33 protein-coding genes, 5 tRNA genes, 3 rRNA genes, 1 pseudogene and 1 riboswitch are annotated in these 42,507 nt (G+C 52.9%); of the genes and pseudogenes, 14 read left to right on the top strand and 28 right to left on the bottom strand.

Going from position 1 to position 42,507, the window contains the following annotated elements; translation table 11 throughout:
- Window positions 1-151 precede the first annotated feature (151 nt).
- Both WC7_RS00620 and WC7_RS00625 read right to left on the bottom strand, forming a co-directional pair.
- Window positions 152-227, bottom strand: a tRNA-Glu gene (locus tag WC7_RS00620).
- Between the two features lie 85 nt (window positions 228-312).
- A 16S ribosomal RNA gene (locus WC7_RS00625) occupies window positions 313-1,854 on the bottom strand.
- Window positions 1,855-2,473: 619 nt separating this feature from the next.
- Here WC7_RS00625 and purH point away from each other — a divergent pair.
- Together purH and purD are read left to right on the top strand one after the other, a co-directional pair.
- Complete coding sequence (gene purH / locus WC7_RS00630) at window positions 2,474-4,063, top strand: bifunctional phosphoribosylaminoimidazolecarboxamide formyltransferase/IMP cyclohydrolase (protein WP_016155320.1); 1,590 nt, start codon at window positions 2,474-2,476, stop codon at window positions 4,061-4,063.
- Between the two features lie 15 nt (window positions 4,064-4,078).
- The gene (gene purD, locus WC7_RS00635) at window positions 4,079-5,368 is read left to right on the top strand and encodes a phosphoribosylamine--glycine ligase (RefSeq protein WP_016155319.1); all 1,290 of its coding nucleotides are present in this window, start codon (window positions 4,079-4,081) and stop codon (window positions 5,366-5,368) included.
- Here the strand turns inward: purD and zraR are convergent.
- Together zraR and zraS are read right to left on the bottom strand one after the other, a co-directional pair.
- Window positions 5,365-6,690: a sigma-54-dependent response regulator transcription factor ZraR gene (gene zraR, locus WC7_RS00640; protein WP_016155318.1), complete on the bottom strand. Its 1,326-nt coding sequence runs from the start codon at window positions 6,688-6,690 to the stop codon at window positions 5,365-5,367. The two genes, purD and zraR, sit on opposite strands and share 4 nt — an antisense overlap.
- A gap of 5 nt (window positions 6,691-6,695) precedes the next feature.
- Entirely contained in the window at window positions 6,696-8,081 is a 1,386-nt protein-coding gene (gene zraS / locus WC7_RS00645) for a two-component system sensor histidine kinase ZraS (RefSeq protein ID WP_016155317.1), read from the bottom strand.
- 264 nt (window positions 8,082-8,345) lie between these two features.
- Between zraS and zraP the strand changes: the two genes are divergently transcribed.
- Complete coding sequence (zraP, locus tag WC7_RS00650; RefSeq protein ID WP_016155316.1) at window positions 8,346-8,786, top strand: zinc resistance sensor/chaperone ZraP; 441 nt, start codon at window positions 8,346-8,348, stop codon at window positions 8,784-8,786.
- Window positions 8,787-8,845: 59 nt separating this feature from the next.
- On the opposite strand, the gene WC7_RS00655 is transcribed toward zraP, so the two are convergent.
- The 6 genes from WC7_RS00655 to nudC all read right to left on the bottom strand — a co-directional run bounded on the left by WC7_RS00655 (window position 8,846) and on the right by nudC (window position 13,204).
- Window positions 8,846-9,538 (bottom strand): DUF1481 domain-containing protein, encoded by a 693-nt coding sequence (locus WC7_RS00655; protein WP_016155315.1) that lies wholly within the window; start codon window positions 9,536-9,538, stop codon window positions 8,846-8,848.
- An 11-nt stretch (window positions 9,539-9,549) separates the two neighbouring features.
- Complete coding sequence (gene hupA / locus WC7_RS00660) at window positions 9,550-9,822, bottom strand: nucleoid-associated protein HU-alpha (RefSeq protein WP_001044509.1); 273 nt, start codon at window positions 9,820-9,822, stop codon at window positions 9,550-9,552.
- Window positions 9,823-10,008: 186 nt separating this feature from the next.
- Window positions 10,009-10,599: a YjaG family protein gene (locus WC7_RS00665; protein ID WP_003842015.1), complete on the bottom strand. Its 591-nt coding sequence runs from the start codon at window positions 10,597-10,599 to the stop codon at window positions 10,009-10,011.
- A gap of 33 nt (window positions 10,600-10,632) precedes the next feature.
- Window positions 10,633-11,313, bottom strand: coding sequence for a deoxyribonuclease V (gene nfi, locus WC7_RS00670; protein WP_016155314.1), 681 nt, complete (start codon window positions 11,311-11,313; stop codon window positions 10,633-10,635).
- A 9-nt stretch (window positions 11,314-11,322) separates the two neighbouring features.
- Complete coding sequence (hemE, locus tag WC7_RS00675) at window positions 11,323-12,387, bottom strand: uroporphyrinogen decarboxylase (RefSeq protein WP_016155313.1); 1,065 nt, start codon at window positions 12,385-12,387, stop codon at window positions 11,323-11,325.
- Window positions 12,388-12,430: 43 nt separating this feature from the next.
- Window positions 12,431-13,204, bottom strand: a complete 774-nt coding sequence (nudC, locus tag WC7_RS00680; protein WP_016155312.1) for an NAD(+) diphosphatase — start codon at window positions 13,202-13,204, stop codon at window positions 12,431-12,433.
- A 96-nt stretch (window positions 13,205-13,300) separates the two neighbouring features.
- On the opposite strand from nudC, the gene WC7_RS00685 reads away from it, so the two are divergent.
- The 7 genes from WC7_RS00685 (at window position 13,301) to thiH (ending at window position 19,412) form a co-directional block, all read left to right on the top strand.
- Complete coding sequence (locus tag WC7_RS00685; protein WP_016155311.1) at window positions 13,301-13,789, top strand: Rsd/AlgQ family anti-sigma factor; 489 nt, start codon at window positions 13,301-13,303, stop codon at window positions 13,787-13,789.
- Between the two features lie 49 nt (window positions 13,790-13,838).
- Window positions 13,839-13,961, top strand: a riboswitch (TPP riboswitch).
- A gap of 83 nt (window positions 13,962-14,044) precedes the next feature.
- Window positions 14,045-15,943, top strand: a complete 1,899-nt coding sequence (gene thiC, locus WC7_RS00690; protein ID WP_016155310.1) for a phosphomethylpyrimidine synthase ThiC — start codon at window positions 14,045-14,047, stop codon at window positions 15,941-15,943.
- Window positions 15,943-16,578: a thiamine phosphate synthase gene (thiE, locus tag WC7_RS00695; protein WP_016155309.1), complete on the top strand. Its 636-nt coding sequence runs from the start codon at window positions 15,943-15,945 to the stop codon at window positions 16,576-16,578. The genes thiC and thiE overlap by 1 nt, the downstream gene beginning before the upstream one ends.
- On the top strand, window positions 16,571-17,329 hold the full coding sequence (locus WC7_RS00700; RefSeq protein ID WP_016155308.1) for a HesA/MoeB/ThiF family protein: 759 nt from the start codon (window positions 16,571-16,573) through the stop codon (window positions 17,327-17,329). The genes thiE and WC7_RS00700 overlap by 8 nt, the downstream gene beginning before the upstream one ends.
- Entirely contained in the window at window positions 17,310-17,510 is a 201-nt protein-coding gene (thiS, locus tag WC7_RS00705; RefSeq protein ID WP_016155307.1) for a sulfur carrier protein ThiS, read from the top strand. Before WC7_RS00700 ends, thiS begins: the two co-directional genes overlap by 20 nt.
- A gap of 1 nt (window position 17,511) precedes the next feature.
- Window positions 17,512-18,282 carry a thiazole synthase gene (thiG, locus tag WC7_RS00710; protein WP_016155306.1) on the top strand — a complete coding sequence of 257 codons (771 nt, stop codon included), beginning with the start codon at window positions 17,512-17,514 and terminating at the stop codon, window positions 18,280-18,282.
- Complete coding sequence (gene thiH / locus WC7_RS00715; protein WP_016155305.1) at window positions 18,279-19,412, top strand: 2-iminoacetate synthase ThiH; 1,134 nt, start codon at window positions 18,279-18,281, stop codon at window positions 19,410-19,412. Before thiG ends, thiH begins: the two co-directional genes overlap by 4 nt.
- 120 nt (window positions 19,413-19,532) lie before the next feature.
- Here thiH and cspA read toward each other — a convergent pair whose 3' ends face one another.
- Window positions 19,533-19,745, bottom strand: a complete 213-nt coding sequence (gene cspA / locus WC7_RS00720) for a transcription antiterminator/RNA stability regulator CspE (RefSeq protein ID WP_016155304.1) — start codon at window positions 19,743-19,745, stop codon at window positions 19,533-19,535.
- A gap of 1,090 nt (window positions 19,746-20,835) precedes the next feature.
- On the opposite strand from cspA, the gene WC7_RS00725 reads away from it, so the two are divergent.
- The gene (locus tag WC7_RS00725; RefSeq protein ID WP_016155303.1) at window positions 20,836-21,141 is read left to right on the top strand and encodes a PTS sugar transporter subunit IIB; all 306 of its coding nucleotides are present in this window, start codon (window positions 20,836-20,838) and stop codon (window positions 21,139-21,141) included.
- A 4-nt stretch (window positions 21,142-21,145) separates the two neighbouring features.
- Entirely contained in the window at window positions 21,146-21,463 is a 318-nt protein-coding gene (locus WC7_RS00730; protein WP_016155302.1) for a PTS lactose/cellobiose transporter subunit IIA, read from the top strand.
- A gap of 147 nt (window positions 21,464-21,610) precedes the next feature.
- On the opposite strand, the gene rpoC is transcribed toward WC7_RS00730, so the two are convergent.
- The 13 genes from rpoC to WC7_RS00795 form a co-directional block, all read right to left on the bottom strand.
- A complete protein-coding gene (rpoC, locus tag WC7_RS00735) occupies window positions 21,611-25,834 on the bottom strand; it encodes a DNA-directed RNA polymerase subunit beta' (protein WP_016155301.1) in 4,224 nt (1,407 codons plus the stop codon).
- Window positions 25,835-25,910: 76 nt separating this feature from the next.
- Window positions 25,911-29,939 (bottom strand): DNA-directed RNA polymerase subunit beta, encoded by a 4,029-nt coding sequence (gene rpoB, locus WC7_RS00740; protein WP_003033111.1) that lies wholly within the window; start codon window positions 29,937-29,939, stop codon window positions 25,911-25,913.
- A 320-nt stretch (window positions 29,940-30,259) separates the two neighbouring features.
- Window positions 30,260-30,625, bottom strand: a complete 366-nt coding sequence (gene rplL / locus WC7_RS00745) for a 50S ribosomal protein L7/L12 (protein WP_000028882.1) — start codon at window positions 30,623-30,625, stop codon at window positions 30,260-30,262.
- Window positions 30,626-30,691: 66 nt separating this feature from the next.
- Window positions 30,692-31,189 carry a 50S ribosomal protein L10 gene (rplJ, locus tag WC7_RS00750; protein WP_005132895.1) on the bottom strand — a complete coding sequence of 166 codons (498 nt, stop codon included), beginning with the start codon at window positions 31,187-31,189 and terminating at the stop codon, window positions 30,692-30,694.
- 358 nt (window positions 31,190-31,547) lie between these two features.
- Window positions 31,548-32,255, bottom strand: coding sequence for a 50S ribosomal protein L1 (gene rplA, locus WC7_RS00755; RefSeq protein ID WP_016155300.1), 708 nt, complete (start codon window positions 32,253-32,255; stop codon window positions 31,548-31,550).
- Between the two features lie 3 nt (window positions 32,256-32,258).
- Entirely contained in the window at window positions 32,259-32,687 is a 429-nt protein-coding gene (gene rplK / locus WC7_RS00760; protein ID WP_003033122.1) for a 50S ribosomal protein L11, read from the bottom strand.
- 155 nt (window positions 32,688-32,842) lie between these two features.
- A complete protein-coding gene (nusG, locus tag WC7_RS00765) occupies window positions 32,843-33,388 on the bottom strand; it encodes a transcription termination/antitermination protein NusG (protein WP_003033125.1) in 546 nt (181 codons plus the stop codon).
- Between the two features lies 1 nt (window position 33,389).
- Window positions 33,390-33,773, bottom strand: a complete 384-nt coding sequence (secE, locus tag WC7_RS00770) for a preprotein translocase subunit SecE (RefSeq protein ID WP_003033128.1) — start codon at window positions 33,771-33,773, stop codon at window positions 33,390-33,392.
- A 230-nt stretch (window positions 33,774-34,003) separates the two neighbouring features.
- The gene (gene tuf / locus WC7_RS00775) at window positions 34,004-35,188 is read right to left on the bottom strand and encodes an elongation factor Tu (protein ID WP_003031109.1); all 1,185 of its coding nucleotides are present in this window, start codon (window positions 35,186-35,188) and stop codon (window positions 34,004-34,006) included.
- A 118-nt stretch (window positions 35,189-35,306) separates the two neighbouring features.
- A tRNA-Thr gene (locus WC7_RS00780) sits at window positions 35,307-35,382 on the bottom strand.
- Window positions 35,383-35,387: 5 nt separating this feature from the next.
- Window positions 35,388-35,462, bottom strand: a tRNA-Gly gene (locus WC7_RS00785).
- 114 nt (window positions 35,463-35,576) lie between these two features.
- A tRNA-Tyr gene (locus WC7_RS00790) sits at window positions 35,577-35,661 on the bottom strand.
- Window positions 35,662-35,669: 8 nt separating this feature from the next.
- Window positions 35,670-35,745 (bottom strand) — tRNA-Thr (locus tag WC7_RS00795).
- 19 nt (window positions 35,746-35,764) lie between these two features.
- Between WC7_RS00795 and WC7_RS27240 the strand changes: the two are divergent.
- Window positions 35,765-35,845 (top strand): annotated as a pseudogene (locus tag WC7_RS27240) (hypothetical protein); the annotation flags it as partial.
- Between the two features lie 289 nt (window positions 35,846-36,134).
- A complete protein-coding gene (coaA, locus tag WC7_RS00800) occupies window positions 36,135-37,085 on the top strand; it encodes a type I pantothenate kinase (protein WP_032947292.1) in 951 nt (316 codons plus the stop codon).
- A gap of 34 nt (window positions 37,086-37,119) precedes the next feature.
- Here the strand turns inward: coaA and birA are convergent, their stop codons facing one another.
- From birA to WC7_RS00820, 4 genes are all read right to left on the bottom strand, one after another.
- A complete protein-coding gene (birA, locus tag WC7_RS00805) occupies window positions 37,120-38,082 on the bottom strand; it encodes a bifunctional biotin--[acetyl-CoA-carboxylase] ligase/biotin operon repressor BirA (protein ID WP_016155297.1) in 963 nt (320 codons plus the stop codon).
- Window positions 38,079-39,107 carry a UDP-N-acetylmuramate dehydrogenase gene (gene murB / locus WC7_RS00810; protein WP_016155296.1) on the bottom strand — a complete coding sequence of 343 codons (1,029 nt, stop codon included), beginning with the start codon at window positions 39,105-39,107 and terminating at the stop codon, window positions 38,079-38,081. Before murB ends, birA begins: the two co-directional genes overlap by 4 nt.
- Window positions 39,108-39,358: 251 nt before the next feature.
- A 5S ribosomal RNA gene (gene rrf, locus WC7_RS00815) occupies window positions 39,359-39,474 on the bottom strand.
- 98 nt (window positions 39,475-39,572) lie between these two features.
- Window positions 39,573-42,479 (bottom strand): 23S ribosomal RNA (locus WC7_RS00820).
- Window positions 42,480-42,507 lie beyond the last annotated feature (28 nt).

Below are 42,507 nucleotides of genomic sequence, written 5' to 3'. Positions count from 1 at the left end.
TTTCATTTCTTGTTTACGGAGAAATGAAACAGTGTGTCGTTTCAATTTTCAGCTTGATCCAGATTTTTAAAGAGCAAATATCTCAAACGAGACTCGAAAGTCTGTTTTGAGATACTTCGGTCGGCGACTTTCACTCACACATACCAGCAAGTGGCGTCCCCTAGGGGATTCGAACCCCTGTTACCGCCGTGAAAGGGCGGTGTCCTGGGCCTCTAGACGAAGGGGACACTGAAGTCTCAATCGCAAGACGCCTTGCTATTTACTTTTCATCAGACAATCTGTGTGAGCACTACAAAGAACGTTTCTTTAAGGTAAGGAGGTGATCCAACCGCAGGTTCCCCTACGGTTACCTTGTTACGACTTCACCCCAGTCATGAATCACAAAGTGGTAAGCGCCCTCCCGAAGGTTAAGCTACCTACTTCTTTTGCAACCCACTCCCATGGTGTGACGGGCGGTGTGTACAAGGCCCGGGAACGTATTCACCGTGGCATTCTGATCCACGATTACTAGCGATTCCGACTTCATGGAGTCGAGTTGCAGACTCCAATCCGGACTACGACATACTTTATGAGGTCCGCTTGCTCTCGCGAGGTCGCTTCTCTTTGTATATGCCATTGTAGCACGTGTGTAGCCCTACTCGTAAGGGCCATGATGACTTGACGTCATCCCCACCTTCCTCCAGTTTATCACTGGCAGTCTCCTTTGAGTTCCCGACCGAATCGCTGGCAACAAAGGATAAGGGTTGCGCTCGTTGCGGGACTTAACCCAACATTTCACAACACGAGCTGACGACAGCCATGCAGCACCTGTCTCACGGTTCCCGAAGGCACCAAGGCATCTCTGCCAAGTTCTCTGGATGTCAAGAGTAGGTAAGGTTCTTCGCGTTGCATCGAATTAAACCACATGCTCCACCGCTTGTGCGGGCCCCCGTCAATTCATTTGAGTTTTAACCTTGCGGCCGTACTCCCCAGGCGGTCGACTTAACGCGTTAGCTCCGGAAGCCACGCCTCAAGGGCACAACCTCCAAGTCGACATCGTTTACGGCGTGGACTACCAGGGTATCTAATCCTGTTTGCTCCCCACGCTTTCGCACCTGAGCGTCAGTCTTTGTCCAGGGGGCCGCCTTCGCCACCGGTATTCCTCCAGATCTCTACGCATTTCACCGCTACACCTGGAATTCTACCCCCCTCTACAAGACTCTAGCCTGCCAGTTTCGGATGCAGTTCCCAGGTTGAGCCCGGGGATTTCACATCCGACTTGACAGACCGCCTGCGTGCGCTTTACGCCCAGTAATTCCGATTAACGCTTGCACCCTCCGTATTACCGCGGCTGCTGGCACGGAGTTAGCCGGTGCTTCTTCTGCGAGTAACGTCAATCGCTGCGGTTATTAACCACAATGCCTTCCTCCTCGCTGAAAGTACTTTACAACCCGAAGGCCTTCTTCATACACGCGGCATGGCTGCATCAGGCTTGCGCCCATTGTGCAATATTCCCCACTGCTGCCTCCCGTAGGAGTCTGGACCGTGTCTCAGTTCCAGTGTGGCTGGTCATCCTCTCAGACCAGCTAGGGATCGTCGCCTAGGTGAGCCGTTACCCCACCTACTAGCTAATCCCATCTGGGCACATCCGATGGCAAGAGGCCCGAAGGTCCCCCTCTTTGGTCTTGCGACGTTATGCGGTATTAGCTACCGTTTCCAGTAGTTATCCCCCTCCATCGGGCAGTTTCCCAGACATTACTCACCCGTCCGCCACTCGTCACCCAAGGAGCAAGCTCCTCTGTGCTACCGTTCGACTTGCATGTGTTAGGCCTGCCGCCAGCGTTCAATCTGAGCCATGATCAAACTCTTCAATTTAAGTTTGATGCTCGTGAATTAAACTTCGTAATGAATTACGTGTTCACTCAGAGACTTGGTATTCATTTTTCGTCTTGCGACGTTAAGAATCCGTATCTTCGAGTGCCCACACAGATTGTCTGATAAATTGTTAAAGAGCAGTTGCGACGCGCTTTAGCGCTCTGTCGCGAGGTGGCGTATATTACGCTTTCCTCTTTCAGAGTCAACCCTCATTTTCAGGTTTTTCTCTTCAACCGAACCGGCTGTTTGTGTGAAGTGATTCACATCCGCCGTGTCGATGGAGGCGCATTATAGGGAGTTTCCCGCGGCCCGCAACCCTTAAATTGCAGAAAAATGACTGACCGCTGCATTCCACAGCAAAACCCCGCCTTATACCCATTTACACACAGAGTTATCCACAAACCACGCGATCGTTTATGCACTTCTCTGTTTATATGAGCATCCTTCAACGGAAAAAGAAGAGGTCAAAATCGAAAATTAAAAATTCGCGAGCGTTGCGCAAACGTTTTCGTTACAATGCCCCCGCACAACAAGGATGCCCCGTAAGGGGCGTTAGCTGAGTTTTTAGCCAAGAATTCACCTAACGCTCTCTGTAATAGTCAAATCCAGGGGATTTACCATGCAACAACGTCGTCCAGTCCGCCGCGCTCTGCTCAGTGTTTCTGACAAGGCCGGTATCATCGAATTCGCTCAGGCACTTTCCGCACGCGGTGTGGAGCTGCTGTCTACAGGTGGCACTGCGCGCCTGTTGGCTGAGAAAGGCCTGCCAGTGACCGAAGTTTCCGATTACACCGGCTTCCCGGAAATGATGGATGGACGCGTAAAGACCCTGCATCCGAAAGTCCACGGCGGCATTCTTGGTCGTCGTGGTCAGGACGACGGGATTATGGAACAGCACGGCATCGCACCTATCGACATGGTGGTTGTTAACCTGTACCCGTTCGCCGAGACCGTTGCCCGTGAAGGCTGCTCGCTGGAAGATGCGGTAGAAAACATTGATATCGGCGGCCCGACGATGGTGCGTTCCGCTGCCAAGAACCATAAAGATGTGGCTATCGTTGTGAAGAGCAGCGACTACGCCGCCATTATTAAAGAGATGGATGCCAACGACGGTTCTCTGACCCTCGACACGCGTTTCGACCTCGCGATTAAAGCCTTCGAACACACCGCCGCTTACGACAGCATGATCGCCAACTACTTCGGTAGCATGGTTCCGGCCTACCACGGCGAAAGCAAAGAAGCCGCCGGTCGCTTTCCACGTACACTGAACCTGAACTTCATTAAGAAGCAGGATATGCGCTACGGCGAGAACAGCCACCAACAGGCTGCCTTCTATATAGAAGAGAATGTTAAAGAAGCGTCCGTTGCCACCGCGCAGCAGGTACAGGGCAAAGCACTTTCCTACAACAACATCGCCGATACCGATGCGGCGCTGGAGTGCGTAAAAGAATTCAACGAGCCAGCCTGTGTGATCGTCAAACACGCTAACCCGTGCGGCGTGGCAGTCAGTACCTCTATTCTCGATGCTTACGACCGCGCCTATAAAACCGACCCGACCTCTGCGTTCGGCGGCATCATCGCCTTCAACCGCGAACTGGATGCCGAAACTGCTCAAGCCATCATTTCCCGTCAGTTCGTGGAAGTGATCATCGCGCCATCCGCAACCGAAGACGCACTGAAAATCACCGCCGCCAAACAGAACGTCCGCGTGCTGACCTGCGGTCAGTGGGCACAACGTGTGCCGGGCCTGGACTTCAAACGCGTTAACGGCGGTCTGCTGGTTCAGGATCGTGACCTGGGTATGGTGAGCGAAGGTGAACTGCGCGTAGTTTCCAAACGTCAGCCGACCGAACAGGAACTGCGCGATGCGCTGTTCTGCTGGAAAGTAGCTAAATTTGTAAAATCCAACGCCATTGTTTACGCCAAAGAGAACATGACTATCGGCATAGGCGCAGGCCAGATGAGCCGCGTATATTCCGCAAAAATCGCCGGGATTAAAGCCGCCGACGAAGGTCTGGAAGTTCAAGGTTCCTCTATGGCATCCGACGCTTTCTTCCCGTTCCGCGATGGGATTGATGCCGCCGCCGCCGCCGGTGTGACCTGCGTGATCCAGCCGGGCGGTTCTATCCGTGATGATGAAGTCATTGCTGCCGCCGACGAGCACGGCATAGCGATGGTGTTCACCGACATGCGCCACTTCCGCCATTAATCCACGGAGCAGACGATGAAAGTATTAGTGATTGGCAACGGCGGGCGCGAACACGCGCTGGCCTGGAAAGCGGCGCAGTCGCCAAAAGTCGAAACGGTATTTGTCGCACCAGGCAACGCGGGCACCGCGCTGGAACCTGCGCTGCAAAACGTGGCAATCGGCGTGACCGATATTCCGGCGCTGCTGAGCTTTGCCCAGAATGAGAAGGTCGATCTGACCATCGTTGGCCCGGAAGCGCCTCTGGTAATTGGCGTGGTCGATGCATTTCGCGCCGCCGGTCTGAAAATCTTCGGCCCAACCGAAGGTGCAGCGCAGTTGGAGGGCTCCAAAGCCTTCACCAAAGATTTCCTTGCCCGTCATAACATTCCGACTGCGGAGTATAAGAACTTCACCGAGATTGAGCCTGCGCTGGCCTATCTGCGTGAGAAAGGCGCGCCGATCGTTATCAAGGCCGACGGCCTGGCCGCTGGTAAAGGCGTTATCGTCGCGATGACGCTGGAGGAAGCCGAAGCCGCCGTTCATGACATGCTGGCAGGTAACGCTTTTGGCGATGCGGGCCACCGTATCGTTATCGAAGAGTTCCTCGACGGTGAAGAAGCGAGCTTTATCGTGATGGTTGACGGCGAGCACGTGCTGCCAATGGCCACCAGCCAGGACCACAAACGCGTGGGCAACGGCGATACCGGTCCGAACACCGGCGGTATGGGCGCTTACTCACCGGCACCGGTGGTGACTGACGACGTTCATCAGCGCACCATGGAACGCATCATCTGGCCAACCGTAAAAGGCATGGCAGCGGAAGGGAACACTTACACCGGTTTCCTGTACGCAGGTCTGATGATCGACAAACAGGGCAACCCGAAGGTTATCGAGTTCAACTGCCGCTTCGGCGATCCGGAAACCCAGCCGATTATGCTGCGTATGAAATCGGATCTGGTGGAGCTGTGCCTTGCCGCCTGTGACGGCAAGCTGGATGAGAAAACCTCTGAGTGGGACGAACGCGCCTCTTTGGGCGTAGTGATTGCCGCGGGCGGTTATCCGGGCAACTACAATACTGGCGATGAGATCCACGGCATGCCGCTGGAAGAAGTCGCTGACGGTAAAGTGTTCCACGCGGGCACCAAACTGTCTGCTGACGATCGCGTGCTGACCAACGGCGGTCGCGTCCTGTGCGCCACCGCGCTGGGCAACACCGTTGCCGAGGCGCAGCAGCGTGCCTACGCCCTGATGACCGACATCCGTTGGGACGGCAGCTTCAGCCGTAACGACATCGGCTGGCGCGCCATCGAACGTGAGCAAAACTAACGGCTGAGCTTAGCCAGCAGCGTTTTGCGCGTAATACCTAACTGACGGGCGGCTTCGGTTTTATTGCCGCCCGTTTTTTCCAGCGCCGCCAGAATCACTTCTTTTTCGACATCCACCAGCGGTTGGATCTCGCCACTGTATTCCGTTTTTATCGGTGTCGCGGCAATCGCCATCGGCAGCTCGCGTTCGGAAATATATTCCCCCGTTAGCAGCACCACCGAACGCTCAATCGCATTTTCCAGCTCACGGATATTACCCGGCCAGTCATAGTGGATCAGCAGATCCATCGCCTGCGGAGTAAAGCCCTTCACCGCTTTTCGGTTACGTGTGGCAAAACGCTGGAGAAAATGTTCGGCCAGCAGCGGAATATCTTCCCGGCGCTGGCACAGCGCAGGCATTTCAATAGTGATGACGTTCAGGCGATAGTAGAGATCCTGACGAAAGCGCCCGGCGTTCACTTCCTCCGCCAGATCGCGATGTGTGGCGGCGATCAGCCGGACATCAACCGCAATAGTCTGGTTGCTGCCAACCCGTTGCACTTCTCGCTCCTGGATTGCCCGCAGCAGACGCACCTGCATTAGCGGTGAGATATCGCCAATTTCATCAAGAAATAACGTGCCGCCTTCGGCTTCCACAAAGCGCCCTTCCCGCCGCTTATCCGCACCGGTAAACGCGCCTTTCTCATGACCAAAAAGTTCGGACTCCAGCAGCGATTCATTAAGCGACGCACAGTTCAGCGTCACCAGCGGTTTATCACAGCGGGCACTGCTGGCATGCAGCGCCCGGGCCACCAGCTCTTTCCCCGTACCGGAGTCTCCATGAATGAGCACCGTTGCATCCGAGGGCGCAACCATCGCGATTTCATTGATCAACTGCTGCATCGCCGGACTGCTGCCAATCATGCCAAACTGCGCAGCCGACCCCGACGGCAGTTCAGCGCCCGTTTCCCGCGTATGCGCCAGCGCCTTTTCCAGCGTCTCCTGCAGGCGATCAAAATCCAGCGGCTTGATTAAGTAGTCCAGCGCCCCGGTTTTCAGCGCCTCAACGGCGGTCTCCACGCTGGAGAACGCCGTCATGATCAATACCGGAATCGCCGAATTCAACGCTTTAATCTCTTTCAGCGTTGCGATGCCGTCCATCTCCGCCATACGCACATCGCACAGCACTAAATCAAATACGCGTTCACGCACCTGTTCCAGTGCCGCTTGCCCGCTATAGGCCAGCGCGACCTCATAACCCCAGCCGCGCAGCAGCGCCTGTAAAATGGTGCAGTGGCTGATATCGTCATCTACCACCAGAATATTGATTTTTCCGCGCGTCATCCTTGTTAATCCTGTTGTTTCGCGTTGGTCGGCAGCCAGAGGGTAAAGGTTGCGCCTTTGCCCTCAACACTTGCCACATGAATGGTACCACCGTGCTGTTCAATTATGTTCTGCACTACCGCCAGCCCAAGGCCGGTTCCATCCGCTTTAGTCGTGAAGTAAGGCGTAAAAATGGCCTCCAGCTGTTCCGCTGCAATCCCTTTCCCGCTATCAATAACCACGATTTTAACGCGATCGCCGCTGCTTTCACTCGCTTCAACCGTAATCGTGCCCTGACGACCAATCGCATGAATGGCGTTCAGATACAGATTCAACAGAACCTGAGTCAGTCGGTCGGGATCGGCCTGAATAGCGGGCAGCGTGGAACTGGCCGAAAAGCGTAGCTGGATTTCCCGACTTGCCGCATCCTGACTCACCAGGTTTAATGAGTGGGAGATGACCTCATTGAGATCCACCTGTTGCAGCGTCAGATGCGCAGGTTTCACCAGCTCCAGCAGCTCGCTCACCACCCGATTTAAACGGTCCGCCTCTTTCGCCATCACCTGCGCCAGCTCATGCGACTCGCCACCAGCCGGAGTTCGTTCGGCAAAATATTTCGCTAAACCTTTGATCGATGAAAGCGGGTTTCGAATCTCATGCGCGACCCCAGCCGCCAGATGCCCGAGCGCCATCAGTTTTTCTTTACGCTTCATCGCATCCTGCAGTTCTTTGTACGAGCGCTGATAGCGCTGATACCAGAAGAACGTCAGCACAGTGGCCAGCAGCACGGCCGCCAGCGCAGACAGGACAATCAGGGTGTTACGCCACTCTCTTGCCTGAGTCGCAGCCAGATCGCTGGCATCAAAAGCGATAAATATGGTTTGTGCGGGGGTAATAAGCTGTCCGTCATTGCTGGCACAGCGCGCCATGCCATGACGTCCTGAACCATACATAGGCTGAAACTGACGATAAATTTCCAGGACCGGTGTTTTTTCACCGTCCCCCGTAGGCATGTCAATATTCCGCCAGCTTTCTTGTTCCCCGGGGCTTAGTTGCCGCAGGACATCCGGTGAGTAGAGCGTTTTACCGACCATCGCGGAATTGCTGTGAGTAATAATGACGCCATGATCGTCAACGACGGCAAACCATAGCACGCCTGGTTGTACGGCCATTTCCTCCAGCAGCGTCTGCTGTTGAGCATGATGCATGCGCATCCCCATACCTACGCGCGTACCAGACTCCAGAGCGCGGATGAGCACGCTGCCTTTTTCCAGTAGCGTTTGCCGCGCGGCGCCGCTTTCCCGCCCATAGTCCCGAATGGTCATAATCGAAAACCAACCGACCAAAATCAGGATTGCCGCCAGCAAGAGTCGGCTCAACCACTTGGCCGCCGTGTCCTTATAAAGACGCATACGCTCTCCCTTTATCCCACCTGTTCCTTTCATCGTTGCAGGTATACAGCAGAAATCATGCCATTTTTTCTCAATGATAACCCTGCCCTCAGACACAAACCGCTGAAAGTAGCGGGTAAAAATGACCCGCCGGCGCGTTCTGGCGAGTCATTTTTACTCGTCGCCCTGTAAAGACCACGAGTACAACGCCCGCGGGACCTGGATTGCCGCTTTGGCACGGAAGATGCAATAGGAAATGTAATCTAACCAACAGGAGAACGACCCATGAAACGGAACAACAAACTGGCGCTGATTGCACTCTCTCTTATCGCGTTGGGCTCTACCCCGGCGCTGGCGCAGAATCACTGGGGATATGGTGATGGAATGCAGCAACGAGGCGGTACGCCAATGACCACTGAGCAGCAGGCTACCGCGCAGAAAATATATGATGATTACTACTCGCAGACCAACGCCTTGCGCCAACAGCTGACCTCTAAACGTTATGAGTACAACGCGTTGCTAACAGCCAGCTCGCCAGACACAGCAAAAATTAATGCCGTGGCAAAAGAGATGGAGGCGTTGAATCAGTCACTGGATGAGCAGCGCGTTAAACGCGATGTCGCAATGGCTCAGGCAGGCGTACCTCGCGGAGCGGGAATGGGCTACGGCGGGTGCGGCGGTGGCGGTAACCATCGCGGCGGCCATATGGGAATGGGCCACTGGTAAACGTTTTTTGCCGGATGGCGGCCTCACCTTATCTGGCCCGATGTCCTGGCATCAGGTTTTCAGAAGGTTTTGGCAGTAGGCTGCCAGTGACAAAAATCTTCATTAGCAACCAGCAGTAGCTGCGACCCTTCGGGCGCTTCCAGCCATGCCACACTCACTTCTACAGATGAATGGCTCTGGCGGCGCTCAATGTGGTTTATCGCCCACGATTCCAGATCGGGCTTCAGTGTTTCACCTTCACAGGTCGTGACTGTGTTGTTCGCATGCCAGCGTCCCTGACGCAATATCACCCGTCCCTGACGCAACGCATCGCTGGTCTGGCGGATTTGATCGGCACGATAGCGGTAAAGCGCAATTTGATCGCTGGAAAGCTGCTGCTTTTGCCCATCGACTTCACGCTGCATGAAACTCAGTTCGCCCCGGTCATCGAAGCGTATACGGACATGTTCCGGTGGTTGACTGTAAGTGTTGAGTTCTATCAGCGAGAGCGAATCACCCTGCCAGCGGTATTCACTGGTGGTGGTATCGCCTTTACGCCACGGACTAAATACCGAGAGCAAGTGAACATCGTCGCTGGAATCTTTACGCCAAATGCGTACCGCCCCCTGATCGCCAACATAGCCGCTGGCCGTGAACGGAGGAAGCTCAGAGTGGCGACTACAGGCAGACAGTAACAGCACACCTGAAAGCCAAAGCGAATGACGCCAGATAGACAAAAGGGGCGAAACCGCCCCTTCGATAAAACTGTTCACTGCCACGCGAATTACTTAACCGCGTCTTTCAGTGCTTTACCAGAAACAAATGCCGGTACGTTAGCTGCGGCAATTTTGATTTCTTTACCGGTCTGCGGGTTGCGGCCAGTGCGCTCAGCACGGTGGTTCACTTTGAAGGTACCGAAACCAACCAGTTGTACAGCATCGCCTTCTTTCAGAGACTCAGTAATAGCAGCCAGAGTGGATTCCAGAGCAGCTTTAGCCTGTGTTTTAGACAGTTCTGCTTTGTCTGCAATTACATCAATCAGTTGAGTCTTGTTCATAAGTTATCCTTACAATGTGTTTATCGCTTGCTAAGCATCGAGTGCGACGGAAATGCCAGAAAAGCACTCTCCTGCATACACGCACCGATAGCCACTTTTTTTCGCCCCCCAAATGTAGACCAGACCGGGGGCGGATGGGAAGCCTTCAGGCACGACAAATCAGGCGTTAAATCACGTTTTATGGTGTCATTGCTGAAAATTTATACCAATATTGCTCTCGCCAGCCTCGCGCAGGTCTGCACGAAGCCCTTTTATCAGCTCAATATCGCGTTCTTCACAGTCGGCTAAAAGTCGGAAAATTTCCCACTGAATATCCCATTCTTGCTCAACGGCCGGGTTCTCTTTGAGCTCTTCATCGGTCATTTCGCGACCAGCCTGGGTCATTTCCAGCATCGCAACCGTCGTAATCGAAGCCTTACTAACCTCAATTGCATGTTCCAGCGTTTCACCGCTAAGACGCGAATGCATCAGTTCGCTTAATGCCACACAGGCATCAATCGCCGGATAAACGCCGTACAGATCGTAATCGTCTGCTGAAGGAATAGCCTCTTCAAATTTTTCCAACTGGCTATCGAAATTGATTTTCGCGTCTTTAACCGTCAGCGCTTCCCAAATCAAATCCAGAATCCGGCGGTAAATTTGTCCATCGCCAAATTCGGTTTGCTTACAGAACATGGCGTAGTTGGGGTACATGCGTTCGCACAAACAGGCCATAAACGTGACGTGCTGCCAGCTTTCCAGCTTCTCCAGACGCAGGTGAATCGGATTTTGTAACATGATGAGTTCTCAAATACGGAAATTAGCGGCAGTTTACCCGATATGGGGCGTTTTTGCTGCAAGCCGCGTAAAAGCAGGGCGTTCGGATGCCACCGCATCTGCCCAGCGTGTTGGTTCCGGCAGACGATAGCCGTTCATACAGCGTTGTACCCACGCTAACGCGCTGTCCTGGCTCACGCGATGACCCGTAGAGATAAACAGCGGGTTACAGCGTGCTTTGCTGCGCCAAACCCATGCCAGCTGTTCGCCTTTATCCAACAACGGCGCTAACGCTCCGGGTTCGACGGCGAGCGGCTCAAACTTGCCGCACAACCGTTTTTTCGCCACGCCAATCGTCGGGACATCCACCAGCAGGCCAAAATGGCTGGCCACGCCCAGACGGCGAGGGTGAGAGATCCCGTGACCGTCAACGAACAGCAGATCAGGCTTGTGCGAAAGCTGCTGCCAGGCGGCCATCAGCGCGGGTGTTTCGCGAAAGGAGAGAAAGCCAGGAATGTAGGGCATGGTGGTGGCGATTCGCGCCACCTTGTATTCAACCAGTTCCAGCGAGGGGTACTTCAGTAAGACCATCGCGGCTCGCGTCACTTCGCCCCCCTGCTCGAACCCAACGTCCGCCCCGCCGATCAGATCCGGCGGATCGCTCCTCAGGCGATCCTCGCGGATCACTGAAGAGGCCAGTTCAAGCTGCTGTGCGCGTAATGACGCAAGATCCATAATGATTCCTTAGCGGTGATACTGTTCAGACAACCGATGTACCGCCTCCACAAAGACACCCGCATGCTCTGGCGGGACATCCTGATGAATGCCGTGGCCCAGGTTAAAGACATGGCCTTCACCCTGACCAAAACCGGCCAGAATCGTCGCCACCTCTTCTTCGATGCGGGCTGGCGGCGCATACAGCATGGACGGATCCATATTGCCCTGCAGTGCCACTTTATGACCTACACGACGACGCGCATCGGCAATGTCAGTGGTCCAGTCCAGACCTAACGCATCACAGCCGGTTTCCGCCATCGCTTCCAGCCACTGACCACCGCCTTTGGTGAACAGCGTCACCGGTACGCGACGACCTTCGTTCTCGCGCATCAGACCGTCGACGATTTTGTGCATGTAATACAGGGAGAACTGCTGATAGTCGCGACCGGTCAGCACACCGCCCCAGGTGTCGAAAATCATTACCGATTGCGCGCCCGCTTTGATCTGCGCGTTCAGGTACAGAGTGACGCTCTTCGCCAGCTTATCAAGCAGCAGATGCAGCGCCTTTGGATCGGCGTACATCATCTTTTTAATCACGGTGAAGGCCTTACTACTGCCGCCTTCGACCATATAGGTCGCCAGTGTCCACGGGCTACCTGAGAAGCCGATCAGCGGCACTTCGCCTTTCAGTTCACGGCGGATAGTGCGCACCGCATTCATCACATAACCCAGTCCATCTTCCGGGTCCGGGATCGGCAGTTTGTCGACGTCAGCCTTGCTGGCGATCGGTGAGGTAAAGCGTGGGCCCTCTCCGGCTTCAAAATACAGCCCAAGTCCCATCGCATCGGGAATCGTCAGGATATCCGAAAAGAGGATCGCCGCATCAAGCTTATAGCGACGCAGCGGCTGCAGCGTGACTTCGCAGGCCAGCTCGGCATTTTTGCACAGCGCCATAAAATCGCCCGCTTCGGCGCGCGTGGCTTTATATTCCGGTAGATAGCGGCCCGCCTGGCGCATCATCCATACCGGAGTGACATCAACGGGCTGGCGCAGCAGCGCACGCAGATAACGATCGTTCTTCAGTTCGGTCATTTTTCCATTCCTTGAGCTATTTCACGCCAGTGTAACATGTGTGTCACTCATACTCTGCCCGGCAGAGGGCGACGGTATCTTCAATCAATCGACGCGCGACGGTGCCCGGCGGGGGCAGGAGCGGTAAATCGTCGTAGCGATACCAGTTCGCTTCCAGCAGTTCTTTCGGGTCAATAACAATTTCGCCGCTATCATACTCTGCCATAAATGCGGTCATCAAAGACTGTGGGAACGGCCACGGCTGAGAAGTGACGTAGCGCAGGTTTTTCACCTTAATGCCGCTCTCTTCCATGACTTCGCGTGCCACCGCCTGCTCGAGGGTCTCGCCCACTTCGACAAAACCCGCCAGCACGGTATGCACGCCGTTACGATGGCGAACATGTTGAGCAAGCAGAATAGCGTCGTCACGGCGAATAGCGACGATAATGCAGGGGGCAATTTGCGGGTAGTAGCGTTCTCGACAGTGGCTACACAGCATCGCCCATTCCGTTTTACTCGGGTGCATGGGATGACCGCAGTAACCGCAGAATTTATGTGAGCGGTAGAACTCGGCCAGTTGTACGCCGCGTCCGGCCAGTTGAAACAGGCCAACATCCTGGTCAATGACCTGGCGCACAGACCCCATATCGTGCCGACGCTGCTGCTGCACCAGCCAGACCGTCTCCCCTTCCCATTCGCCTATAGGAAGTGCACGCTGCCCGGTCAGATCAAAACTTGCTGCGTCGCCGTAAGGCAGTTCGCCATGAGGCAACCATAACTTTTGCTCATGACTGACAATCCACCAGCCGCTATCTAATTTTTCAATTATACGATCCATATCTCTTGCGCAACCTTTGCTTCACAGGCATGTTGTTTACATTATTTTTACATTTACGGGTGAGCCGTTCCTAAACACCATCTTGCGGAGTCAATCATGCTAAACCAGCTGGAAAGCCTGACGGAGCACGTCGGAGGAAGTAACAAACTGGTTGATCGCTGGCTACATGTACGTAAGCACCTGCTCGTGGCTTACTACAATCTGGTTGGCATTAAGCCAGGCAAAGAATCGTACATGCGGCTCAATGAAAAGGCGCTGGATGATTTTTGCCAGAGCCTGGTCGATTACCTTTCCACCGGACACTTCAGTATTTATGAACGTATTCTCCATAAATTGGAAGGGAACGGGCAGCTTTTAAAAGCCACAAAAATTTGGCCGCTCCTGGAAGCCAATACGCAACTGATCATGGACTACTATGATTCCAGTCTGGAGACCGCCATTGATCACGATAACTTCCTTGAATTTCAACAGGCCTTATCGGATATCGGCGAGGCGCTGGAAGCCCGGTTCGTGCTGGAAGATAAGCTGATCATGCTGGTTTTTGATGCGATGCACGAGAGTGGCATGATCAAACGTCCTGCTTGAGATTTGCGACATTAACGCGTAATTTACATTCATTACCTCTTTTTGAGGTTACTTCTTGTCGGAGTGCTTATTTTCCACAGCAGCATGAGTGGAAAAGGCTGAGACCGTTAATTCGGGATCCGCGGAACCTGATCAGGTTAAAACCTGCGAAGGGAACAAGAGTCAATCTACAACCGTATCGCCCTTTGGCGTTCGTCTCTCTTGCTTCATCCGTCGTCTGACAAGCCATATCCTTACTTTTATTTGGAATGAGCTATGTCTGCCACTACTAAACCATCACGCCGCGAACAGCGCGCCCAAGCCCAACACTTTATCGACACGCTGGAAGGTACCGCCTTTCCTAACTCAAAACGTATCTACATCACCGGTTCGCAGGCGGATATTCGCATCCCGATGCGCGAAATCCAGCTAAGTCCTACGCTGATTGGTGGTACGAAAGACAACCCGCAGTTTGAAGAGAACGAAGCCGTACCGGTGTACGACACCTCCGGGCCGTACGGCGATCCTGATGTGGCGATTAACGTTCAGCAGGGTCTGGCGAAACTGCGCCAGCCGTGGATTGCGGCGCGTAACGATAGCGAAGAATTAGACGACCGTAGCTCCGCTTATACCAAAGAACGTCTGGCCGACGATGGCCTGGACGAGCTGCGTTTCAGCGGCCTGCTGACGCCAAAACGCGCCAAAGCCGGCAAGCGCGTTACCCAGTTGCACTATGCCCGTCAGGGGATGGTTACCCCGGAGATGGAATTTATCGCCATCCGTGAAAACATGGGCCGCGAGCGCATTCGTAGTGAAGTGCTGCGCCATCAGCATCCAGGGATGAACTTTGGCGCTCGCCTGCCGGAAAACATCACCCCGGAATTCGTCCGTGATGAAGTCGCTGCGGGCCGCGCGATTATTCCTGCCAACATCAACCACCCGGAATCCGAGCCGATGATCATCGGTCGCAACTTCCTGGTGAAGGTGAACGCCAACATCGGTAACTCGGCGGTGACCTCCTCCATTGAAGAAGAGGTGGAGAAGCTGGTGTGGTCGACCCGCTGGGGCGCAGATACGGTGATGGACCTCTCCACCGGCCGCTATATTCACGAAACCCGCGAGTGGATCCTGCGTAACAGCCCGGTGCCGATCGGTACCGTACCGATCTACCAGGCGCTGGAGAAGGTTAACGGGATCGCTGAAGATCTCACCTGGGAAGCCTTCCGCGACACGCTGCTCGAACAAGCCGAACAGGGCGTCGACTACTTCACCATTCACGCGGGTGTACTGCTGCGCTACGTTCCGATGACCGCCAAACGCCTGACAGGTATTGTCTCGCGCGGCGGTTCGATCATGGCGAAATGGTGTCTCTCTCATCACAAAGAGAACTTCCTGTTTGAACATTTCCGCGAGATTTGCGAAATCTGTGCCGCCTACGACGTTTCGCTCTCTCTCGGCGACGGCCTGCGTCCAGGCTCGATTCAGGATGCCAACGACGAGGCGCAGTTCTCCGAGCTGCATACGCTGGGCGAACTGACCAAAATCGCCTGGGAATACGACGTGCAGGTGATGATTGAAGGCCCGGGTCATGTGCCGATGCATATGATCCAGCGCAATATGACCGAAGAGCTGGAGCACTGCCATGAAGCGCCGTTCTACACCTTAGGGCCGTTGACGACAGATATCGCGCCGGGCTATGACCACTTCACCTCCGGCATTGGTGCGGCGATGATCGGCTGGTTTGGCTGTGCAATGCTGTGCTACGTCACGCCAAAAGAGCACCTTGGCCTGCCGAACAAAGAAGACGTGAAGCAAGGGCTGATTACCTACAAGATTGCCGCCCATGCCGCTGATTTAGCCAAAGGCCATCCGGGAGCGCAGATCCGCGATAACGCCATGTCGAAAGCGCGCTTCGAATTCCGCTGGGAAGACCAGTTTAACCTCGCACTCGACCCATTCACCGCCCGCGCCTATCACGATGAAACCCTGCCACAGGAGTCCGGTAAGGTTGCCCACTTCTGCTCCATGTGCGGGCCGAAGTTCTGCTCGATGAAAATCAGCCAGGAGGTCCGCGACTACGCCGCCGCACAAACCATTGAAATCGGAATGGCGGATATGTCGGAGAACTTCCGCGCCAAAGGCGGCGAAATCTACCTCAAAAAAGAGGAGGCGTGATGTACCAGCCTGATTTCCCGACCGTGCCGTTCCGCCTCGGGCTGTACCCGGTGGTAGACAGCGTTGAATGGATTGAACGCTTGCTGCAGGCAGGTGTGCGCACGATCCAACTGCGCATTAAAGATAAACGTGATGAAGAGGTCGAAGCCGACGTCATTGCCGCCATTGAGTTGGGGCGTCGCTATGATGCTCGCCTGTTTATCAACGACTACTGGAGCCTGGCAATTAAGCACAACGCGTACGGCGTGCATCTGGGCCAGGAAGACCTCGAAACCACCGACCTGAAGGCGATTCAGGCGGCGGGGCTACGCCTGGGTGTTTCTACTCACGATGATATGGAGATAGACGTAGCGCTGGCTGCTAAGCCTTCTTATATCGCGCTGGGTCATGTCTTCCCGACGCAAACCAAGCAGATGCCGTCGGCCCCGCAGGGTCTCACGCAGCTGGCAAGCCATAGTAAACGACTGGCGGATTACCCCACTGTCGCTATCGGCGGCATCAGCCTTGCGCGCGCCCCAGCGGTGCTGGCGACCGGCGTTGGCAGCATTGCCGTGGTCAGCGCCATAACCCACGCCGCAGACTGGCAGGCAGCCACGGCGCAACTACTGGACATTGCGGGAGCCGGCGATGAATGACCGCGATTTTATGCGCTACAGCCGCCAGATCCTGCTCGGCGACATTGCCATTGAGGGCCAACAAAAGCTGCTCGATAGCCATGTGCTGATCGTCGGTTTAGGTGGGCTCGGCTCGCCTGCGGCACTGTATCTGGCGGGAGCGGGCGTCGGCACGCTGACGTTGGCGGACGATGATGACGTTCATCTGAGCAACCTGCAACGGCAAATATTGTTCACCACCGATGATATCGCCCGCCCGAAAGCACAGGCGGCAAAGCGACATCTGGCACGCCTTAATCCGGACAGCGAGCTGGTCGTACTTGAGCAGCGGCTGACCGGTGAGGCGCTCCGGCATGCGGTAGCGCGTGCCGACGTGGTGCTCGACTGTACCGACAACATGGCGACGCGCCAGGAAATTAACGCCGCCTGCGTGATGCTCAACACTCCGCTCATCACCGCCAGCGCTGTGGGCTTTGGCGGCCAGCTAATGGTACTGACGCCACCGTGGGAACAAGGCTGTTACCGTTGCCTGTGGCCGGATGATGTAGAGCCGGAACGCAACTGCCGCACCGCCGGCATCGTCGGCCCGGTTGTGGGCGTGATGGGCACCTTGCAGGCGCTGGAGGCGATTAAATTACTCAGCGGCATTGAAACTCCCAATGGAGAGCTACGCCTGTTCGACGGTAAAACCAGCCAGTGGCGCAGCCTCGCGCTGCGTCGTGCCAGCGGCTGCCCGGTCTGCGGAGGACAACATGCAGATTCAGTTCAATGATGAGCCGATGCAGTGCGCCGAGGGACAAACCGTCAGCGGGCTGCTCACTGCGCTAAATCAACTTAAACCGGGAGCGGCGCTGGCGCTCAATCAGCAGATCCTGCCGCGCGAGCAGTGGGAGCAGCAAATCGTGCAGGAAGGCGACCAGATCCTGCTTTTTCAGGTTATTGCAGGGGGTTGATATGTTACGTATTGCCGACAAAACGTTTGATTCACATCTGTTCACCGGCACCGGAAAATTTGCTTCGTCGCAGCTGATGGTCGAGGCGATTCGCGCCTCCTGCAGCCAACTGGTGACGCTGGCGATGAAGCGCGTGGATTTGCGCCAGCACAACGATGCCATTCTGGCCCCACTTATCGACGCGGGGGTGACGCTACTGCCTAACACCTCTGGGGCGAAAACCGCGGAAGAGGCTATTTTCGCCGCCCAGTTGGCACGTGAAGCGCTGGGCACAAACTGGCTAAAATTAGAAATCCACCCGGACGCCCGCTGGCTATTGCCGGATCCGATTGAAACGTTAAAAGCCGCGGAAGCATTGGTGAAACTGGGCTTTGTGGTGCTGCCCTACTGCGGCGCGGATCCGGTGCTGTGTAAGCGGCTGGAAGAGGTCGGCTGCGCGGCGGTAATGCCGCTCGGCGCGCCCATCGGTTCTAATCAGGGACTGGAAACGAAAGCGATGCTGGAGATTATTATCCAACAGGCAACCGTACCGGTGGTGGTTGATGCGGGTATTGGCGTCCCCAGCCACGCCACACAGGCGCTGGAAATGGGTGCCGACGCAGTGCTGGTCAACACGGCAATCGCCGTGGCCGACTGCCCGGTCACGATGGCTACCGCCTTCCGTCTGGCGGTTGAAGCGGGCCTTCTGGCGCGCCAGGCGGTACCAGGAAGTAAAAGTTCGCAGGCAAGCGCCACCAGCCCGTTAACCGGATTCCTGGAGGCCTTCGTATGAAAACGTTCAGCGACCGCTGGCGCCAGCTTGACTGGGATGACATCCGCCTGCGTATCAACGGTAAAACCGCCGCTGACGTGGAGCACGCCCTCAACGCTTCACAGCTTAGTCGCGACGATCTGATGGCGTTGCTCTCCCCTGCCGCCACCGACTTTCTGGAGCCGTTGGCACAGCGAGCGCAGCGCCTGACCCGGCAGCGCTTCGGCAACACGGTCAGCTTTTATGTTCCGCTGTATCTCTCGAATCTTTGCGCCAACGACTGCACCTACTGCGGCTTTTCCATGAGCAACCGTATCAAACGCAAAACGCTGGACGAAGATGAGATAAAACGAGAGTGTACCGCTATCCGTGAGCTGGGTTTTGAGCATCTGTTGTTGGTCACCGGTGAACATCAGGCAAAAGTCGGAATGGATTACTTTCGTCGCCATTTGCCCACCATTCGCCGCCAGTTTGCCTCGTTGCAGATGGAAGTTCAGCCGCTGTCAGAGGCTGAATATGCGGAGCTGAAGACGCTGGGACTGGATGGCGTGATGGTGTATCAGGAGAGCTATCATGAGGCGATTTACGCTCGCCACCATCTGAAGGGGAAAAAGCAGGATTTCTTCTGGCGACTGGAAACGCCGGACAGGCTGGGCCGCGCAGGGATCGACAAAATCGGTCTTGGCGCGTTGATTGGTTTGTCCGACAGCTGGCGGGTCGATTGCTATATGGTGGCTGAACATCTGCTGTGGATGCAGCAGCATTACTGGCAGAGCCGCTACTCCATCTCCTTCCCTCGCCTGCGCCCATGCACCGGTGGCGTTGAACCCGCATCGATCATGGACGAGCGACAGTTGGTCCAAACCATTTGCGCGTTTCGTTTACTGGCGCCAGAAATTGAGCTGTCGCTCTCCACCCGCGAATCGCCATGGTTCCGTGATCATGTGATCCCGCTGGCGATCAACAACGTCAGCGCCTTCTCAAAAACACAGCCCGGCGGTTATGCCGATAACCATCCTGAACTGGAACAGTTCTCCCCACACGACGCCCGTCGCCCAGAAGCCGTTGCTGAAGCACTAATGGCGCAGGGGTTACAGCCCGTGTGGAAGGACTGGGACAGCTATCTGGGACGCGCTTCGCAGATGCCGTAAGTCCGGAGCCATCGCATAAAACGAAAAAACCCGCTTTCGCGGGTTTTTTCTTCACTGTCACTTAACTGCTCAGGCTCTGGCCTTCATCGCTATTGTAAGCATTAGTGAAATTATCGGCGATTACAGCGCGACAACGTTAACAGCAGACGGGCCTTTAGCGCCATTCTCCACAGAGAACTCCACTTTTTGACCTTCGTCTAATGTTTTAAAATCGTTACTCTGGATAGCAGAGAAATGCACAAACACGTCCTTGCTACCGTCCTGAGGAGTGATAAAGCCGAAGCCTTTCTCAGAGTTAAACCATTTTACTAAACCAGTCATTTTGTTAGACATAGATACTTCCTTTCATATTTTTGAGCCGCTTAAGCAGCGAAGATGGCCTGTTTTGCAGAAATTAACTTATGGGGCACTTAGGGAGGAGGCTCATGAAGAAGAGTATCTGAGGATAACGCTTGAACTGAGAACTGCTTTACTAAAACTGCTTTCATAAGGTCTGTGTATCAAACCGATGTCGCTATAGTAGACTTACTTCTAATCAATAAGCAAGCATTAATTTATTTAATAATCGATTAGCGCCGAAATGTTACACCATCGCGGTTGAGCATTTCAGGTAACAACTTGATCTAAAATGAACAAAAGCCCTGACCATTGCAGTCAGGGCTTTAAGTTACTACACACTTCAAATTTAACATTAATAAACTTAACGATTTAATACTGCTGATGGTACTACTTTAAAATGTACACGTTTACTACAGATAATATTGGATATTGATACTAACTAAAACCGTCCTCTATTTACCGTTAAACACATTCCACCCGCTTGATAATAGAACTCAAGGCTGGTGACCTAAACAAGTACACTTCCCCTCGCGACATATACTCTTTGATGCGTTGCCTTATTTCCCTTGCGATAACCAGAAAACAGAAACCGCAAACATTTACTATTAAATCATGGCGTTACATCGTCGCGTTTTACTAACTATTTGCGATTAGATATATCAACTACGTGGCCTGAAAGCATTGCCGAGGTGAATAAATAGCGTTTTCAGCATCGACTATCCCATACAAAAATACTTCGTGGCCTTTATCGCAACCCCCAATAAAGCTCTACTAACACTTACTACGTTAACAGCAAACTACAATTTCTCCGCTGTTAAGTATTAACATACGGGTTTAAAAAATGCTGTCAATACTGTTTTTTATAACATGTCTTTATTAACAGTGATTATATATTCCTGCATATGATAAATGGGTCAACAATCGCCAAATCAGGGCCAGATCGTAGGGTTGAGCCTCTTTTTGTAACCGGTTTCAGAAAAAGTGACTTTCTTTGTGATGCCTTGCACACAATCGTTGCAAAGCAGTTGTTGCTGCGGCTGGCTCGCGATAATTATCAACCCACACATGTTGATCGAGACTGCTTATGAAAAACATCGTTTTATGCTGTGCCGCCGGAATGTCCACCAGCATGCTGGTGCAAAAGATGAAAGATGCCGCCCAGAAAAAAGGAGTCGACGTCACTATCAAAGCGGTCCCGGTGGCTGAGTTTGAAGAGAATATCGCCACTGCGGATATCGTATTGCTCGGCCCACAGGTTAAGTATGAACAGGCCAAGCTGCAGGCGCTCGCCGACCCGCTAGGAAAAAAAGTCGCCGTTATCGATATGATGGATTACGGCATGATGAAAGGCGATGCGGTACTGGACAAAGCGCTGAAACTACTGGAGTGATGGCATGGAAGAGTTAGAAACGATCATCATGGAATTATTGGTAAACGCCGGAGCTGCGCGCAGTCAAGCCCTGACGGCGTTGCAACTGGCGCGTAAAGGTGATTTCGCCGGAGCAGAACACGCGATGATGGAATCACGCGAGTATGTTAAACAAGCGCATAAAATCCAGACCCAGCTGATCGGAATTGACGAAGGCACTGGCAAACTACCGGTTAATCTCATCACCGTCCATTCCCAGGACCACCTGATGAATGCCATGGTGATTCAGGATCTGGCAGGCGATATGATTGAACTGTATCGACGCTTGCCACCAGTAAACTGATCGGATGGCGTAAGCCGTAGGCCTCATAAGCCTGGCGTCATCATGCCGGATGGCAGCTGATGCCTTATCCGGCCAACATAATACATCTTAAATCCATCGACATAAAAAAACCCGCCGAAGCGGGTTTTTTATTAGCGTCAGCAACGATTAATCGTTGTCAGAACCACCCAGGCCTGCGTTCAGCAGTTCTGCCAGGCTGGCAGACGCATCTTCAGCAGTCACCTGCGGAGCAGCTGGCAGTTCGCCCGCTGCGCGGCGGCGCATACGATCCTGGTGGTACGCATAACCGGTACCCGCCGGGATCAGACGACCCACGATAACGTTCTCTTTCAGACCGCGCAGTTCATCACGTTTACCTGCAACAGCGGCTTCGGTCAGGACACGCGTGGTTTCCTGGAACGATGCTGCAGAGATGAAGGACTCGGTTGCCAGAGACGCTTTGGTGATACCCAGCAGATCGCGGGAGAATGTTGCACCCACTTTGCCGTTCGCTTCCAGATCGCGGTTAGCAATCTTGACGCGGGAGTATTCAACCTGCTCGCCTTCCAAGAAGTCGGAGCTACCAGCGCTTTCGATGGTGGCTTTACGCAGCATCTGACGAACGATAACTTCGATATGCTTATCGTTAATCTTAACGCCCTGCAGACGGTATACGTCCTGAACTTCGTTAACGATATAACGAGTTACAGCATGCACACCACGCAGACGCAGGATGTCGTGCGGCGCTTCCGGACCGTCGGAAACAACGTCACCTCGTTCTACACGTTCACCTTCGAACACGTTGAGCTGACGCCATTTCGGAATCATCTCTTCGTACGGCTCGCTACCGTCTACCGGGGTGATAACCAGACGACGTTTACCTTTGGTTTCTTTACCGAAGGAAATGATGCCGCTGATTTCAGCCAGGATTGCCGGCTCTTTCGGACGACGTGCTTCGAACAGGTCCGCAACGCGCGGCAGACCACCGGTGATATCCTTGGTACCGCCGGATTCCTGCGGCACACGCGCCAGGGTGTCACCAGAACTGATCTGTACGCCATCTTCCAGCTGAACAATCGCTTTACCCGGCAGGAAGTACTGAGCAGGCATATCGGTGCCTGGGATCAGAACGTCGTTGCCCTGAGCATCAACAATTTTCAGTGCCGGACGCAGGTCTTTACCACCCGCAGTACGTTCTGCAGAATCCAGAACCACCAGAGAAGACAGACCGGTCAGCTCGTCGGTCTGACGAGTAATGGTCTGGCCGTCGATCATGTCAGTAAAGCGGACGAAACCACTCACTTCGGTGATAACCGGCATGGTGTGTGGATCCCAGTTCGCTACGGTTTCGCCGCCAGCAACCTGTTCGCCATCACCTTTCGCCATAACGGAGCCGTAAGGCACTTTATAGCTTTCTTTGGTACGGCCGAATTCGTCGATCAGTTTCAGTTCGGTGTTACGTGAGGTGATAACCAGTTTACCGCTGGAGTTAACAACCGACTTCGCATTGCTCAGACGGATGCTACCTTTGTTTTTCACCTGGATGCTGGATTCAGCAGCCGCACGAGATGCCGCACCACCGATGTGGAACGTACGCATCGTCAGCTGTGTACCCGGTTCACCGATGGACTGTGCCGCGATAACGCCGATTGCTTCACCTTTATTGATGATGTGGCCACGCGCCAGGTCACGACCGTAGCAGTGCGCACATACACCAAAGTCGGTGTCACAGGATACAACGGAACGAACTTTGACGGAGTCAACGGAGTTCTCTTCCAGCAGGTCACACCACTGTTCGTGCAGCAGCGTGTTGCGTGGAACCAGAATATCCGCCGTACCCGGCTTCAGAACGTCTTCAGCAGTCACACGACCCAGAACGCGATCGCGCAGCGGTTCTTTAACGTCACCACCCTCGATAACCGGGGTCATGGTGATGCCTTCCAGCGTGCCGCAATCGTCTTCAGTAACAACCAAGTCCTGCGCAACGTCAACCAGACGACGAGTCAGATAACCGGAGTTCGCTGTTTTCAGTGCGGTATCCGCCAGACCTTTACGAGCACCGTGAGTAGAGATGAAGTACTGGAGTACGTTCAGACCTTCACGGAAGTTCGCGGTGATTGGCGTTTCGATGATGGAGCCATCTGGCTTAGCCATCAGACCACGCATACCCGCCAGCTGACGAATCTGTGCTGCAGAACCACGCGCACCGGAGTCGGCCATCATGTAGATGCTGTTGAAGGAAACCTGCTGCTCTTCTACGCCGTCACGGTTAATCACGGTTTCGGTTTGCAGGTTATCCATCATCGCTTTGGATACACGATCGTTCGCCGCAGCCCAGATATCGATAACTTTGTTATAGCGTTCGCCCGCGGTTACCAGACCAGACTGGAACTGCTCCTGGATCTCAGCAACTTCAGCTTCCGCTTCAGAGATGATCTCGTGTTTCTTCTCTGGGATGACCATGTCATCAATACCAACAGATGCACCTGAACGCGCTGCATAAGCAAAGCCGGTGTACATTGTCTGGTCAGCGAAGATAACGGTCGGCTTCAGGCCCAGAATGCGGTAACAGGTGTTCAGCATTTTGGAGATTGCTTTCTTGCCCAGCGCCTGGTTGACGATGGAGAAAGGCAGACCTTTCGGTACGATCATCCACAGAATGGCGCGACCAACGGTCGTGTCTTTCAGGCTGGTGTGCGCAACGAATTCGCCGTTTTCATCTTTTTCGTATTCAGTGATACGCACTTTAACGCGCGCATGCAGAGAGGCCAGACCTGCGCGATAGATACGCTCAGCTTCTTTCGGGCCAGTCAGCACCATGCCTTCGCCTTTGGCGTTAACACAGTCACGGGTCATGTAGTACAGACCCAATACAACGTCCTGAGACGGAACGATGATAGGTTCGCCGTTCGCCGGAGACAGGATGTTATTGGTAGACATCATCAGCGCACGCGCTTCGAGCTGGGCTTCCAGCGTCAGCGGTACGTGAACAGCCATCTGGTCACCATCGAAGTCGGCGTTATATGCCGCACAAACCAGCGGGTGCAGCTGGATAGCTTTACCTTCGATCAGTACCGGTTCAAATGCCTGGATACCCAGACGGTGCAGGGTTGGTGCACGGTTCAGCAATACCGGGTGTTCGCGGATAACTTCGTCCAGGATATCCCAAACGACAGCTTCTTCACGCTCAACCATTTTCTTAGCGGCTTTGATGGTGGTGGCCAGGCCACGCAGTTCCAGCTTGCCATAAATGAACGGTTTGAACAGTTCCAGTGCCATTTTCTTCGGCAGACCGCACTGATGCAGACGCAGGTATGGACCTACGGTGATTACAGAACGACCGGAGTAGTCAACACGCTTACCGAGCAGGTTCTGACGGAAACGACCCTGTTTACCTTTGATCATATCGGCCAAAGATTTCAGAGGACGTTTGTTAGAACCGGTGATCGCACGACCACGACGACCGTTATCCAGCAGGGCGTCAACCGCTTCCTGCAGCATACGTTTTTCGTTACGTACGATGATGTCCGGCGCAGCCAGATCCAGCAGACGTTTCAGACGGTTGTTACGGTTGATCACGCGACGGTACAGATCGTTCAGATCCGATGTTGCGAAACGACCACCATCCAGCGGAACCAGCGGACGCAGATCTGGCGGCAGAACCGGCAGAACGGTCAGGATCATCCACTCTGGCTTGTTGCCAGACTGTACGAATGCTTCCAGCAGTTTGATACGTTTGGTCAGCTTCTTACGCTTGGTTTCGGAGTTGGTTTCGTTCAGCTCTTCGCGCAGAGTTTCGCACTCTTGCTCCAGATCCATGCTCTTCAGCAGGGCCTGGATTGCTTCCGCACCCATCTTCGCGTCGAATTCGTCACCGAACTCTTCCAGCGCGTCCAGATACTGCTCTTCAGTCAGGATCTGTTGACGTTCCAGGTTAGTCATACCGCCTTCGATAACCACATAAGATTCGAAGTACAGTACGCGTTCGATATCGCGCAGCGGCATATCGAGCAGCAGACCGATACGGGACGGCAGAGATTTCAGGAACCAGATGTGAGCGGTCGGAGACGCCAGCTCAATGTGGCCCATACGCTCACGGCGTACTTTAGTCTGGGTCACTTCAACGCCGCACTTCTCACAGATCACACCGCGGTGTTTCAGGCGCTTGTACTTACCGCACAGGCACTCATAGTCTTTTACCGGCCCAAAGATACGGGCGCAGAAAAGGCCGTCACGTTCAGGTTTGAACGTACGGTAGTTGATGGTTTCCGGCTTCTTAACTTCACCGAAAGACCATGAACGGATCATGTCTGGCGAGGCCAGAGCAATTTTGATCGCATCAAACTCTTCGGTTTTAGTCTGCGCTTTCAGAAACTTTAATAAATCTTTCACGGATTTGCTCCCGTCGGAGTTAGCACAATCTGGCGCTGGCTGTTACGCCAGCACCAGTGACCTGTTTGATCGAGAGTTACTCGTCTTCCAGCTCGATGTTGATACCCAGCGAACGAATCTCTTTCAACAATACGTTGAAGGATTCCGGCATGCCTGGTTCCATCTGATGGTTGCCGTCCACGATGTTTTTATACATCTTAGTACGACCGTTCACGTCATCAGACTTAACGGTGAGCATTTCCTGCAGGGTGTATGCCGCGCCGTATGCTTCAAGCGCCCACACTTCCATCTCCCCGAAGCGCTGACCACCGAACTGAGCCTTACCACCCAGCGGCTGCTGAGTAACCAGGCTGTAAGAACCGGTAGAACGCGCATGCATCTTGTCATCAACCAGGTGGTTCAGTTTCAGCATGTACATGTAGCCAACGGTAACCTGGCGCTCGAACTGCTCACCGGTACGACCGTCGAACAGTGTGATCTGACCGGAAGTCGGCAAGCCACCCAGCTGTAACAGTTCCTTGATTTCAGACTCTTTCGCACCGTCGAACACCGGCGTTGCGATCGGCATACCTTTTTTCAGGTTTTCAGCCAGACGCAGAACTTCTTCATCGCTGAAGGTATTCAGGTCAACTTTCTGACGAACATCTGAACCCAGATCGTAAGCACGCTGGATGAATTCGCGCAGTTTCGCGACTTCCTGCTGCTGTTTCAGCATGGCGTTGATCTTATCGCCGATACCTTTCGCAGCCATACCCAGGTGGGTTTCAAGGATCTGACCGATGTTCATACGCGATGGTACGCCCAGCGGGTTCAGCACGATATCTACCGGCGTACCGTTAGCATCGTGTGGCATATCTTCGATCGGGTTGATCTTAGAGATTACACCCTTGTTACCGTGACGACCTGCCATCTTATCACCAGGCTGGATCCGACGTTTAACCGCCAGATAAACCTTAACAATCTTCAGCACGCCCGGTGCCAGATCGTCGCCCTGAGTGATTTTACGGCGTTTCGCTTCGAGTTTTTTCTCGAACTCGTGTTTCAGTTCGTCGTACTGCTCAGCCAGTTGTTCCAGCTGATTTTGTTTCTCTTCGTCGGTCAGGCCGAGTTCTAACCAGCGATCACGCGGCAGTTTGTCGAGCTTCTCAGCTTCAACACCACCGGAAACCAGCACAGCGTAGATACGGCTGAACAGGCCAGCTTCGAGGATTTGCAATTCTTCAGACAGGTCTTTTTTCGCCTGCTTCAGCTGCATCTCTTCGATTTCCAGCGCACGTTTGTCTTTTTCTACGCCATCGCGAGTAAAGACCTGAACGTCGATAATCGTACCGGAAACACCGTTTGGCACGCGCAGAGAAGAGTCTTTAACGTCAGACGCTTTCTCACCGAAGATCGCACGCAGCAGCTTCTCTTCTGGCGTCAGCTGGGTTTCACCTTTCGGCGTTACCTTACCAACCAGAATGTCGCCACCGGTTACTTCCGCGCCGATATAAACGATACCGGATTCATCCAGTTTGGAGAGCGCAGCTTCACCCACGTTCGGGATGTCAGCGGTGATCTCTTCCGGCCCCAGCTTGGTGTCACGGGACACACATGCCAGTTCCTGAATGTGGATGGTGGTGAAACGGTCTTCCTGGACAACACGCTCAGATACGAGGATGGAGTCTTCGAAGTTGTAACCATTCCATGGCATGAATGCCACGCGCATGTTCTGACCGAGAGCCAGTTCACCGAGGTCGGTGGACGGACCGTCTGCCAGCACATCACCACGTTCAACCGGTTCGCCCAGAGATACGCAAGGCATCTGGTTGATACAGGTGTTCTGGTTAGAACGGGTGTATTTGGTCAGGTTATAAATGTCGATACCTGCTTCGCCCGGGTACATCTCGTCTTCGTTAACTTTGATAACGATACGGGAAGCATCCACGTACTGGACAGTACCGCCACGTTTAGCAACTGCGGTAACACCGGAGTCGACGGCAACAGCACGTTCCATACCGGTACCAACCAGCGGCTTATCAGCACGCAGAGTCGGAACCGCCTGACGTTGCATGTTCGCACCCATCAATGCACGGTTGGCGTCATCGTGTTCCAGGAACGGGATCAGGGACGCACCGACGGATACTACCTGCTGGGTGGATACGTCCATGTAGTCAACCTGGTCACGGCTGAACAAGCTGGATTCGCCTTTGCTACGGCAGGTAACCAGATCTTCTACAAAGTGGCCTTCGTCATCCAGGTTGGAGTTCGCCTGAGCGATAACGTAGTTGCCTTCTTCGATAGCAGACAGGTAATGAATTTCGTCAGTTACAACACCGTCGGTCACTTTACGGTACGGAGTCTCGAGGAAGCCGTATTCGTTAGTCTGTGCGTACACAGACAAGGAGTTGATCAGACCGATGTTCGGACCTTCAGGCGTTTCGATTGGACATACGCGACCGTAGTGAGTCGGGTGTACGTCTCGAACTTCGAAGCCTGCGCGTTCACGGGTCAAACCGCCTGGGCCGAGTGCAGAGATACGACGTTTGTGCGTAATCTCAGACAGCGGGTTGTTCTGGTCCATAAACTGAGACAGCTGGCTGGAACCAAAGAACTCTTTCACTGCTGCAGAAATTGGCTTAGCGTTGATCATATCCTGAGGCATCAGGGTATCCAGATCGCCCAGAGACAGACGCTCTTTCACCGCACGCTCAACACGTACCAGGCCAACGCGGAACTGGTTTTCCGCCATTTCGCCTACGGAACGGATACGACGGTTACCGAGGTGGTCGATATCATCGACTTCGCCTTTACCGTTACGGATATCGATGAGCTTCTTCATCACTTCGATGATGTCGTCTTTGCTCAGGATACCGGAACCTTCGATTTCGTCGCGCAGCAGAGAACGGTTGAACTTCATACGACCAACCGCAGACAGGTCATAGCGGTCTTCGGAGAAGAACAGGTTCTCGAACAGGCTTTCAGCAGCTTCACGCGTCGGCGGCTCACCAGGGCGCATCATGCGGTAGATTTCTACCAGCGCGCTCAGACGATCGTTGGTTGGATCGACGCGTACAGTTTCAGAAATGTACGGACCGTGGTCCAGATCGTTGGTGAACAGCGTTTCGATACGCTTGTGGCCAGACTGGCTCAGCTTAGCCAGCAGATCCAGACTCAGCTCCATGTTAGCTGCGCAGATCAGCTCGCCAGTAGATTCGTCAACGTAGTCTTTAGCCGCAACTTTACCAGCAATGTATTCAACCGGAACTTCGATATGTTTGATATCGTCTTTTTCCAGCTGGCGAATGTGGCGCGCAGTGATGCGACGGCCTTTTTCGACGTAGACTTTGCCGTTAGCTTCGATGTCAAAGGAGGCGGTTTCACCACGCAGGCGTTCCGGCACCAGTTCCATCTGCAGCTTGTTGTCACGAATTTCGAAAACAACTTTCTCAAAGAACAGGTCAAGGATCTGCTCAGTGGTGTAGTTCAGTGCACGCAGAATAATGGTCGCAGGCAGTTTACGGCGACGGTCAATACGTACGAACAGGTTGTCCTTCGGATCGAATTCGAAGTCCAGCCAGGAACCACGGTAAGGGATAATACGCGCGTTATACAGCACTTTACCCGAAGAGTGGGTTTTACCTTTGTCGGAGTCAAAGAAGACGCCAGGACTACGGTGCAGCTGAGAAACGATAACACGCTCAGTACCGTTGATAACAAAGGTACCGTTGTCTGTCATGAGCGGAATTTCGCCCATGTAGACTTCTTGTTCTTTAATGTCTTTTACGGTGCCTTCCGGCGCTTCGCGCTCGTAGATCACCAGGCGCAGTTTTACGCGCAGCGGTGCGGAATAGGTCACGCCACGGATCTGACATTCCTGAACGTCAAACACCGGTTCGCCAAGGCGGTAGCTGACGTATTGCAGCTCGGAATTACCGCTGTAGCTCTGAATCGGGAAAACGGAACGGAAAGCTGCTTCCAGACCATACTGCCCTTCAGGATCTTGCTCGATGAACTTCTGAAACGAGTCAAGCTGGATAGAAAGGAGATAAGGTATGTCCAACACTTGCGGACGTTTACCAAAATCCTTACGAATACGTTTTTTCTCGGTATAGGAGTAAACCATTAGGGTTCCTCAGCTCGCTGACAAGTCGACCCATCTGTCCGACGAAGGGACAGTTTGTGCAACACTATTTTGTTGACCGGAAAATCGAATACTTTCCGCAATGCCTGTTGCTATCACGCTTAAACCATTTCATTGCGATTTACACAGAACTGACGTTCTGTCGCAGTATATTAAGACGTCGATAGAAACAAGCATTGAAAGGCACAGCAGTAGTCAAACAGTGTGAAATGCTACTGGCGCCTTACAGCGCAAAAAGGCTGGTGACTAAAAAGTCACCAGCCATCAGCCTAATTTCTTAGGCTGCAACCAGAAAAGTTGGCTTATTTAACTTCAACTTCAGCGCCAGCTTCTTCCAGAGATTTTTTCAGTGCTTCTGCGTCGTCTTTGCTCACGCCTTCTTTCAGCGCAGCCGGTGCAGATTCTACCAGGTCTTTAGCTTCTTTCAGACCCAGGCCAGTTGCGCCACGTACTGCTTTGATAACAGCAACTTTGTTAGCGCCAGCAGCTTTCAGAATTACGTCGAATTCAGTTTTTTCTTCAGCAGCTTCAGCCGGGCCAGCAGCTACAGCTACAGCAGCAGCAGCAGAAACACCGAATTTTTCTTCCATTGCAGAAATCAGTTCTACAACGTCCATTACGGACATAGCGGATACTGCTTCAATGATTTGATCTTTAGTGATAGACATTTAAATTGTTCCTGAAAATCAGAATAAGTTTATACGTAAGCAGATGCTTTACAAAGATAACTGCGATTAAGCAGCTTCTTTCGCATCGCGTACAGCAGCCAGAGTACGAACCAGTTTGCCAGCCGAAGCTTCTTTCATGGTTGCCATCAGGCGTGCAATTGCTTCTTCGTAGGTCGGCAGAGTTGCCAGGCGATCGATATTCGATGCCGTAATCAACTCACCTTCAAAGGCTGCGGCTTTGACCTCAAATTTTGCATTCGCTTTCGCGAACTCTTTGAACAGACGAGCAGCAGCGCCCGGGTGTTCCATAGAGTATGCAATCAGGGTCGGACCAACAAACGTGTCTTTCAGGCACTCGAACTGAGTACCTTCAACGACGCGGCGCAGCAGGGTGTTACGAACAACACGCATGTATACGCCAGCTTCACGACCTGCTTTACGCAGTTCAGTCATTTTATCTACAGTTACGCCACGGGAATCCGCAACTACTGCAGACAGCGCGCCTTTGGCTACTTCGCTGACTTCAGCAACAATCGCTTGTTTGTCTTGAAGATTTAAAGCCATTAGCTTTGCTCCTGGATGTTTGCCGGAACTCATGTTCCGGAACTCACTTCACTCCCCCCAACGGAGAGAGCGTCTAAATACGGTGAGCAGAAACAAGCCAGAGTATCAGAAATAATCTTAGCGTTCTGTCACCGTCTACGCAGGGCATTAAGTTTCTTACGAAACACCTGCGGTCTTCGACGGAGGCCTGGATTAGGCCAGGCTCCAACGAACAAATCTTTTCTATCTGTCGCTATTCAATCTGTAGTGGCGTTGACTGCCTTGCCACAGCCTGAATATCTCAGATATACGTCTGCAATTAGCAGAATACGTGGGGGTAAGATTGTAGACAAAATCACCGCCCACGTAAAGGCGAATATTAGTTCGCCACAGTCGCAGTCAGACCGGACTGATCAACGGCAACGCCAGCACCCATGGTGGTGGAGATGCTAACTTTCTTGATGTACACGCCTTTTGCCTGAGTCGGTTTTGCTTTTTTCAGCGCAACCAGCAGAGCTTCCAGGTTTTCTTTCAGTTTGTCAGCGTCAAAATCCACTTTACCGATGGTGGTGTGGATGATGCCGTTTTTGTCGTTACGGTAACGAACCTGACCAGCTTTAGCATTCTTAACAGCTTCAGCAACGTTAGGAGTTACAGTACCAACTTTCGGGTTTGGCATCAGGCCGCGCGGACCCAGAACCTGACCCAGCTGGCCAACAACGCGCATTGCATCCGGGGAAGCAATAACAACGTCAAAGTTCATTTCGCCTTTCTTGATCTGTTCAGCCAGATCTTCCATACCTACCAGCTCAGCGCCTGCAGCTTTAGCAGCTTCAGCGTTTGCACCCTGGGTAAATACGGCTACGCGAACGGAACGGCCAGTACCGTGCGGCAGTACAGTTGCACCACGTACGTTCTGGTCAGATTTACGAGCATCGATGCCGAGGTTAACAGCAACGTCCACGCTTTCTACGAATTTAGCAGTGGCCAGCTCTTTCAGCAGAGCGATAGCTTCGTTGATGTCATACTGCTTAGTAGCATCAACTTTGTCACGGATCACGGACATGCGCTTGGTCAGTTTAGCCATTTCTTAGTCCTCCACTACCAGGCCCATGGAACGTGCAGTACCTTCAATGGAGCGAGTCATCGCTTCAATGTCGGAACCAGTCATGTCGGCAGCTTTGGTCTGCGCGATTTCCTGCAGCTGAGCGCGGGAAATTTTACCCACTTTGTCTTTGTTCGGCTTGCCGGAACCAGACTTGATACCAGCCGCTTTCTTCAGCAGAACTGCTGCCGGAGGCGTTTTGGTAACGAAAGTGAAAGAACGGTCAGCGTAAACGGTGATAACAACCGGGATTGGCAGACCTTTTTCCATGGAATCAGTTTTAGCGTTGAACGCTTTGCAGAATTCCATGATGTTCACGCCTTGTTGACCCAGTGCAGGACCTACCGGCGGACTCGGGTTAGCCATACCAGCTGCAACCTGCAGCTTGACATAGGCTTGGACTTTCTTAGCCATTCTAAATTCCTCTAGTTGGGTTATAACGCCTCAAGGAGGCTCCCCGTGATTAAATTCGTTTTACGGATAGGATCCATAAAAACAAAAGGCGCGAAATTGTATTCCAATCTCGCGCCTTGTGCAACGATTAAATCGTCGCTTTTTTGATCGGGGTGTTAGGCTTTTTCAACCTGAGCGAAGTCCAGTTCAACTGGAGTCGCACGACCGAAGATAGATACGGAAACTTTCAGACGAGACTTCTCGTAGTCCACTTCTTCAACCACGCCGTTAAAGTCAGCGAACGGACCGTCGCTAACGCGAACCATTTCACCTGGCTCAAACATCGTTTTCGGACGCGGCTTGTCGCCAACCTGCTGCAGACGGTTCATGATCGCATCAACTTCTTTGTCGCTGATCGGCGCCGGACGGTCAGATGTACCGCCGATAAAGCCCATCACACGCGGCACGCTGCGCACCAGGTGCCAGCTTGCGTCATTCATCACCATCTGGACCAATACATAGCCCGGGAAGAATTTACGTTCGCTCTTGCGACGCTGACCGCCACGGATTTCGACCACTTCTTCGGTCGGCACCATGACTTCGCCAAACAGCTCTTCCATATTTTGTAACTTGATATATTCGCGCAGCGATGTAGCTACGCGGCCTTCAAAACCGGAAAACGCCTGAACGACGTACCAGCGCTTTTTAGGGGCTTCAGACATCTTAGAACCTCAGGCCAGTGATAAAGGATACCAGGCGAACCAGAATACCATCCAGTCCCCACAGGATCAGTGACATTACTGCGGTAACCGCAGCCACAATTAATGTGGTGTGCAATGTTTCCTGGCGAGTTGGCCAAATGACCTTACGGACTTCGGTTCTCGCTTCACGGGCAAAAGCAACGGTCGCTTTACCTTTTGTTGTCAACAGCGCGACACCACCCGCTGCGGCAATCAGAATCACTACGGCCAGCGCACGCAGCGGCAGCATCATGTCACGATAGAGGTAGTTGCCAACGATAGCTACAAGCAGCAATACAGCGACAACAACCCACTTCATCGCTTCCAGGCCGCGCCCGCTTCCTTGAGCTTCGGTATTCGCACTCATAAACCAACCTGTCAGAAGTATTCTACAAACATTTTCACCCCGCGTAAGCGAGGCGATCCAAACCGAAATGCTCTGGTGCGTTTCGGACTAAACGCCCTCTTCAGAGCCTGTCTCAGCAATGATTATGACAAATAAAATCACTGATGAGCCAGGTTCTGGTGTGAAAGCGTGCAAAAAGGGCATCAAATGATGCCCTTTTATTGCGCATTGCGTCAAATGTTATTCGGCAATTAGCTCATTACTTTGGCAACAACGCCCGCACCAACAGTACGGCCGCCTTCACGGATTGCGAAACGCAGACCGTCGTCCATCGCGATTGGGTGGATCAGGGTAACAACCATTTTGATGTTGTCGCCCGGCATTACCATCTCAACGCCTTCCGGCAGTTCGATGGTACCAGTCACGTCAGTAGTACGGAAGTAGAACTGCGGACGGTAGCCTTTGAAGAACGGAGTATGACGGCCGCCTTCGTCTTTGGACAGAATGTACACTTCAGATTCGAACTTGGTGTGCGGCTTGATAGAGCCCGGCTTAGCCAGTACCTGACCACGTTCGATTTCTTCACGTTTGATACCACGCAGCAGAACACCAACGTTCTCACCAGCACGGCCTTCGTCCAGCAGTTTGCGGAACATTTCAACGCCAGTACAGGTAGACTTAGCAGTCTCTTTGATACCAACGATTTCAACTTCTTCACCAACTTTGATGATACCGCGCTCTACACGACCGGTAACAACGGTACCACGACCGGAGATGGAGAACACGTCTTCGATAGGCAGCAGGAACGGCTTGTCAATCGCACGCTCTGGTTCCGGGATGTAAGAATCCAGGAAGCCAGCCAGTTCGATGATTTTCGCTTCCCACTCTGCTTCGCCTTCCAGCGCTTTCAGAGCAGAACCACGAACGATCGGAGTGTCGTCGCCCGGGAAATCGTACTGAGACAGAAGTTCACGAACTTCCATTTCTACCAGTTCCAGCAGCTCTTCGTCATCAACCATGTCGCATTTGTTCAGGAACACGATGATGTACGGAACGCCTACCTGACGACCCAGCAGGATGTGCTCACGAGTCTGCGGCATCGGGCCGTCAGTCGCAGCAACAACCAGGATCGCGCCGTCCATCTGCGCAGCACCGGTGATCATGTTTTTAACATAGTCGGCGTGGCCCGGGCAGTCTACGTGTGCGTAGTGGCGAGTCGGGGTGTCATATTCAACGTGAGAAGTGTTGATGGTGATACCACGAGCTTTTTCTTCCGGCGCGTTATCGATCTGGTCGAATGCACGAGCAGCACCGCCGTAGGTTTTAGCCAGTACGGTAGTGATTGCAGCGGTCAGCGTTGTTTTACCATGGTCAACGTGGCCGATAGTACCGACGTTAACGTGCGGTTTTGTACGTTCAAATTTTTCTTTAGACATCGATTGTCCCTCTAAGACACGGATAAATCGGTGATATCACCACATCAACCAGGCCATATGCCTGAGCTGTTGAATGCTTTTAAAAGTAAACAGAGAGAAACGGGAAGGAGAAGTGAAGTGGTGCTGATACCCAGAGTCGAACTGGGGACCTCACCCTTACCAAGGGTGCGCTCTACCAACTGAGCCATATCAGCACGTCTGGAGCGGGCAGCGGGAATCGAACCCGCATCATCAGCTTGGAAGGCTGAGGTAATAGCCATTATACGATGCCCGCATCCTGAAACTCGGCTACCCAGTTCTTTCTGTAATAAAAAAGAGATTTCTCTCTTTTTTATTCGAGCTGATTAATTTTTTAACCAACTCAGGCGGCGATAACGCTGCCAGAAAGTGGTGGTGGGGGAAGGATTCGAACCTTCGAAGTCTGTGACGGCAGATTTACAGTCTGCTCCCTTTGGCCGCTCGGGAACCCCACCGGACTTGATGGTGCCGACTACCGGAATCGAACTGGTGACCTACTGATTACAAGTCAGTTGCTCTACCTACTGAGCTAAGTCGGCATCAAGTAGCGCGCATTTTATGGAGACATGCGCACTCATGCAACTAAAAAATTGCATAAAATGTTCTATCGCTCACATTTTGCACTATACGACCGATAAATAATCTATTTCTTCTTCGAATTGAACAAATTTCCAACGTCAGCCGCGCTCCCTGAAGGCATTTTGCTCCAGCATGCAGTTATCAATAGAGAGAAAGTGCATCTTTATACATCTGGAATAGCCGTCACATTGCGTTTCAGGGGACGATTTTTTCTTATTATTCCCTCCCATCTGGTGTTACCCTCCTGCCCATTGTCCAAATTAACTGAAATGTGCGTGCCATTGCGTACCGGGGATGATTTCGTTTTTTACCGCAGACCTGATATAGCAATGACAGCCAGACCATGCGTATGAGTATAAAAGAGCAAGCGTTAACGTCGCCTTACCTACAGTTTGATCGCAACCAGTGGGCTGCGCTTCGTGATTCCGTGCCGATGACTCTGACCGAGGAAGAGATTGCTCGTCTGAAAGGCATTAACGAAGACTTATCGCTGGAAGAAGTTGCTGAGATTTATTTGCCATTATCGCGTTTGCTAAATTTTTACATCAGTTCGAACCTGCGGCGTCAGGCTGTGCTGGAGCAATTTTTAGGCACCAACGGCGAGCGTATTCCTTATATTATTAGCATTGCTGGCAGCGTCGCCGTCGGCAAAAGTACGACTGCACGTGTGTTGCAAGCGTTGCTGAGTCGCTGGCCCGAGCATCGTAAGGTTGAGCTGATCACTACCGACGGTTTTCTTCATCCTAACCAGGTGTTGAAAGATCGTGGGCTCATGAAGAAGAAAGGCTTTCCTCAGTCCTATGATATGCACCGTCTGGTTAAATTCGTTTCCGATCTAAAGTCTGGCGTCCCCAACGTTACGGCACCGGTCTATTCTCATCTGATTTATGATGTGATCCCTGATGGCGACAAAACCGTTGCCCAGCCCGACATATTAATCCTCGAAGGGCTCAATGTATTACAAAGCGGGATGGACTATCCTCACGATCCACATCATGTATTTGTTTCTGACTTTGTCGACTTTTCTATTTATGTGGATGCGCCAGAAGAATTACTCCAGACGTGGTATATCAACCGCTTCCTGAAATTCCGCGAAGGGGCATTTACCAACCCAGACTCTTATTTCCATAACTATGCGAAATTGTCGGAAGACGAGGCAATCAACACGGCTACATCGCTGTGGAAAGAAATCAACTGGTTGAATTTAAAACAGAATATTTTACCAACGCGTGAGCGAGCCAGCTTAATCATGACGAAAAGCGCCAATCATGCCGTTGAGAAAGTCAGATTACGAAAATAAAAAAAATAAAGGGGAGCCATAGCTCCCCTTCTTATTATTCAGCGCTTCTAAGCGATATTTCCCCACCCATCCAGGGTTTTATCACGCCATTTTGTTCGAGTAGTAATGCACCTTGCGCATCTATTCCACGAGATACACCAAATATTTCTTTATCACCAATAATGAGTTTAACAGGGCGGTCGATAAAGTTATCCAGCGCCCTCCAGCGGGACAAATACGGCGCCAGGCCCTCATGCTCAAACAGTATCAGGGCAGCGCGCAGCTCGCGGATCAGTCGGGCAGCCAGAGTATTGCGGTCAATGGTAATGCCCGCTTCCTGCAGATTAATCCAGCCTTGATTAACCACATTCTCCTCAACCCGACGCATGGACATGTTTATACCCGCCCCAATAACAATCTGTGCGGCATCGCCCGTTTTTCCGGTGAGTTCAACCAGGATCCCTGCCAGTTTACGGTCGAGCAAATAGAGGTCGTTCGGCCATTTAACACGCACTTTATCCGCGCCCAGATCGCGTAAAACCTCAGCCATGACAATACCGATCACCAGGCTCAGACCAATCGCGGCTGCCGGTCCTTGTTCCAGTCGCCAGAACATTGAAAGGTACAGATTGGCACCAAAGGGAGAGAACCATTTACGTCCACGACGACCACGACCAGCCTGCTGATACTCAGCGACGCAGGCATCCCCTGACTCCAGTTGACCAATTCGATCCATCAGGTACTGATTGGTAGAGTCGATAACCGGCAGGACCGTTATATTCCCGCCATCCAGCTGAGAATAAATAAGTGATGAATCTAATAGCTGGATAGGTTCAGGTAAGCTGTATCCTTTACCAGGGACAGTAAATACATCAACACCCCAGTCACGTAGCGTCTGGACATGTTTATTGATTGCCGCACGGCTCATTCCCAGCTTTTCACCGAGTTGCTCACCAGAGTGAAATTCGCCATCGGATAATAATGAAATAAGCGTCAGGGGGACGGTATTATCCTTCATGCAACGATCTCCACGGCATTCACTTCACCCAGTGGGCCAATAAACCGGACTTCCGGCTCAAGCCAGACATTGAATTTCTCACCGACTTTTTGGCGTACGTGATGCGCCAGTTGCACCACATCCTGACTCGTAGCATGGCTTGCATTGATCAGCACCAGTGCCTGCTGCTGATGTACCGCTGCACCACCAATGCGCATGCCTTTTAGCTGACATTGATCGATAAGCCAGCCAGCAGCCAGTTTCACAGAGCCATCAGCCTGCGGGTAATGAGGTGCAGTCGGGAATTTCACCAGGAGCTCCTGCGCAATGTCCGCGGTGACAACCGGGTTTTTAAAGAAACTCCCCGCATTCCCGTTTACTTTTGGATCGGGCAGTTTTGTGGTGCGCATATGGCAAACAGAATCAAAAACCTGCCGAGGCGTTACCGTGGCAGGATCAAGACGCGTCAGGTCACCGTAAGTGAGAACAGGTTGCCACTGTTTAGGTAAGCGCAGACCAACAGCTACAATCGCGAAACGATCCTGGTACTCATGTTTGAAGATACTGTCACGGTAACCAAATCGGCATTCTGCGGCGCTAACGCGCAGATGTTTGCCGGTCGAAAGCTCTACGCAGTCCACGTATTCGCAGACGCGCCGCAGTTCTACGCCATAGGCACCAATATTCTGGATTGGCGATGAACCCACGCAGCCGGGGATCAGCGCCAGATTTTCCAGTCCGGGCATGCTTTGCTGCAGCGTATGCTCTACCAGATGATGCCAGTTTTCACCCGCGCCTACGTGCAAATGCCACGCATCAGGTTGTTCTGTAATCGCTATTCCCTTGATACGGTTGACGATCACCGTTCCATGGAAGGCATCAAGAAACAGGACGTTACTCCCTTCGCCCAGGATTAGCACTGGATGATGTGATGCATTGGCTGATTGCCAGGCATTTAGTAGTTGTTGCTCATTTTCAGCACAGACAAGCACATTAGCTTGTTGATCGATACCGAAGGTGTTCCAGGCTTTAAGGGAGTGATTCATAGACGCTTTCCTGATGCAAAATCGCGCTTAGTTTACCGTATATGCAGCAGGATGGCTTGTGTTATGGAAGCTTAGGATGTTGCTTTGCAACCGATGAGGCTCCAATCACAGGAAGAATAAGGTTTACAGGCCCCGTATCCGGTAATAACAGACGCCGGCCGGATAAGGCGGGAGGTCACCTCCGGCAGTTTTCATTCCCTGCAGACGCAAAAAAGCCCATCCGGCAGGATGGGCTTCTTCACTTATTTGATGCCTGGCAGTTCCCTACTCTCGCATGGGGAGACCCCACACTACCATCGGCGCTACGGCGTTTCACTTCTGAGTTCGGCATGGGGTCAGGTGGGACCACCGCGCTACAGCCGCCAGGCAAATTCTGTCTATCAACACACCTCTCAGGTCTGTCGATGTAATCTGTAATCAAGCTGAATTTCGATGTCTCTTTCGCCAAAACACCTTCGGCGTTGTAAGGTTAAGCCTCACGGTTCATTAGTATCGGTTAGCTCAACGTATCGCTACGCTTACACACCCGACCTATCAACGTCGTCGTCTTCAACGTTCCTTCAGGACCCTTAAAGGGTCAGGGAGAACTCATCTCGGGGCAAGTTTCGTGCTTAGATGCTTTCAGCACTTATCTCTTCCGCATTTAGCTACCGGGCAATGCCATTGGCATGACAACCCGAACACCAGTGATGCGTCCACTCCGGTCCTCTCGTACTAGGAGCAGCCCCCCTCAATTCTCCAGCGCCCACGGCAGATAGGGACCGAACTGTCTCACGACGTTCTAAACCCAGCTCGCGTACCACTTTAAATGGCGAACAGCCATACCCTTGGGACCTACTTCAGCCCCAGGATGTGATGAGCCGACATCGAGGTGCCAAACACCGCCGTCGATATGAACTCTTGGGCGGTATCAGCCTGTTATCCCCGGAGTACCTTTTATCCGTTGAGCGATGGCCCTTCCATTCAGAACCACCGGATCACTAAGACCTGCTTTCGCACCTGCTCGAGCCGTCACTCTCGCAGTCAAGCTAGCTTATGCCTTTGCACTAACCTCCTGATGTCCGACCAGGATTAGCTAACCTTCGTGCTCCTCCGTTACTCTTTAGGAGGAGACCGCCCCAGTCAAACTACCCACCAGACACTGTCCGCAACCCGGATCACGGGTCTACGTTAGAACACCAGCCATTAAAGGGTGGTATTTCAAGGTTGGCTCCATGCAGACTGGCGTCCACACTTCAAAGCCTCCCACCTATCCTACACATCAAGGACCAGTGTTCAGTGTCAAGCTATAGTAAAGGTTCACGGGGTCTTTCCGTCTTGCCGCGGGTACACTGCATCTTCACAGCGAGTTCAATTTCACTGAGTCTCGGGTGGAGACAGCCTGGCCATCATTACGCCATTCGTGCAGGTCGGAACTTACCCGACAAGGAATTTCGCTACCTTAGGACCGTTATAGTTACGGCCGCCGTTTACCGGGGCTTCGATCAAGAGCTTCTCCTTACGGATAACCCCATCAATTAACCTTCCGGCACCGGGCAGGCGTCACACCGTATACGTCCACTTTCGTGTTTGCACAGTGCTGTGTTTTTAATAAACAGTTGCAGCCAGCTGGTATCTTCGACTGATTTCAGCTCCATGAGTAAATCACTTCACCTACATATCAGCGTGCCTTCTCCCGAAGTTACGGCACCATTTTGCCTAGTTCCTTCACCCGAGTTCTCTCAAGCGCCTTGGTATTCTCTACCTGACCACCTGTGTCGGTTTGGGGTACGATTTCGTGTTACCTGATGCTTAGAGGCTTTTCCTGGAAGCAGGGCATTTGTTACTTCAGCACCGTAGTGCCTCGTCATCACACCTCAGCGTTAACAAGACTCCGGATTTACCTGGAATCTCCGCCTACATGCTTAAACCGGGGCAACCGTCGCCCGGCTAACATAGCCTTCTCCGTCCCCCCTTCGCAGTAACACCAAGTACAGGAATATTAACCTGTTTCCCATCGACTACGCCTTTCGGCCTCGCCTTAGGGGTCGACTCACCCTGCCCCGATTAACGTTGGACAGGAACCCTTGGTCTTCCGGCGTGCGGGTTTTTCACCCGCATTATCGTTACTTATGTCAGCATTCGCACTTCTGATACCTCCAGCAACCCTCACAGGCCACCTTCAACGGCTTACAGAACGCTCCCCTACCCAACAACACATAGTGTCGCTGCCGCAGCTTCGGTGCATGGTTTAGCCCCGTTACATCTTCCGCGCAGGCCGACTCGACCAGTGAGCTATTACGCTTTCTTTAAATGATGGCTGCTTCTAAGCCAACATCCTGGCTGTCTGTGCCTTCCCACATCGTTTCCCACTTAACCATGACTTTGGGACCTTAGCTGGCGGTCTGGGTTGTTTCCCTCTTCACGACGGACGTTAGCACCCGCCGTGTGTCTCCCGTGATAACATTCTTCGGTATTCGCAGTTTGCATCGGGTTGGTAAGTCGGGATGACCCCCTAGCCGAAACAGTGCTCTACCCCCGAAGATGAGTTCACGAGGCGCTACCTAAATAGCTTTCGGGGAGAACCAGCTATCTCCCGGTTTGATTGGCCTTTCCCCCCCAGCCACAAGTCATCCGCTAATTTTTCAACATTAGTCGGTTCGGTCCTCCAGTTAGTGTTACCCAACCTTCAACCTGCCCATGGCTAGATCACCGGGTTTCGGGTCTATACCCTGCAACTTAACGCCCAGTTAAGACTCGGTTTCCCTTCGGCTCCCCTATTCGGTTAACCTTGCTACAGAATATAAGTCGCTGACCCATTATACAAAAGGTACGCAGTCACCCCATAAAGAGGCTCCCACTGCTTGTACGTACACGGTTTCAGGTTCTTTTTCACTCCCCTCGCCGGGGTTCTTTTCGCCTTTCCCTCACGGTACTGGTTCACTATCGGTCAGTCAGGAGTATTTAGCCTTGGAGGATGGTCCCCCCATATTCAGACAGGATACCACGTGTCCCGCCCTACTCTTCGAGTTCACAACATATGCACTTTTGTGTACGGGACTATCACCCTGTATCGCCGGACTTTCCAGACCGTTCCACTACCACACATGCTGATTCAGACTCTGGGCTGCTCCCCGTTCGCTCGCCGCTACTGGGGGAATCTCGGTTGATTTCTTTTCCTCGGGGTACTTAGATGTTTCAGTTCCCCCGGTTCGCTTCATTACGCTATGTATTCACGTAATGATAGTGTGACGAATCACACTGGGTTTCCCCATTCGGAAATCGCCGGTTATAACGGTTCATATCACCTTACCGACGCTTATCGCAGATTAGCACGTCCTTCATCGCCTCTGACTGCCAGGGCATCCACCGTGTACGCTTAGTCGCTTAACCTCACAACCCGAAGATGTTTCGTAAAACA

The organism is Citrobacter sp. KTE151 (genome assembly GCF_000398845.1).
Taxonomy (GTDB): Bacteria; Pseudomonadota; Gammaproteobacteria; order Enterobacterales; family Enterobacteriaceae; genus Citrobacter; species Citrobacter braakii.
This window is presented reverse-complemented; position numbering and strand designations above follow the sequence as displayed.

What these genes read in the sequence shown, in the direction of transcription:
- purH (WP_016155320.1), top strand. Translation starts at nt 2,474, where the DNA reads ATGCAACAACGTCGTCCAGTCCGCCGCGCTCTGCTCAGTGTTTCTGAC.
- purD (WP_016155319.1), top strand. Translation starts at nt 4,079, where the DNA reads ATGAAAGTATTAGTGATTGGCAACGGCGGGCGCGAACACGCGCTGGCC.
- zraR (WP_016155318.1), bottom strand. Translation starts at nt 6,690, where the DNA reads ATGACGCGCGGAAAAATCAATATTCTGGTGGTAGATGACGATATCAGC.
- zraS (WP_016155317.1), bottom strand. Translation starts at nt 8,081, where the DNA reads ATGCGTCTTTATAAGGACACGGCGGCCAAGTGGTTGAGCCGACTCTTG.
- zraP (WP_016155316.1), top strand. Translation starts at nt 8,346, where the DNA reads ATGAAACGGAACAACAAACTGGCGCTGATTGCACTCTCTCTTATCGCG.
- hupA (WP_001044509.1), bottom strand. Translation starts at nt 9,822, where the DNA reads ATGAACAAGACTCAACTGATTGATGTAATTGCAGACAAAGCAGAACTG.
- WC7_RS00665 (WP_003842015.1), bottom strand. Translation starts at nt 10,599, where the DNA reads ATGTTACAAAATCCGATTCACCTGCGTCTGGAGAAGCTGGAAAGCTGG.
- nfi (WP_016155314.1), bottom strand. Translation starts at nt 11,313, where the DNA reads ATGGATCTTGCGTCATTACGCGCACAGCAGCTTGAACTGGCCTCTTCA.
- hemE (WP_016155313.1), bottom strand. Translation starts at nt 12,387, where the DNA reads ATGACCGAACTGAAGAACGATCGTTATCTGCGTGCGCTGCTGCGCCAG.
- nudC (WP_016155312.1), bottom strand. Translation starts at nt 13,204, where the DNA reads ATGGATCGTATAATTGAAAAATTAGATAGCGGCTGGTGGATTGTCAGT.
- WC7_RS00685 (WP_016155311.1), top strand. Translation starts at nt 13,301, where the DNA reads ATGCTAAACCAGCTGGAAAGCCTGACGGAGCACGTCGGAGGAAGTAAC.
- thiC (WP_016155310.1), top strand. Translation starts at nt 14,045, where the DNA reads ATGTCTGCCACTACTAAACCATCACGCCGCGAACAGCGCGCCCAAGCC.
- thiE (WP_016155309.1), top strand. Translation starts at nt 15,943, where the DNA reads ATGTACCAGCCTGATTTCCCGACCGTGCCGTTCCGCCTCGGGCTGTAC.
- WC7_RS00700 (WP_016155308.1), top strand. Translation starts at nt 16,571, where the DNA reads ATGAATGACCGCGATTTTATGCGCTACAGCCGCCAGATCCTGCTCGGC.
- thiS (WP_016155307.1), top strand. Translation starts at nt 17,310, where the DNA reads ATGCAGATTCAGTTCAATGATGAGCCGATGCAGTGCGCCGAGGGACAA.
- thiG (WP_016155306.1), top strand. Translation starts at nt 17,512, where the DNA reads ATGTTACGTATTGCCGACAAAACGTTTGATTCACATCTGTTCACCGGC.
- thiH (WP_016155305.1), top strand. Translation starts at nt 18,279, where the DNA reads ATGAAAACGTTCAGCGACCGCTGGCGCCAGCTTGACTGGGATGACATC.
- cspA (WP_016155304.1), bottom strand. Translation starts at nt 19,745, where the DNA reads ATGTCTAACAAAATGACTGGTTTAGTAAAATGGTTTAACTCTGAGAAA.
- WC7_RS00725 (WP_016155303.1), top strand. Translation starts at nt 20,836, where the DNA reads ATGAAAAACATCGTTTTATGCTGTGCCGCCGGAATGTCCACCAGCATG.
- WC7_RS00730 (WP_016155302.1), top strand. Translation starts at nt 21,146, where the DNA reads ATGGAAGAGTTAGAAACGATCATCATGGAATTATTGGTAAACGCCGGA.
- rpoB (WP_003033111.1), bottom strand. Translation starts at nt 29,939, where the DNA reads ATGGTTTACTCCTATACCGAGAAAAAACGTATTCGTAAGGATTTTGGT.
- rplL (WP_000028882.1), bottom strand. Translation starts at nt 30,625, where the DNA reads ATGTCTATCACTAAAGATCAAATCATTGAAGCAGTATCCGCTATGTCC.
- rplJ (WP_005132895.1), bottom strand. Translation starts at nt 31,189, where the DNA reads ATGGCTTTAAATCTTCAAGACAAACAAGCGATTGTTGCTGAAGTCAGC.
- rplA (WP_016155300.1), bottom strand. Translation starts at nt 32,255, where the DNA reads ATGGCTAAACTGACCAAGCGCATGTCCGTGATCCGTGACAAAGTTGAT.
- rplK (WP_003033122.1), bottom strand. Translation starts at nt 32,687, where the DNA reads ATGGCTAAGAAAGTCCAAGCCTATGTCAAGCTGCAGGTTGCAGCTGGT.
- nusG (WP_003033125.1), bottom strand. Translation starts at nt 33,388, where the DNA reads ATGTCTGAAGCCCCTAAAAAGCGCTGGTACGTCGTTCAGGCGTTTTCC.
- secE (WP_003033128.1), bottom strand. Translation starts at nt 33,773, where the DNA reads ATGAGTGCGAATACCGAAGCTCAAGGAAGCGGGCGCGGCCTGGAAGCG.
- tuf (WP_003031109.1), bottom strand. Translation starts at nt 35,188, where the DNA reads ATGTCTAAAGAAAAATTTGAACGTACAAAACCGCACGTTAACGTCGGT.
- coaA (WP_032947292.1), top strand. Translation starts at nt 36,135, where the DNA reads ATGAGTATAAAAGAGCAAGCGTTAACGTCGCCTTACCTACAGTTTGAT.
- birA (WP_016155297.1), bottom strand. Translation starts at nt 38,082, where the DNA reads ATGAAGGATAATACCGTCCCCCTGACGCTTATTTCATTATTATCCGAT.
- murB (WP_016155296.1), bottom strand. Translation starts at nt 39,107, where the DNA reads ATGAATCACTCCCTTAAAGCCTGGAACACCTTCGGTATCGATCAACAA.